The sequence below is a fragment of the Sorangium sp. So ce426 genome, assembly GCF_051475585.1.
Lineage (GTDB): Bacteria > Myxococcota_A > Polyangia > Polyangiales > Polyangiaceae > Sorangium > Sorangium cellulosum_B.
The window spans coordinates 1,614,801-1,672,471 of the sequence record NZ_CP150341.1 but is presented as its reverse complement, the minus strand read 5'-3'; the positions used below and the strand labels follow the sequence as shown (position 1 = coordinate 1,672,471).

Sequence of the window (57,671 nt, the reverse complement as noted above, 5' to 3'; positions counted from 1 at the left end):
GCGACAGATTCTCAATCACGTGGGGAGCGCATGACCTTCACCGAGTCCTCCACGGTCGAGAATCTGATCCGTGACCTCCTCTGCGGCAGCGTCACGCACCATACCGCCATCGGCGTGGGGCTCGCGCGCAAGCGCGGCGAGTTCTCGGGCCTCGGTTGGCACTACCTGGCGCCCGCGAACATTCCGCGTCAGCCGCACCAGATCTTCGTCGAGGACTGGATCCGCGACGCGCTCATTCGGCTGAATCCCGAGATCGCCGCCGTTCCCGACCGCGCTGACGAGGTCCTGTACAAGCTGCGGGCGATCGTGCTCGCGGTGCGCTCCGACGGCCTTCTCAAAGCGAACGAGGAGCTCACCGCATGGTTGCGCGGCGACCGCTCGATGCCATTCGGGCCGAACCACGAACACGTCACCGTTCGCCTCATCGACTTCGAGGACCTCGAGAACAACCAGTACGTCGTCACGACCCAGTTCACCCTCCGCGCCGGCCCCGCCGAGCGACGCGCGGATCTCGTGCTGCTCGTCAACGGCCTTCCCATCGTCCTCATCGAAGCGAAGACGCCCGTTCGCCAAGCGGTGAGCTGGCTCGACGGCGCACTCCAGCTTCACGACGATTACGAGAAGAATGTCCCGGAGCTCTTCGTCGCCAACGCGTTCAGCGTCGCTACCGAGGGCAAGGAGCTGATGTACGGCGCCGTTCGCATGCCCGTGAACCTGTGGGGCCCGTGGCGTGGCGAGGACGAGGCGACGCCGGGCACGCTCGCGGGGCTGAAGGCGGCGGTGAGCGGCCTGCTGCGCCCCGCAGTGGTGCTCGACATCCTCGCCCACTTCACGCTCTTCGCGACGGACAAGAAGAAGCGCCGCATCAAGGTCGTCTGCCGCTACCAGCAGTACGAGGCGGTGAACCTCATCGTGCAGCGCGTCCTCGCCGGCAAGCCGCGCAAGGGCCTCATCTGGCACTTCCAGGGCTCGGGCAAGTCGCTGCTCATGGTGTTCGCCGCGCAGAAGCTCCGGCTCCAGCCCGAACTCGGCAACCCCACGGTCATCATCGTCGTCGACCGCATCGACCTCGACGCGCAGATCAGCTCGACGTTCCACGCCTCCGACGTGCCGAACCTGGTGAAGGCCGAGACGCGCGAGGACCTTCAGCGGCTGCTGAAGCAGGACACACGCAAGGTCATCATCACGACGATCTTCAAGTTCGGTGAGGCCGAGGGCGTGCTGAACGACCGCGGCAACATCGTCGCCCTCGTCGACGAAGCACACCGCACGCAGGAGGGCGACCTCGGCATGAAGATGCGCGCGGCGCTGCCCAACGCGTTCCTGTTCGGGCTCACAGGCACGCCCATCAACCGGCGCGACCGGAACACGTTTTACGCCTTCGGCGCCGAGGAGGACGTGCGCGGCTACATGAACCGTTACGGTTTCGAGGAGTCGATCCGCGACGGCGCGACCTTGAAGCTCCACTTCGAGCCGCGCCTCGTCGATCTGCACATCGACAAGGCCGCCATCGACCAGGCCTACCAGGCGCTCACGGGCAAGCTCTCGGATCTCGACAGGGACAACCTCGCGAAGGCCGCTGCCAAGATGGCGGTGCTCGTGAAAGTGCCCGAGCGCGTGCAGAGGATCTGCGAGGACATCGCAAGGCACTACCAGGACGCGGTCGCGCCCAACGGCTTCAAGGGCATGGTCGTGACCTTCGACCAGGAGTGCTGTCTGCTCTACAAGGCGGCGCTCGACACGCTGCTGCCGCCCGAGGCAACGGAGATCGTCATCTCCGCGACCGGCTCCGACGAGCGCGTCAAGCCCTACGCGCGCACGCGGGACGAGGAAGAGAAGCTCCTTGATCGCTTCCGCGATGCCAACGATCCGCTGAAGCTGCTCATCGTCACCGCGAAGCTGCTCACGGGCTTCGACGCGCCGATCCTCCAGGTCATGTACCTGGACAAGCCCCTGCGCGACCACTCGCTTCTCCAGGCCATCTGCCGTACGAACCGCACCTACGGCGACAAGAAGACCCACGGCCTCATCGTCGACTACCTCGGTGTGTTCGACGACGTGGCGAAGGCGCTGGAGTTCGACGAGAAGGGCTTCCGCAGCGTCGTCGGCAACATCGAGGGTCTCAAGGCCCAGCTCCCCGAGGCGATGCAGAAGTGCTTCGCGTTCTTCCCCGGCGTCGACCGCACACAGACCGGCTACGAGGGCCTGATGGCGGCACAGGAGTGCCTGCCGAACAACGACGTGCGCGACGCGTTCGCCGCCGAGTACTCGGTGCTCGGCAAGCTCTGGGAAGCCATCTCGCCCGATCCGATGCTGCTGCCGTTCGAGGTCGACTACCGCTGGCTCACGCAGGTGTACGTCTCGGTCCAGCCGACGAGCGGCACGGGCAAGCTCGTGTGGCACGCGCTCGGCGCGAAGACCATCGAGCTGATTCACCAGAACGTTCACGTCGATGCGGTACGCGACGACCTCGAGACACTGGTGCTCGACGCCGAGCTGCTCGATGCGGTCATCGGCTCACCCAACCCGAAGAAGCGCGCGAAAGAGTTCGAGATCAAGCTCACCGCGCGCCTGCGCAAGCACATGGGCAACCCTCGCTACAAGGCGCTGTCCGAACGCCTCGAGGCGCTCAAGGAGCGACACGAGCAGGGGCTGGTGAACAGCGTGGAGTTCTTGAAGCAACTCCTCGAACTCGCACGCGACCTCGTCCGCACCGAGAAGGACACGCCACCCGAGGAGGACGAAGACCGCGGCAAGGCCGCTCTCACCGAGCTGTTCCAGCAGGTGAAGAACGAAAAGACGCCCGTGATGGTCGAGCGCGTGGTCGCCGACATCGACGGGATCGTGCGGCTCGTCCGCTTCCCCGGCTGGCAGAACACGGCAGCCGGCGAGCGCGAGGTGAAGCAGGCCCTGCGCAAGAGCCTGCTCAAGTACCAGCTCCACCAGGATGCGGAGATCTTTAAGCGCGCGTACGGCTACATCCGCCAGTACTACTGAGCGAGGCGCCCGGCTGCGTCCCGGTGCGACGCCTGGATGACCGTCATGCGCGGTCGTGGGCGATGCGACCGTCGACGATCTCGATGACGCGGTCACACTGGTCGGCGATGCGCGGATCGTGAGTGACGACGAGGAACGTCGTGCCGAGCTCGCGGTTGAATCGGCGCATCAATGCGAAGTTTTCGGCCGACGACTCGGTGTCGAGGTTCCCCGTCGACTCGTCGGCGAGGACGAGCGGCGGTCGGCGCGACAGCGCGCGCGATGGCCACGCGTTACTGCTGGCCGCCCGAGAGCGCGGTCGCCCTGAAGTTCATTCGGTCGGCGAGCCCCATCGCTCCGAGCAGCTCGGCCGCGCGCTCCTTCATGGTCGACGAAGGGAAGCCTTCGTCGCCCCAGGCGGGCGGCATCCCGTTCTCGAGCGCGGTGAACATGCGAGATGCCGTGTGCGCTGCACGGGCGTGCTCCGAGCCCGCGCCGGCTCAGTGAACCCGATGAGGTCGGAGGGGCTCGCTCAGCTCCGCGGCTCGCTCGGCGTCGTCCGTAGCTTCAGCAGACCTCACGTCAGCAATGACGATGCCATCATGGGAGCGATGACCTCGCCCTCGAGGTGCTCGGGGATCAGGTGGGAAAAGTCGTCGTCCGTGGTGAGCAGCGTCGCGCCAGAAGCCTTGGCGCAGGCCGCGATCCACAGATCGTTCTTTCCCATGTTGCGGGCGCCGTCGGGATGGCTCTGCGAGACCAGGTCGAGCTGCACGTACGCGTCAAGGACGGCCGGATGATTGATGTCCACGACAACCAGGCTGTCGAGCGCCATCGAGAGCGCCTTCAGCTTGGCGTCGCCCCAGGCGTTGCGCAGCGCGAGCGCGCGCACCTCGCCGAGGCTGACCACCGACACGAGCGGACGTTGCGCCGCGGACCGCAGGCCGAAGCGCTCGTCGATGTACCGACCCAGCGCGTTACCGCGCACCAGCGGGAGAATCACGCTCGTGTCGAGCAGGTAGATCCGCTGGCTCACCGGATCGCCTCGAGCGCGCCGAGCAGCTCCTCGTCGGTCTCGTCCCCCGGCCATGTGCCGAAGAACGCCGACACGCCAGTGGCCTCGTCCTGCGGCACCCAGGAGGCCACGGGCCTCCTGGCGGTGGCTTTCGGCGCGCTCTCGAACACGGTGTCACCAGCGCGCGCGGGGCCGAGATACTCGACGTCGATGACCAGGAGCTTGCCGGACGGACGGAACTGGGCCATGCCCGAAACCACCACCCGCGAGCCGAACAGGGTCTTGAGCTGCTCGTTGTCGCGGGCGTCGAGCCGGGCAGCCACGGCAGTGCCATCAGCCAGCGTGAGCATGACATCTGACTTCGTCGCGGAGATCGTGTCCAGCGTGCCGGTCACACGCACGGCCTTGGGATCCGGGGTCTCGTCGCGGAGGAGCTCGATCTTGCCCACATCGTCGCGTCGCACGACGAGGGGGGCGTCGAGCCCAGCAATGCCTTCGAGCTGTACGCCATGAAAGCCGTCACGCGCAGCCCGAGCGAACCGGACGCAGGTGTCGAGCAGCGCGCGGTCGGCGAGCACGCGATCTCGGTCGCCCTTCACGACGCTCGCGAGCACCCCCGCGAAGAGGTCCACGGCCGAGCTGCTCGCCTCGATCAGCCGCTGCGCCTCGACGAACAGCGAGACTTGATGCGCGCCTCCAAAGCGCTCGGGCGCCACGTCGGCCAGCGTCGGAGCCTCGAGCGCCACGACGGCGGAACCAGCGGTCAGCCCGGTGATTTCCACGCGACACGCCGCATCGAGCCACGCGGGTCGCGGCCCCTTGCGCGTGCTCTCGCCCTCGACGACGAAGCGCGTCGCGTGGCGGGCCCCCTCGATCAGCGCGCCGACCGTCTCGAGAAGCACGTCTGCCGGAACGCGAAGCTCGCCGCGCGTCCCTCCCAGCAGTGTCATGGTGTGCTTCTTCATCGCGGCCTCCCTCTCTATCTTCCGGTGTGCGGGCGCGACCGGCAAGGAGAGGAGGAGGAGCTGTGAACCCCAGAGCGAGGAGCCGTTCACCGTGAACTCAAGAGCACCGCTCGGTCTCGGCTCTCCGTGGGCCGAACCTTGTGGCTCGTCACGCGCCCCGTCTTGCTCTGAGCGATCTCCTGGGTTCCGCGTGCGCGAGCCGCGGAAAACAAAGAGGCCTTGCCAGGTTTTCCAGCAAGGCCCTTTGTCGGCCTGGCGCCCAGACCGGGTCGCCTCGATGAAATGGCTCCAGCTGCTGGACTCGAACCAGCGACCCGGCGGTTAACAGCCGCCTGCTCTACCAACTGAGCTAAGCTGGAATGCGTTGGAGACGGGCGCGAGGATAGTCAGCGAGGCCTCCCCGTCAAGCGAATCCGCACCGCCGCTGAAGTTTACGTGACGCCCCGGTGTGCTCGCCCGCTCCGCGCGAGATTGCCCGCCCGGCGTGCTTCTGCGACAACGCCGCCGTGCAGCACGCCGCCGTGCCCTTCCCGCCGCAGCCGCCGGACGCCCCGGCGCCCTCTCCGGCCCCCTCCCCCTCCGCCGCCCGCTCCGCAGGCCGCGGCGGCCTCGCCATCGCCGGCGCCAAGGTCTCCTTCATCCTCTTCGGCTTCGTCCAGCAGCTCATCCTCCCGCGGCTGCTCGGCACCGACGGCTACGGCGCTGTCTCCGTCGTCCTCGCGGGCGTGGGCGTCGTCAACAACGTCATCGTCGCGACAGGCATCCAGGGCGTCTCGCGCGCCGTCTCCAGCGTCGCGGAAGCGGACGTCGCCGCCGCCTTCCGCCGCACGCTCGCCCTCCACGCCCTCCTCGCCGTCGTCGTCTCCGCCGGCTTCGCGCTCCTCGCCGGCGCCATCGCCGACTTCTCCGAGGCCCCGCACGTCGCCACCCCGCTGCGGCTCGCCGCCGCCGTCGTGCTCCTCTACGGCCTCTACGCCCCGCTCGTCGGCGCGCTCAACGGCCAGCGGCGCTTCGTCACGCAGGCCGCCTTCGACGTCGGCTACGGCGCGCTCCGCACCGCGAGCATCGCCGCCTTCGCCCTGCTCTTCCTCCGCGCCGGCCAGAGCGGCGTCCTCGGCGCGATCGCCGGCTTCGTCGCGGCGGCCGGCGTCATCGTCCCGCTCGCGCTCACAAGGACCGGCCTGGGCCGCCGCGGAAGCGCCGGCCCCTCGATCCGCGAGCACGCGACCTTCCTCCTGCCGCTCGCCGTCTCGCAGACGTTCCTGAACCTCCTGCTCCAGACCGACTTCTTCCTCCTCCGCCGCTTCCTCGGGCAGGCCACGAGCGGGCTCGCGCTCGGCGCGAAGGCCGCGGACGACCTCATCGGCGTCTACCGCGGCGCGCAGCTCTTCGCGTTCCTGCCGTACCAGCTGCTCCTCTCGGTCACGTTCATCCTCTTCCCGATGCTCGCCCGCGCGCACGCCGAGCACGACCGCGCCGCGGTCCGCCGCTACGCCATGACCGGCGTCCGCCTCTCGTTCCTGCTCACCGGGCTCCTCTGCGCCCCGATCTCGGGCCTCGCCCCGCACGTCCTGCGCTTCGCCTTCCCTGTCGAGATCTACAGCCGCGGCGGCGACACGCTCCGCGTCCTCTCCCTCGGCATGGGCGCGTTCGCCGTCCTCGGCGTCGCCTCGGCCGCGCTCACCAGCCTGCACCGGGAGCGTGTGGCCGCCGCCCTCACGGCCGCCACCGTCCTGCTCGTCGCCACCGGCTGCTCGATCGCCGTCCCGCCCGCCGCGTTCGGCCCCGACATGCTCGTGCGCTCCGCCGTCGCCACCTCGCTCGCGCTCGCCACCGCCGCGGTCGCCGGCGGCGTCCTGCTGCACCGCGCCGCCGGCGGCTTCGTCGCCGCCCGGACGGCGCTCCGCGTCGGCGCCGCGCTGCTCGCCGGGATCGCCGTGGGCACGCAGCTCCCGTGGCTCGGCAAGATCGCCGTGCTCGGCGAGGCGATCCTCGTCGGCCTCGTGTACCTCGCCGTCCTCGTCGCCACGCGCGAGATCGGCCGCGAGGACCTCGCCGCTCTCAAGCAGGCGTTCGGGCGCGGCGCGCGGCGCGCCTAGCTCCGCCCGCGTCCGTCCTGACGCGCGCCCTGGGCGCCCGCCTACAGCTGCTTCCGCGCCCTCTTGACCGTCAGCCGGCGATCTCGCATACGGCCTCTCCCCCAGCCCGGCCAGCGCCGCGCCCGCTCGAAGGCCGAGCGGGGCCCCACGGCGCGCCGGGCACGCACAGGCAGGCGAAGACGTGGCCCCTCAATTCATCTTCACGATGCAGGATGTCCGGAAGGTGCACCCCCCGAACAAGGAGGTGCTGAAGGGCCTGTGGCTCTCCTTCTACCCGGGCGCGAAGATCGGCGTCCTCGGCTCGAACGGCGCCGGCAAGAGCACCCTGCTGCGCATCATGGCGGGCGTCGACAAGGAGTACCTCGGCGAGGCGAAGCCCGCCGACGGCGTCCGCATCGGCTACCTCGCCCAGGAGCCGCAGCTCGAGGCCGGCAAGACCGTGCAAGAGCACGTCGAGATGGCCGTCCACGAGGTCCGCTCCCTCGTCCAGCGCTTCGAGGAGATCGGCGCGAAGCTCGGCGAGTCGCCCCCCGACATGGAGGCGCTCCTCGAGGAGTACGCCGCGCTCCAGGACAAGATCGAGGCCGCGAACGGCTGGGAGATCGACCGCGTCGTCGAGCGCGCCATGGACGCCCTCCGGCTGCCGCCGCCCGACGCCGACGTCGCCAAGCTCTCCGGCGGCGAGCGACGCCGCGTCGCCCTCTGCAGGCTCCTCCTCGAGAAGCCGGACCTCCTGCTGCTCGACGAGCCGACCAACCACCTCGACGCCGAGAGCGTCGCCTGGCTCGAGCGCTTCCTCCACGAGTACCCCGGCACCGTCGTCGCGGTCACCCACGACCGGTACTTCCTCGACAACGTCGCCGGCTGGATCCTCGAGCTCGACCGCGGCGCCGGCATCCCGTACGAGGGCAACTACACCGGCTGGCTCGAGCAGAAGAAGAAGCGCCTCGAGCTCGAACAGAAGCAGGAGAGCGCGCGCAAGCGCACCCTGGAGCGCGAGCTCGAGTGGGTCCGCCTGGCCCCGCGCGCCCGCCAGGCCAAGAGCAAGGCCCGCCTCGCCGCCTACGAGACGCTGCTCGCCGAGGACAGGTCGAAGAAGGTCGAGGAGAACGAGATCCACATCCCCGCCGGCCAGCGGCTCGGGAACGTGGTCGTCGAGGCCGAGCACCTCCGCAAGGGCTTCGGCGACCGCGTCCTCATCGACGACCTCAGCTTCTCGCTCCCGCGCGGCGGCATCGTCGGCATCATCGGGCCGAACGGCGCCGGCAAGACCACGCTCTTCCGCATGATCATGGGCCTCGAGAAGCCCGACGGCGGCGCGCTCAAGCTCGGCGAGACCGTGGAGCTCGCGTACGTCGACCAGTCGCGCGACGCGCTCAACCCGACCAACAACGTCTGGCAGGAGATCTCCGGCGGCGAGGACCGCCTCCTCGTCGGCAAGCGCGAGGTCAACTCGCGCGCGTACGTCGCGAGCTTCAACTTCGCCGGCAGCGACCAGCAGAAGAAGGTCCGCGATCTCTCCGGCGGCGAGCGCAACCGCCTCCACCTCGCCAAGCTGCTCCGCCGCGGCGGCAACGTCCTCCTGCTCGACGAGCCCACCAACGACCTCGACGTCGACACGCTCCGCTCCCTCGAGGACGCGCTGCTCAACTTCGCCGGCTGCGCCGTGGTCATCAGCCACGACCGCTGGTTCCTCGACCGCATCGCGACCCACATCCTCGCCTTCGAGGGCGACAGCAAGGTCGTCTGGTTCGAGGGCAACTACGCCGACTACGAGGCCGACCTGAAGCGCCGCCTCGGCGCCGACGCGGCCGAGCCCCGCAAGCTCCGCTACCGCAAGCTCACCGCGGGCTGACCCGGCCCGGCGCGCCTCACACGGCGCCCCCGCGGCGTTCCACCCTGGAGCACGTTTCCGGTCGGGTGCGACGCGCACGCACCGGTATTTTCCTGGCACAGGATCACCCCGCCCACGTAAGCGTCCGACCGCGCTTCAGCTAAGCTGCGCCCGATGCACGGCACGAGGAGAAAGGGCTCCCCGCCGAGCGCCCGCAGGGACTGGGGGCGCGTCGCCGTGCGCGTTTTGTGCGCCTTGTTCGCGCTGATCGGCGCGATCCCGCTCGCGCTCGGCTTCCTCGTGCGCACCGAGACGGTGCGGGCCTGGGCGGCGCGCGAGACGGCGGCGCTGCTCCAGCGCGAGCTCGGCATCACGGCCCGCTACGACGTGCGCGTCCAGGCCTGGCCCCTCATGGTCGGCCTGAACCGGCTCGTCGTCGACTCCTCGGACGGCGGCGCGCCGTTCCTCGAGCTCGAGCGCGTGGCCATCCGCCCGCGCCTGTTCTCGCTGCTCGCGGGGCACATCGACGCCGGGGACGTCGAGATCATCGGCCCCCGCGTCCGCGCGGTGCTGAAGGACGGGGAGCTCCGCAACATCACCCTCCCGAGCACCGGCGGGGGCGGCGGGGGCGGCCTCGACCGCGCGCCGCTCTCCTCGGTGGCCATCACCGACGCGCGGGTCGACCTGACGATCGACAACGTCCGCGTCCAGGCCACCGAGGTCGACGTCGACGTCTCCGCCGAGCCGTCGGACGCGTTCGAGATCGCGATGCGCTCCGGCCTCGTCTCGGTCGTCCACACGCACCCCGCGCCCGGCCACGAGGCCGAAGAGGACAGCGTCGACGAGGACGTCGTCTGCCGCTTCGACACGCGCGTCCGCGTCGAGCCGGGCCGCGCGCTCGTCCGCCGGCTGATCCTCGAGGGCGCCGCCGACTTCGACCCGGATCCCGGCACCGCGCCGCCCTGCGCGCTCCACGACGGCGACTGGCGCCGGGTGGAGCTCGAGCTCGGCGCCCTCCGCGCCGTCGGCCTCGGCGGCGGCATGCCCCACCGGATCGAGGGCCGCGTGCGGGCGCGCCTCCCCGTGCCGATCGTGCACCGCTTCGTGAACCTGCCGCCCGCGTCCGGCTCGGTCTCGCTCGACGTCGACGCGGAGTACGACGCGGCGTCCGCGCCGCTCGGCCTCGCGCTCCCCCGCCTCAAGGGCACGCTCCTGCTCGACCGGCCGGGCCTCGACGGCAGGGTCTTCGTCACGCGCCTCGCGGGCAAGGTCTCGACGACCCCGGACGCCGTGCAGCTCTCCGACGCCGACGTCGCCTGGGCCGACGGCACGCTGAAGATCTCGAGCGCGGAGATCAAGCCGTTCGAGAAGGGCGTGCCGCTCCAGGCCGGGCCGATCAACCTCGCCAACGTCGAGCTGCCCGGCCTGCTCCGCGACCTCGCCGTGCACCCGCAGGCGCACGTCGCGTGGACGCTGCGCGAGGGCAGGTTCGATCGCTTCGGCGGCACGCTGTCCCCGCTCTCCCTCGAGGGCCCGCTCGCCGTGCAGACGCACGGCTTCGAGATCTTCGATCACCCGACGAAGCACCCTGCCCGCAAGCGCCTGATGGGCGTCAAGGAAGGCACGGTCCGCGGCTCGTTCCAGGTGCGGCCGAACGCCGTCGTGCTCTCGGGCTTCTCGATCGACACGCCGAGCTCGCACCTCAGGACCACCGTCTCGCTCGGCTTCAACGACCAGCTCGGGGTCGAGGTCCACCCGGGCTCGCGCGTGGACCTCGCCGAGATCTCCCCGCTCGCCGCGCTCGAGCTCGCCGGCGTCGCCACGATGAAGGCCGCGATGCACGGCTCCTACGAGCACCCGAAGCTCACCGGCGAGATCGGCGTCGAGAAGTTCGTGTTCGGGGGCTTCCCCATCGGCGACCTCGAGCCCTCGCCGGTCGCGTTCGAGCCGCTCGCCCTGACGCTCGAGAACGCGCGGGTCCGGCACGGGGCGAGCCGCGTCCGGGTCCCGTCGATCAAGGTCGATTTCGACCCGGCCGGCAACCTGCCCAAGGGCCGCCCGCTCGACAGCTCGACGGGGATCGTCGTCGTGGACGCGACCGTCGACACGCGCGAGGCGCCGCACCTCGCCGCGCGCGACCTGCTCGAGGTGCTCCGCCTCGACAAGGATCCGCGGTTCGCCGACTACAAGGCGACCGCGAGCGGGACGGCCCGCGCCCACTTCGCGCTCGGCGGCCCCGAGGACCGCTGCGGCGGCGGCACCCTCGCCGTGAGCGCGGGCATGCGGCTCACCGGCGTCGAGCTGCTCGAGGAGCGCTTCGATGAGGGCGAGATCGACCTCGACATGATCTGGGACGACCAGGCCGCCGGCGCCGACGGCATGCGGCTCGACGTCCGCTCGGCGTCGCTGCGCAAGGGCACGGGCTCCGTGCTGGCGAGCGCCTCCATCACGCACGGCGGCGCGCTGAAGGGGAGCGTCATCGCGAGCGGCCTCCCGCTCTCGCGGATCGACGGGCTCGGGGCGGCGGCCTCGCAGTTCGACGGCTCGGTGTCGGTCGTCGCCAGCCTGGGCGGCACCGTGAGCAGGCTCGCCGGCTTCGCGGACGTGCACGTCTCGCGCGTCGGCATCCGCCGCGCGCACGCGAGCCTGCCGCCCTCGCGGGTCGAGCTCACGATCGTGCCGAACGACAAGCCGCCGAAGATCATCGGCAGGACGCCGATCTGCGGCAACCCCCAGGGCGCGCCGTTCGATCCGGCGGAGTACGAGCGCGACCTCCCCGACGGCGCCTTCGTCGCGAACGGCTCGCTGTTCGGCGGGCAGGTCGCGCTGAAGGGGCTCCGCGTCACGCGCCAGCGGCGCAAGATCGTGGACGGGGACGTGCGCATGGACGCGCTCGACCTCGGCACGCTCGCGAACCTGATCCCGGGCGCCGCGCTCGCGGCGGCGCCGAAGGGCACGATGACCGGGTCGCTCGACATCGAGCGGCTCCCCCTGACGGATTTCCGGCAGTCGGCGCTCACGCTCACGGTCGACGCGCTCAAGCTCGATCGGGAGGGCCAGGGGGTCCACCTCACGAGCCCGAGCGGCCCGATCCGCCTCGCGGGCAACACGCTGAAGGTGCCGGAGCTCCACCTCGAGGCGCACACCGCCTCGCGCCTGTCCGCCGCGTTCACGGCGTCCGGCGAGGTCAAGCGGGTGTTCACGGCGCCGGACCTCGACGTGGCGATCCGGGTGAGCCCGACGAACCTGTCGCGGCTCAGCGCCGACATCCCGCAGATCAGGCACGCGCGGGGCACGGTGCAGGCCGAGGTCCAGGTGGCCGGACCGCTCCAGGGGCTGCGCTACACGGGCTCGGCGACGCTCAAGGAGGGCGAGCTCGACGTGGTCGGCCTGCCGGTCTCGCTCGACGACATCGACGTGGAGTTCGCGATCGGCGGCGACCAGGTGCGCCTCACGAAGGCGAGCGCGCGGGTCGGCACGGGCACGGTGACCGCGGTGGGGCACATGCCGGTGCGCGGCCTGACCCTCGGCACGGCGCAGGCATCCATCGTGGCGACCGGCGTGAAGCTGCCGGTCGCCGAGGGGGTGAACCTCACCGCGAACGCCAACCTGACGGCGAGCTTCCGGCCCGGCGTCGAGGACGACGCGTCGGGGGAGAAGAACCTGCCGCGGGTCGAGGGGAAGATCACGCTCACGTCGTTCAGCTACACGCGCCCCATCCTGATGAGCATGGACCTCGGCGATCTCACGGGGCGCCAGCGGACGACGGTGCAGACCTACGACCCCGCCGCCGACGTGGTCCGGTTCGACGTCACCGTCGCCTCGCCGAACCCGCTGCGCTTCTCGAACGATCTGGCCGACATGCGGCTCGAGGTCTCGCAGCCCGGGCTCGCGCTCTCGGGCACGAACCAGCGCTTCGGCGCGCGCGGCACGCTGCGCATCCTGCCCGACTCGAAGCTCATGCTGCGCAGCACCGAGTTCGAGGTCCGGGACGGCTACGTCCGCTTCGACGATCCGTTCCGCATCGCGCCCAAGGTCGACGTGCGCGCCGAGAGCGAGTACCGCCGCTACACGTCGACGAGCTCTGCCGCGGCGGACGCGACGTCGGGCGCGGAGCCCGCGGCGCCGACGGCCGCGGCCGCGGGCAGCAGCGCGAACTCCAGCGGGCTCTGGCGCATCAAGCTGCACGCCCAGGGCGACGCCGACAACCTCCAGCTCAACCTGACGAGCGATCCGCCGCTCAGCCAGGAGGACATCGTCCTGCTGCTGACGCTCGGCATGACGCGCGCCGAGCTCAACCAGGGCGTCGTGTCGTCGCTCGGCGAGACCATGGGCCTCGAGGCGCTCTCGTCGCTGACGGGCGCCGACAAGGCGGTGAAGACGATGGTCCCCCTCATCGACGAGTTCCGCTTCGGCACCGGCTACTCGTCCAAGAACGGCGCCCCGGAGCCGACGGTGACGATCGGCAAGCGCATCACGGACGCGGTGCGCGCCAACGTGACGACGGGGCTCTCGCAGGGCAGCCAGGTGCGCGCGGGCGTCGAGGTGAAGCTCAGCGACCGGATGAGCCTCCAGGGGTCGTACGACAACTCGAGCGACGCCTCGAGCTCGCCGCTCGGCAACGTGGGCGCCGACCTGAGGTGGCGGCTCGAGTTCGAGTGACGCTCGAGCCGCGGATGGCGCTCGCAGGCTCGCGCGGCGCTCGAGCCGCGGCCGTCAGGTGGCCGCGGCGAGCGCCGCGTCGAGGGCGCCGTACCGGTCGTCGCGGCCGGAGACCCACTGCCTGTGGCCCATGAGCTCGAAGATGCGCCGGTGCTTCGGGTTCTTCCAGGTCATGCCGAGCAACGCGCGCTGGAACGCCTCGGCCTTCGCCTCGGGCAGCGCCGGCAGCGCGTCGAACATCGCGAAATCGTAGGCCGGCGTGGTCCAGAGGACGTCGACCCGGCGGAGGTCGATGTGGCCGTTCGCCTGCTCGGCGAGCCACACCGCGTCCCCGACCGCCGCCGCCTGCACCTTGCCCTCGTGCAGCGCCGCGAGCGCCTGGACCTCGCTCGTCGCGGTGTCCCCGTGCTTGCCGACGTCCACCTCGAACGGCACGAGCTGGATCTTCTCCACGGCCACGCCCGCCTGCCGGAGGAAGTGGAGCGGCAGGATGCGCGCGTGCGCCGAGTCGACGCTCCCGACAGCGAGCGCCTTGCCCTCCAGATCGCTGAGCGCCCCGACGGCGGCGTCGCGGCGGACGAGCAGCTTGCTGTGGAAGTCGCGATCGATCTCGCGCATCGCGAGCGAGCGGGACCGGCCCTCGGTCTGCCGCTTCACCCGCACGTGCGCGACGGCGCTGTTCCAGGCGACGTCGATGTGCCCGCGGATCAGCGACTCGACCTGGCGCTCGTACGTAGAGAACAGCGCGAAATCAATCAGGATTCCATGTTCGCGGAAGTGCTCGCGCAGGCTCTCCCACAGCGTCACCACCTTGGCGTCATGCGCCACGGCGCCGACGAGCATCGCCAGGTCCTTCATCCGGTGCCTCGCACGGGCGGCGACGCTAGCACGAGCTCTGCCCGCCGCGAGCCCCGCGTCTCGCACATAAGCGCCTCGCGGGCTGCCTCTTGCCCATCCAGCGCCCAACCGGGCTACGCTGCGTCCGTCGTGCACGCCGGCGCCGGTTCATTTCCGTTTCGTCCCCCGGCGCTCCGCGCCTGATGGCTCGCTTCCGTTCCGCCCTCATTCCCTTTCTGCTCGGCTTTTTGCCGCTCGGCGCGATCGCCGTCCCGGCGCACGCCGACCCAACCCCGGCACGTCCGGCTCAGGCCAGCCCCAACCCCGGTCAGGCCAACCTCAACCCCGGTCAGGCCAGCCCCAACCCCGGTCAGGCCAGCCCCAACCCCGGTCAGGCCAGCCTCAACCCCGGTCAGGCCAGCCTCAACCCCGGTCAGGCCAGCCTCAACCCCGGTCAGGCCAACCTCAACCCCGGTCAGGCCGGCCTCGACCCTGTCGACCCTCCGGCACGGGGCGTGCCCTCCGGCGAGGCCGGCACCCAGGCCACCGACGTACCGTCGCTCGGCCAGCCGCTGGCCCTGGGAGAGCTCGTCGGCAAGCCGATCGTCCGCATCGATGTCACCGCGCAGGGCGACCGCTGGCAGATCGTGTCGCCGGTCACGAGCGTCGACCTCGGCGAGCCGCTCAGCCCCGACGCCGCGCGCCGCGCCATGCGCGAGCTGCTCGCCTCCGGCAACTTCGCCCGCGCGTCGGCCGAGGCGTACCTCGTGCCCGACGGCGCCGCGCTCCGGATCGTCGTCGTCCCCCGCCGGAGCATCGCCACCGTCCAGATCACCGGCGGCGCGCTCGACCGGCAGGACACCCTCGAGGCCGCCGGCATCGCCGAGGGCGGCGAGATCACCGCGGCCACGCTGGCCGAGATCAGCCCACGCATCCGCGCGTTCTACGCGCTTCACGGCTACCCCGCGGCCGCCGTCACGATCCGCGCCGTCGACACCGACGAGCCCTCCCAGGTCGTCCTCGCCCTCGACATCGAGGCCGGCGCGCCACGCGTCGTCTCCGAGCGCGTCTTCGTCGTGGCGCCGCGCGCGGACCGGGAGCTCGGCTCGCTCAAGCAGAGCTACGGCCTCGGCGTCGGCGCCCGCGTCGACGAGCCCGCCCTCGCCGAGGCCGACCGCGAGATGGCCGAGCTGCTCCGCCGGAGCGGCTTTCACGACGCCGAGGTCTCCCACCGCGTGCTCGCGGTCGGCCCGCACAACTACCTCTACGTCTACCTCGAGCCCGGCGCGCGCATCGTCCCCGTCTTCGACGGCAACCGCGCCTTCGACGACGACGCCCTCGAGGCCGCGCTCGATCTCGGCGAGACGACCGAGACGAGGACGAACGATCTCACCGATCGGCTCCGCGCGTTCTACGTCGAGCGCGGCTTCCTCGACGCCGAGGTCACCCCCTCGCTGGGCGGCAAGCCCGACGATGCGGTCCGTTACCTGACCTTCACCGTCCGCGAGCACGACCAGGTGCGCGTCACGAAGCGCGTCTTCCCCTGCCTCACGGGCGACCTCAGCCCCGACGACCTCGGCCGCGAGATCGAGAGCTTCCTCGAGGAGGACCTGCCCGGCGCCGACGCCTTCTCGATGCCCGACCCGCGAGGCATCTCGGACCTCTTCGGCCCGACCCGCGGCGCCGGCGGCCGCGCCAGGCCGATCGAGCTCATCCCCTCGATGACGTACGCGCAGGAGACCTACGAGCGCGCCCTCAAGCACCTTCGCGATCTCTACTTCAGCAAGGGCTACCTGAACGCCGTCGTCGGCCCGGTCTCCGTGCTCCGCGCCACCTGCTCGCGCCGCTCCCCGCCGGGCGCCTGCATCCCCGAGCCGGTCACCGAGCGCGTCACGGCCCAGTGCCTCACCGACGCGCAAGGGCTGCCCCTCCCCGAGCCGCCCGTCCCCGCCGCCCTCACGTGCCGCCCCGACGCCGCCCGGCACATCACCTGCGCCCCCGAGGTGACGCTCCGCATTCCGGTCCACCCCGGCCCGCAGACCCAGCTCTACGATCTCGCCTTCGAGGGGAACAAGGGCTTCTGCCGCCAGGCCGGCCTGAGCGAGCGCGACCGCGCCCTCTGCGCCGAGGAGCGGCCGTTCAGCGAGCGCTGGCTCAGCGACCTCGCCGATCTGAAGGTCGGACAGCCCCTCTCGACGCTCGCGCTCGACGCCGCGCGGCTGCGCATCATGGATGCTTACCGCGACCTGGGCTACGCGTTCGCCGAGGTCCGCACGGCCATCGAGCCCTCGCCCGACCGCACGCGCGCCCGCGCGCGGTTCATCGTCTCGGAGCGAGATCGGGTGTTCGTCACCGGCATCGTCGTCAAGGGCGCCGTCCGGACCGACGAGCAGCTGATCCTCCGCCGCGTGCTGCTCCGCGAGGGCGCGCCGTTCCGCCAGTCGCAGGCCCGCCTGAGCGAGGAGCGCATCGCCACGCTCGGCCCCTTCTCCAGCGTGTCGATCTCGCTCGAGGATCCCGACGTCCCGCAGAAGAACAAGCGGGTCGTCATCCACGTCGTCGAGCAGCTGCCGCAGTACCTCAACCCGCAGATCGGGTTCTCGACCGGCGAGGGCGCGCGCCTCGCCTTCGAGTACGGACACCGCAACATCGGCGGCCTCGCCATCGGCCTCACGATGGGCGTCCAGCTCAGCTACCTGTTCGAGTTCATGATCGTCGACAAGGCGGCGAGCCGCCACTACGAGGATCTCCAGATCGACGACCAGCTGGAGCGCCGCATCGCGGTCTCGGTCACGCTCCCGGACATCGGCCTCGGCCCGCTCGTCAGCATGTCGCTCGCGGGCATCAACGTGCGCGACAACCAGCTGGATTTCGGCGTCACGAAGACGGCGATCATCCCCGCGATCACCTACCGCCCGCGGCGCGCCATCACGACGCAGCTCGCCCTGTCGACCGAGCTGAACAAGGTCGGCTTCTTCCCGGGCGCCGTCGGCGCCGACAAGCGGGATATCCTCGACCAGCTGCGCATGCCCGAGGGCGAGACGATCGCCCTGGCGCAGCGGATCGACGCGTCCTGGGACACGCGGGACACCCCCTTCGCCGCGACCCGGGGCTTCCTCCTCTCCGGCGGCGTCGAGCACGTCGACGCCTTCGACGCCTTCGCCTCGGTCCGGGCCCAATCGAGCTTCCCCGAGAGCCACTTCCTGCGGTTCACCGGCCGCGTGTCGGGCTATATCCCCCTCGCGCCGCGGTCGCGGCTCACCCTCGCTCTGAGCCTGTCCGGAGGGTATATTCATCCGCTCGTGGCCGAGAGCGGGACGTACCCGGATCGCCTGTTCTTCCTCGGCGGCGTCGACTCGCTCCGTTCCCATCTGGCCGAGTCGCTGTATCCTGAGGACGGGCTCGAGGAGGCGAGAAAGGCGCTGGGCGGCGACGCCGAGGTGTCGACCGACGATATCCCGCGCGGCGGGACGGTGATGGTGAACCCCCGCGCCGAGCTGCGCGTCCCGCTGACGGATCTGCTCCAGCTCGGGCTCTTCCTCGACGCGGGCAACCTCTGGATCAGGGCGAGGAACGTCAACCTCGATCCGCGGCTCTTGCGTTACGGGCTCGGCGCCGGCCTGCGGGTGAACACGCCCATCGGCCCCCTCGCCTTCGACTACGGCTTCAACCTGGATCCGCGCGACGAGCTGGATGAGATCGACGGTGCACTCCACTTCTCCGTGGGGCTCTTTTGACAGGCGGCCTCGCGCGCGAGGCGGCTCCCAACGCACGATGATAGCGAGGCTCCCCTGATGAACCGTTCACTCCGCATGTGTGCTTTGCTCGCCCTGACATCGACCCTCACGATCGCCGGCTGCGGCGACGACGAGAGCGCCGCGCCGAGCAGCGCGGCGAGCACGTCCGGCGGGCAAGGCGGGGCCGGCGGGCAAGGCGGGTCCGGCGGATCGGCGGGCAGCGGCGGAGAGGGCGGGCAAGGCGGCTCGACGAGCAGCGCCTCGGCTGGCGGCGATGCCACGGGCGGCGGCGGAGCGGGCGGGCAAGGCGGCTCGACGAGCAGCGCCTCGGCTGGCGGCGATGCCACGGGCGGCGGCGGGCAAGGCGGCTCGACGAGCAGCGCCTCGGCTGGCGGCGATGCCACGGGCGGCGGCGGAGCGGGCGGGCAAGGCGGCTCGACGAGCAGCGCCTCGACGAGCAGCGCTTCGACGAGCAGCGCCTCGGCGGGCGGAGGCGACGCCGCCGGCGGCGGCTCCGCGAGCAGCGCTTCGACGGGCGGCGGCGACGCCGCCGGCGGCGGCTCGGTGAGCAGCGCCTCGGCGAGCAGCGCTTCGACGGGCGGCGGCGACGCCGCCGGCGGCGGTGGAGAGGGCGGGGCGTCGGCGTGCGGCGATCTGCGGTGTGACGCCGGCGAGACGTGCGATTCGTGCGCCGACGACTGCGGCGTGTGCCCGCCGGTCTGCGGTGACGGCACATGCGAGCCCGACAGGGAGAACTGCCAGGCGTGCGCCACCGACTGCGGCGCGTGCCCGCCGGCCGAGTGCAGCCACGACCTCTGCGAGGAAGGAGCGCCCCTCCTCATGGGCTGCGACCCGTGCGTGACCGCGCTGTGCGCGGAGGACCCGGCGTGCTGCATGAGCGCGTGGGACACCCACTGCGTCGCTGGCCTCACCGCCGCCTGCGGGCAGGCCTGCGGGTGCGCCCACGACCTCTGCGAGGAAGGCGCGCCCCTCGACGCGTCCTGCAACAGCTGCGTCGAGACCGTGTGCGGAGAAGACGGAGACAGCTTCTGCTGCACGATCGGGTGGGACGAGGGCTGCATCGCGCTCTCGGAGATCCTGTGCGACGCCACGTGCCTGTGAGCTCGGCTCGCCGCCCGAAGGGCGAACCACGCAGGGCGCGGTAGGGACGGCGCTCCGCCGTGAACCCGACCGGCTCGGCGGGTGGAGCGCCATCCGGCCGGCGCGCTCAGCGCGCCGTCGCCGCCTTCATCTCGCGCACGAAGCTCGCGACGGCGCGCGCGGCCGCCTCGGGATCACCGACGTTCGCCGAGACCCGCTGCACGACCGCGGACCCGCTGACCACGCCGAACGCCCCGGCGGCGAGGGCGTCGCGCACGTGCTCGGGCTTCGAGATGCCGAACCCCAGGATCGCGGGCGGCGCGCCGAACCGGCGCAGCGTCTCGAAGAGCGCCCCGTGGCCCAGGCGCAGCTGCTCGTCCGCCCCTGTCACGCCCTTGCGCGTCACGCAGTACGTGTACGCGCTGCACCGCTCCGCGAGCCCCTGCAGCGTGGCCTCCGAGGCGTTCAGCGGCGCGATCAGCACCGGCGCCACCCCCGCGGCGCGCGCCGCCGCCACGTACGGATCCGACTCCCTCACCGGCACGTCGGCGACGAGCACGCTGTCGACCCCGGCCGCGGCCGCCGACGCGTAGAAGCCCGCCAGATCGCGGTGCTTCACGAGGTTCGCGTACGTCAGGATGCCGACCGGCACCTCCGGCGCCTCCGCCCGGAACCGCGCCAGGAGCTCGATGCAGTCGCCCGGCCTCACGCCGGCCTCGAGCGCCCGCACGGCGGCGGCCTGGATCGTCGGGCCGTCCGCGATCGGATCCGAGAACGGGATCCCGACCTCGATCGCGTCCGCGCCGCCCTCCACGGCCGCGCGCAGCAGCCGCGCGCTCGTGGCGAGGTCCGGATCCCCCAGCATCAGGAAGGGGATGAACGCCCCCTCGCCCCGCTGCCGCAGCCGCTCGAATGCGCGATCGTAGCGCGTCGTCACCGTCTCCCGACTCATGTCGACCTCCCGGGATCGAGCAGCCTCTGCGCCTGCTCCATGTCCTTGTCTCCGCGGCCCGACAGGTTCACGACGAGCACCGTCTCGCGCCCTGCCTGCGCCGCCTCCGCCACCATCTTCAGCGCGTGCGCGATCGCGTGCGCCGACTCGAACGCCGGGATGATGCCCTCGCTGCGCGCGAGCCGCTGGAACGCGTCGAGCGCCTCGTCGTCGGTCGCCGCGACGTACGTCGCCCGGCCCGACGTCATGAGGTGCGCGTGCTCCGGCCCGACGCCGGGGTAGTCGAGCCCCGCCGAGACCGAGTGCGTCTCGGCGACCTGTCCGTGCTCGTCCTGGAGGATGTACGTCTCCGACCCGTGCAGCACCCCCGGGCGGCCCTTGAGGAGCGTCGCCCCGTGCATGGCGGTCGACAGGCCGTGGCCGGCGGGCTCCACGCCGACGAGCGCCACGTCCTTGTCCGGGATGAACTCGGAGAAGATCCCCATGGCGTTGCTGCCGCCGCCCACGCACGCGACCACCGCGTCGGGCAAGCGCCCCTCGGCCTCCAGGATCTGGGCGCGCGCCTCGCGGCCGATCACCCACTGGAAATCGCGCACGATGGTGGGGAACGGGTGCGGCCCGGCGACCGTCCCGATCAGGTAATGCGTGTCCTCGTAGCTCTCGGTCCAGTAGCGCAGCGCCTCGTTGAGGGCGTCCTTCAGCGTCTGCGAGCCCGAGGTCACGGGCACCACCTCGGCCCCCATGAGGCGCATCCGGAAGACGTTGAGCCGCTGCCGCTCGACGTCCTTCGCGCCCATGTAGATGCGCGTGGGCATGCCGAGCAGGGCCCCGATCATGGCGGTCGCGACGCCGTGCTGTCCGGCCCCGGTCTCGGCGATGAGCCGCCGCTTGCCCATGCGCCGCGCGAGCAGCCCCTGGCCGAGCGCCTGGTTCGTCTTGTGCGCGCCGCCGTGGAGCAGGTCCTCGCGCTTGAGGTAGAGCTTCACGCGCGGGTCGCCGGTCAGGTTGCGGCACAGGGTGAGCGGCGTCGGTCGCCCCGCGTAGGTCGTCAGCAAGGCGTCGAACTCCGCCGCGAACGACGGATCGCCGCGCGCCTCCAGGTACGCGCGCTCGAGCTGCTCGAGCGCGGGCACGAGGATCTCCGGGACATAGGCGCCGCCAAAGGCGCCGAAGCGGCCGCTTTGCTGCATGGTGATTGCCTCGATCGTCGGTTGTGCGTTGTGGGTCGTGAGAGCTGCCGTCAGGGGGAGGCGCGGTCCGCCGGGGCCGCGGGATCACGGTCGTGGCGCGACGGGCCGCGCGCGCTGTCGAACAGGCGCACGAGCAGGTCGGCGCACTTCTCGCCGGGCGCGCGCTCGACGCCCGACGCCACGTCGAGCCCCCACGTCCCCACCCGGCGCGCCGCGGCGATGTTGTCCGGGTTCAGCCCGCCCGCGAGCAGGCTCCGCGCGCGCGCCGGGTGGCCGTCGATCGCGCTCCAGGCGAACGTCCGCCCCGTGCCTCCCCGCGCCTCCGCCGTGCGCGTGTCGAATACCAGCCGATCGGCGCTGCGCTCGACCTCCGCGCCCGCGCCGTCGTCGCGCGCCTCGCCGCCCGCGCCCGCGGCGCCCGCCTCGCCGCCCGCGCTGGCCGCCTCCCCGGACGGCGCCATCGGGACCGCCTTCCAGACCTCGCACCCCTCGGGGAGCGCGCGCCGCAGCGCCTCGATGAACGCGGCGTCCTCGTCGCCGTGGAGCTGCACGGCGCGCAGCCCGATCGCCCGCGCCGTATCCGCGACGAAATCCACGGATTGATTGAGGAAAACGCCGACGAAGGGCAGCCCCGCGGCCGTGGCGACCAGGATCTCGGCCTGCTCGCGCGTCACCCGCCGCGGCGAGGTCTCGGCGAAGACGAGGCCGCCGAAGCGGGCCCCGAGCCGCTCCGCCTCGCGCGCGTCCCCGGGCCGGGTCAGGCCGCAGATCTTCACCCTGCCGGTCACCAGCGCGCGCGCGGCGTCCGCGATGTCGGGGCTGCGCATGAGCGACGTGCCGACGAGGAACCCGTCCACCGAGGGCGCGAGCCGCTCCACGTGGGCGCGCGACTCGACGCCCGACTCCGCGATGACGATGCGATCGCGCGGCACGCGCGGGGCGAGCCGCTCCGAGACGGCGAGATCGACCTTGAGCGTCTTGAGATCGCGGTTGTTGATGCCGATCACGGGCGCGGGCAGCGCGAGCGCGCGCTCGAGCTCCGCCTCGTCGTGGACCTCGACGAGGCAGTCCATGCCGAGCGCCTCGGCGGCGCCCAGGCAGAGGAGCGCGGTCGCGTCGTCCAGCACCGACAGCATGAGCAGGATCGCGTCCGCGCCGTTCGCCCGCGCCTCGATCACCTGGTAGGGCGTCACGACGAAGTCCTTGCAGAGGATCGGGACGTCCACGACCGCGCGCACGGCCTGGAGGATCTCGAAGCTGCCCTGGAAGAAGGGCTCGTCGGTCAGCACGCTCACCGCGTCGGCGACGCCGTAGTACGCGGCGGCGACGGCGTGCGGGTCAAAATCCGGCCGGATGAGGCCCTCGGACGGGGAGGCCTTCTTGCACTCCAGGACGAACCGCGCGCCCGGCGCGGAGAGCGCGCGCCGGAGGCTCCGCGAGGTGGGCGGCGCGCTCGCCCGGAGGTTGGCCAGCGGGGTCCGCCGCTCGCGCTCCGCCACGTCCGCCCGCTTCCGCTCCACGATGCGCGCGAGCACATTGCCCTGCTCAGCCATGTTTCGCCTCCTTCCGCGCTTCCTGGGCCCCGTCCCGGCTCAGCGCCACGAAGCGCGTGAGCCGCTCCGCCGCGCGCCCGGAGCCGAGCGCCTCGAGCGCCAGGGCCGTCCCTTCCCGCAGCCCCTCGGCGCGCCCGGCGATCCAGAGCAGCGCGCCGGCGTTGATCGCGACGGCGTCGCGGTGCGCGGGCGCGCCGCGCCCGGCGAGCAGGTCGCGGAGCCACGCCGCGTTCGCCGCCGGGCCGGCGCCCCGGAGCGCCTCGATCGGCGCCGGCGAGACCCCCGCGTCGGCCGGGTCGATCAAGAGCTCCTCGACGACCCCATCGCGGAGCCGGGCCGCGCGCGTCGGGGCGTGCAGGGCAACCTCGTCGAGCCCCCCGCCGTGGACGACGAGCGCGGCCTGGCACCCGAGCATGCCGAGCGTGCGCGCGGCGTGGGTGACGAGCTCCGGATCGTAGATGCCCATCACCTGGATCGGCGGCGCGCTCGGGTTCACGAGGGGGCCGAGCAGGTTCATGATCGTGCGCACCTTGAGGGCGCGGCGCACGGGCATCGCGTGGCGGAGCCCGGCGTGGTACTGCGGCGCGAAGAGGAAGCAGAAGCCGACCTCATCGAGGGCGCGGCGCGAGACCTCGGCCGGCGGGTCGAGCCGGGCGCCGAGCGCCTCGAGCGCGTCGGCGGAGCCGCACTGGGAGGAGACCGAGCGGTTGCCGTGCTTGGCGACCGGCAGGCCTGCTTCGGCCGCGACGAAGGCGACGGCCGTGGACACGTTCACGGTGGACTGCCCGTCTCCGCCGGTGCCGCAGCAGTCGGCATAGGCATAATCCGGCCGCGCGAACGGCACCGACGTCCCCCGGAGCGCGCGCGCCGCGCCCGCGATCTCGGCGGGGGTCTCGCCCTTCGCCTTGAGCGCCACGAACAGCGCGGAGAGCTCGATCTCCGTCAGCGCCCCGGCGATCAGGTCGCGGAACAGCGCCTCGGTCTGCTCCGCGGAGAGGTCGACGCCGGCGCAGAGCGCATCGATGACTGCATGCATCATGGTTCTCTCCTCATCTTCACGGCTGTTCTGGCAGACACGGGTCCTCGGGACTCGGGCGTCGCGCTGCGGCGCCCTGCATAGCGGACAAAAACGAAAAGGCCCACCGTTGTTCGGCGGGCCCTCTTTCTTCTTTCCTTCAGGTCGTCCTCCCCGCAGGGAGGCGCGTTACCCGTGGTAAGGGCCCGCCTTGGTAGAGCACCAGCGCCACCAGCGCAGCCCTGCCACGCACGCACCCACCTCGACGGCCGAGCACGACGCGCCGCCGAGGACGAAGGCCTCGGAACAGCGGCGAGCGCAGGACGCGGGGAGCGCGCGGGACATGCGGGGAACATAGCTTGCGGGCGCGACGAGCGTCAAGCGGGTTCCGCGCGCGCCTCGAGCCGCCGCATTCCATCGACCATGTCGGCCATGTCGGCCATGTCGGCCATGTCGGTCACGTCGGTCACGTCGGTCATGTCGGTCATGTGGCCGACGAGATAGAAGGCGCGGAAGATCGCATAAAAGAGGTCGTTGGGCGCCTGGATCGAGGAGAAGCCCGGGAGAGCGCACGCGCGTTACCTGGTTACCTGGAGATCACGAGCCAGGTCAGCTCGTCGATCCCGGAGCCAGGCGACGTCCTGATGACCGAGCCGTCTGCCTCACCGGCAACCGACGCCGAGAGCCTGCCGTCGTACTCGCTCATGCTCCGGATGCTCACGCGCGTCCCGGGCGCCAGATCCGAGGGGACTTGAACCCCGACGGGCGCGTCGCTGGTCGTCGCGAACGGGTAGAGCGCGTAGACAGCCACGATCTCCTCCCCGCCGAGATCCGGGAGCGGTGGCACGCGCTCCGGCGGGATCTTCCGGGCCGCGATGTCGTGGAGGGCCTCGCCGAGCGGCGTCTCGAGCGCGGCGCGGTTCACGGTGAGCTGGAGGCCATCGCCGACCTCCAGGACCTGCGGATCGTCGCTGTTCGGCCCGAGGACGGCGCCCGCGGGCAGGTGCGGCACGAAGAGCACTCCCGCGTCGACGGTGACCGCGTCGGTGAAGCGCAGCGGGAACATGGTCGTTCCCCGGCGCGGCGTCGTCCCCGCGTCCTCCATCGACTTCACAACGAAGTCGACCGGCGGCTCCGCGTCGCAGCGAAAGGTGAAGCGACCATCCGCCCTCGATCGGTCCGAGTAGCAGACCGCTGTATTGCAAAACAGCACGGTGGCTCCGCCGATGGGCTGTCCCGCCTCGTCCGCGAGCACGCCGGTCACACCCGGACCCGCCGGCGCGCCGCCGGCGCCGGAGCCGCCCGCCGCGCCGCCGCCTCCCGCCGCGCCGCCGCCACCACCGTCGCCACCGCCGCTGGTCGCTGCGCCGCCGCCTCCGGCGCCGCCGCCCGCCGCTGCGCCGCCGCCGGCGTCCCCCGCCCCGCTGGTCGAGCCGCCGCCTCCATCGCAACCGGACGCAATCAGCGCGACCACCAGGAGCAGCGCGCGCTTCATCATTCGGCCAGCGCCTGCTCGATGACCGCCGTCATGGCATCGGGGTCGTACTCGTGGCTGGCGTACCGGACGATGCCGTCCTTGCCGACGATCACGTCGACCGGGAACGGGTTGGGGCCGGGGAAATTGGACGTCACGGCGGCGTAGGTGCTCGCGGTCTCCTCGAGCCCGACCGGGAAGCTGACCTTGATGTTGTCGCAATACGCCTGCACCTGGCCGATCTGATCGACCGGCTCCCTCGGGTTGAGGGCGACGATCTGCAGGCCTTGGTCCTTGTACTTCAGCCAGAACCGCGCTTCGGTGTCCGGCAGGTGGTTGGCGCAGACCGGACAGAAGGTGGCAAAGTAGGTGAGAAGAAGCACGCCCCCTGCCGACTCCTCCGAGGTCCATGTCGTGCCGTCCAGCATCGTGCCCGTTGTCGCGGGCAGGGGCGCCCCGACGCTCACGCCGGGCGCGTTGCCGACGAGATAGCTCTTCCGCACCGGGGCCGCGGGGTCATCCGAGGTGATGTGGAGATAGCCGATCTCCTGGTCTGTCGCCGAGGCGAGGTACGTCACGTTGAGCTCGATCGTCTCGCCGGGCGCGATCCGGGCCTGGCGCGGCTCGACGCTGAACGCGGAGCCGCTGACCCAGCTGTCCACCAGCGTGAGCGGCGCCGTCCCCTGGTTCGTGACCTCGAGCGGGAGCGTCTTTCTGTCCCCGACCGCGACCGGGCCAAAATCGATCCGCGCGGAGGATTCCGGGAGACGGATGTTGGGCGCGAGGCGGTCCGGCTCGAGGCGGTAGGAATACGGGTTCTCCCAGGTGCCGATGAACACGTCCTGACCCCGGGCGGCGACGCCGAAGGTGCGCATCGTGGGGAGCTCGCGATCCGGATCCTCGTACTCGAACGCCCTCGGGATGCGCACGGCCGCGATGAAGGTCGGGGCGGCGGGCGTGGACACGTCGTACACGCGCACGTCGTTCCACGCGGCGACGAAGAGGCGGCGCTCGGAGTAGGCCAGGCGGAGCGGGGTCCCGGGCATCTCGGCGCGACCGACGACGACAGGGCGCGCGAGGTCGGAGATGTCGACGACGGCGACGCCCGCAGAGCCCGCCGCCACATAAGCGAAATCGCCGTCCACGACGACGCCCTTCGCCTGGCCGCCGGTCGCCACGCGCCCGAGCTCCACCGGCGCCGTCGGGTCCGTCGCGTCGACCGTGACGAGCCCGTCCACGCCGTCGGCGACGAAGACATGGTTGTCGCGCGCCGCGACCCCCCACGCATTGGTGAATCCACCCAGGCTGCCGACCCGCGTGAACCCGACCGCGCCGTCGTAGCGGTAGACGCCGAGCCCATCTCCGTGCAGCCCCACGAAGATGTTGTGGTTCGCGACGTCGACTCCCTCGTAGCTGATCCCCTCCTCCTGCAGGACGGGGAGCTGCACCGGGGCCTCGGGATCGCTGATGTCCCAGCCGCTCAGGAAGGCCGGGTTCCGGATGTTGCCGAGGTGCGTGGTGAAGACGAGATCATCGTCCCACGCGAGGTGCTTGCAGCCGGGCGTACGGGTGTCGCCGGGGATGGTGTGCTTGAGCCCCCCCGCGAGCACCTCCATGTCGGCGGGGTCCTCCGCGTCGATGACGTTGAATGTGTAGCTGCAATTGAGGAGCAAGTCATCGTCGCGGACGCGGACCTCATCCGTGTGGCTCCCGACCTCGTGCAAGCTCTGGAGCTGCACCAGCGGGCTCAGGAAATGGCCGGGCTGGAGCGCGGTCGGGACGCATTCCCCGCCTACGTCCTCGGTGCCCTCGCCGCAGACGACACCGGGGCCCGTCGCCGAAGGCACACACACGCCGTCGACGTCCTCGGTGCCCTCGCCGCAGACGACACCGGGGATCGTCGCCGAAGGCAAACACACGCCGTCGGCCGCCTTCGTGCCTGGACCGCACGACAGCCCTGTCTCGCTCACCCCATCGTCGTCTCCGCAGGCGGACAAGGCGAGCAAGATCAGCGCGGAGACGGAAGCGCGGCGTCGCAGCAGCGTCATGAAGAGCTCCTTAACGGGGATGAAGGACAGGGCGGCTGATGAAGCAAGGGCAGCGTCGTGGCGACGATACAAGTCGCCGGGGGGGCCTGGGCAAGGAGAACCGGCGTCGCGGCGGCGCCAGCGCACATCTCCGACGGTGTCCGCCGTTGCGCCGTCCCGCCGGACGCGGGGCGGCGGTCCGCCATGGCGCCGCCACCCCCGCAGCGCACGAGACACGCGAGGATGCCGTCACTTTTGGCCCTCCACCCCCTGGCACGCTCCCTGCGCAAGGCGCGTTGCATGGGAGATGCCGACATCACATTACGCCATGTCGCCCGGAGGCGACCCGAGGAGCTTGCGCGCGCCTTCACCCCGGAAGGCCACTCCGTCGAGGTCCTTGGCTGGATCGATACCCAGGTCACCAAGCTCGAACGTCGCATGGACAAGGCGCTGCGCCTTCGCATCGACGGCACGCTGCGCGTGCTGCACGTCGAGTTTTGCTTCGCGCTGCGCGACGAGGTTCCGGCTCAGGTCTTCGAGTACCTCGGCTTCCTCTTCGCCGCGCTGCGCATCGAAGCGCCCCGCGAGCCGGTGCCGCCCATCGAGAGCGTCGCCGTGGTCCTTTCCGGCGGCAGGCGGCGCTTGCCTGTGACCGGCGTGCTCCGAACGGCCTGGCCGGAACGGCGGTTCAGCGGTACGCACTTCCGCATCGACGCGGTCTATCAACGCACGGTCGCCGAGCTCCGAGCGCGCGGCAGCGTGCTGTGGCTGGCGTTCGCGCCGCTCGCCAGGGACGCGACCGCGAAGGCGATGCGGGAGGTCATCGCTCAGATTCACGCGCAGACGGTGGCCGGCGAGGAGCGGGCGGAGCTGTACACGGCGTTCCTGGTACTGGCGACCATCGACCCCTGGGGGCACAATCTGCAAAAGGAGCTCGTCACGATGGTGGAGGACATGGAGGAAGGGCTGCTCCGGCGCACGCCGATCATCGGCGAGATGATCATCGAGGCCGAGCAGAGGGGACAGTTGAAGGGCCGTGAGGAGGCGATCGCCGAGTTGCTCGGCCGCCTCTTCGCGCGGCGGGTCGGGCGGCGACCCACCACCGAGGAGGAGCGCTCGATCCTCGAGCGGGCGCGCGCGCTCGGTCCGGGCGAGGTCGAGGACACGCTGCTCGAGCTCGAGGGCGACGCGCTGGTCCGCTGGCTCGCCGAGCCAGCGCGCCGGTCGTGAGCCTCACGCAGAGCGGCCCGCCAACTCAGCATTTGCCCATGCAGGCTGCATCCGTCGAAGCTCGGCTGCGGCCGCTCGGCGTGCTCCCCGGGGCGCTCAGCCCGGAGTGCCTGCCGACGGCCTCTTCCTTGCTCTTCTAGCTCCGGTCGGACGCCAGGGAGCGCAACGACCTTGCGCTCATCCGGTGCCCTCGCCGCAGACGACACCGGGGCTCGTCGCCGAAGGCAGTCCGCCGTTGCGCCGTCCGGACCAGGCGTCGAGACGCCGCTCTACTGCTCGTCCTCGTCCGGGTCGTCCCCGAAGAGCGCCCCGACGGACCACGTGATCGCGTCGAACGGCTCTGCCCTGACGCGCTCGCCCCGCTCTGCCGTGAGCACGTTCAGATACCCGTCATCCATCCAGCGATGCACGGTGAGCACCTCGTTCATCGGATCCACGATCCAGGAATGCGGCACCTTGCACCGGTGGTATGTGCGCATCTTCTTCACGAGATCGTTGCGCGTGTTCGAGACGCTCAGCACCTCGCAGACCCAGTCGGGCCGCACGACGATCGGCGTCTTCTCGGGCAGCTCGGGGAGGCGCTCACGCCGCCAGCCCGCCACGTCGGGACGGTAAACCTCGTGATCCTCGAGCTGCACCTCGACCTCGGTGGCGAACCACCACCCTCCTGGCCAGCGACCGCCGGGCCGCCGGTTGTAGGGGCGGAACACGATCCCGGCGAGCGATGCCTGGGCGCCGCCATGCTTCGGCGAAGGCATCGCCTTCGGGACGAGCTCGCCGTCGATGATCTCGTGGAAGCGCTGCGCCTCGGGGACGGCCAGCAGATCCGCGATCGTGGCGAGCTTGCGCGCGGGGAGCGACACGGCTCACCATCGTGCCGTACCCGCGCGGAGCCCGCCAGCGGGCACGTGCCAGGCGCCGCGCGGGCCCCGGCGCACCCGTGCAGCCATCGTGCCGGCTTCGCGTGGCGCAGCCTCGACGCCGAGCGCGTCGCTTCCGGATTGCCGGCCGCGGGCGCCCCCGGCTCGTCCGCTCCCGCAGGATACTTTGCGACCCGGTACACCGATGGTAGGCCCCGTTCTCCAGGGCGCACGACCTCGCGGCCAGGCGCGACAGGCCCTCGCGAGGCGCCCGCGCGGCCCTCCCCCCCTGTGTGCCCATGATCACCGCCGAACCAGGTCCCCCGCCGCCGCCGAGCGCCGCCGGCGCTCATGACAGCGTCCCGCCGCGATCGCAGAGCGGCCCGCCCGCCCGGCAGAGCGCGCCGCCGGGTCGGTCCGTCCCCCCGCCGGGGCGGTCGGCCCCTCCGCCGCCGCGCCGCAGCGCCTGGACGACCCGCCTCGGCGAGGCCTGCGTGCTCGGCCTCGGCGTCGCCTCGCTCTCCGCCGTGCCGACCGCGCTGCGCACCGCTCGCGCCGGCGCGTCCTTCCTCGACGGGCTCCTCGTCGGGACGGCCGTCTTACTCCCGCTCGTCACGCTCGCGCTCATCCTCTCGCGCGCGGCCGGCCGCGGCTTCCGCGGCATCGTCGGCGCCGGCGGCGAGCGGCTCGCCGTCCTCCGCGTCGCGCTCTGGATCGGCGTCGCCTTTCCGGTGCTCGCCGCGCTCGCCGCCCTCCTCAAGGCGACGACCCACCACCGAGGCCTCGCCGGCGCGACCTTCGGCGTCCTCGGCCTCGCCGGCGTCGTGGCCGCGGCGCTCGTCACCCAGCGCCTCGTCGCGCTCGGCGATCGCCTCGCCGCCCGCGGCGTGAAGCCGTGGCTCCTCGCCATCGCCGGCACGGCCATCGGCGTCGTGCCCCTCGTCGCCGCGTTCGCTCCGCTCGCCGCCCACGCGGCCAGCACGACAGGCGACGCCGGGGCCGCCGTGCGCGCCGCCATCGTCGACGGCGCCATCGCGCTCGTGGCGACCGCGCTCGTCTCGAGCGTCGACCTCGGCGCGGCCGTCGGCCGCATCGCCGGAATCGCGGGCGTCCCGCTCGCCGCCCTGGTCCTCATGACCGCGACCGCCCGGATCGAGTCGTTCCCCCCGCTCGGCCAGGCCGTGCGCGCCGGCGGCGGGCTCGCGGCCACCCTCTTCAGCGCGCTCGAGCAGTGGACCGATCGCGACGGCGATGGGATGGGCTCGCACTTCGGCGGCCTCGACTGCGACGAGGGCGATCCCACCCGGTATCACGGCGCACCGGAGACGCCGGGCGACGGCATCGATCAGGACTGCAGCGACGGGGCCCACCAGGGCGCCGCCCCCCTGCCCGCCGGGGCCGTCGCGGGCTCGCCCGCCGGCGCGCAGACGACCGCGGCCGCCGGCGCCCCGCCTGCCGCCGCTTCCGGCGCCCCGCCTGCCGCCGCGCCGACCGCTCTCGCCGGCGCCGCGCCTGCCGCTCCTGCCGGCGCCACGGCGGCCGCGCACGTGCGCGCCGCCGCCACGCCCGCCGGGCGCGACGAGGGCGGCGCGGTCACCCCGGCCGTCCTGACGAAGACCATCGCCCCCGCCGGGACCACGCCTGCGTCCCCCGCGCCCGCCGCCGCGCCGGCGCGCCCCGACGTCCTCCTCGTCACGCTCGACACGGTCCGCGCCGACCACACGTCGGCCTACGGCTACGGCCGCGACACCAGCCCGCGGCTCGCCGAGCTCGCGGCCCGCGGCGTGCTGTTCGAGCGCGCCTACGCCGCCTCGAGCGAGACGCAGCGGGCCATCTCGCCGCTCGTCACCGGCCGCCGCCTCAACCGAGCGGCGCGCGACCGCCGCGAGTGGCCCACGCTGCTGCCCGAGAACGACACCCTCGCGGAGCGCATGAAGCGCGCCGGCTACCTCACCGCCGCGGTCAGCTCGTTCACGTGGATCAGCCAGGAGCGCGGCTTCGATCAGGGGTTCGACCGCTTCGAGACCGTCTACGGCGACGCCCACCCCGAGCGCGAGGCGACAGGCCACCTCGCGGTCGAGAAGGCCATCGCGCTCCTCGAGGGGGTTGCCCAGCGCGCCCAGCCGATCTTCCTCTGGCTCCACCTCTTCGACGCCCACGAGCGCTACCTCGCCCACCCCGGCATCCGCTTCGGCGCCGGCAGGACCGCCGCCTACGACGGCGAGATCGCCTACGTCGACCGGCAGCTCGGCGCCCTGCTCGACGCCGTGGCGAGGGGCCCCCGCGCCGGCCGCACGGCGGTCATCGTCCACGGCTCGCAGGGCGAGGGGCTCGGCGAGCACGGCCCCGTGGGGCACGGCGTCGAGCTCTACGAGGAGGCGATCCGCGTCCCCCTCGTCATCGCCCTCCCCGGCGCCGCGCCGGGCCGCTACCCGCACCCGGTGAGCACGGTCGACATCGCGCCCACCGTCCTCGACGTCGGCGGCGCGGAGGCCACGGCCGTCGAAGGCGCCTCCCTGGCCGCGATCGCCGCCGGCCATGGCCAGGGCGAGCGCGCGCCCCGAGGACCGGTGTTCGCCCGCACCGCCCGCCGCGCCGCGGTCATCGACGGGCAGCTCAAGCTCCTCGTGATCGAGCGAAAGAAGCGTGACCGGCTGCTCCTCTTCGATCTCGGGAGCGATCCCCGGGAGACCCGCGACCTGTCCGGCGACCGGCGCTTCGAGGCCGACCTCGGGCGGCTCCGCGGAAAGTTGTCTGCCTTCGAGTCTCCCTCGCAGTAGAGTTTACTGCGAGGGATCATGCACCGATTCGCCCCTTCGACGCGGAAGCCCGCGCCTCCCCGCGCGAGGGCGCTGCGCGCCGCCGTCGCCGTCGGCTTCGCGCTGGGCCTCGCCTCGCTCGCGCTGCTCGTGGTGCGGCTCGCGGAGGCGCCGTCGGTGCCGCTGACGCTCGGCGCGGGCGCCATCACGGGCTCGCTGCCGCGGCGCCTCCGGTTCGAGTGGCGCCTCGTGCGCGATCGCCACTGGCAGATCGCCTCGTCGCCTGCCGAGTCGCGCGAGGCCACCGACCAGATCGAGGGCACCCGCGGCACCTGCCCGACGGGCATGGTCGAGGTCTCCGGCCTCATGAAGCTCGACCCCGCCCCGAAGGCCCAGGGCGACCTGCGCTCCATCGACGAGATGCAGCGGACCACCTGCAAGCACTGGATCAGCAGGAGCTACCCCGAGCGGTGCGCGGAGTTCGATCGCGAGAAGTGGCTCTCGATGTCGAAGGACCTCGACACGAAGCCCATGCACTTCTGCATGGATCGCTACGAGTACCCCAACCAGAAGGGCGTCTATCCGTTCATCCTCGTCTCGTTCTACGAGGCGAGCGAGCTCTGCGCCGAGGAGGGCAAGCGCCTCTGCGACGAGGCCGAGTGGACGTTCGCCTGCGAGGGCGAGGAGGCGCGCCCCTACCCCTACGGTTACGTCCGCGAGCCTGAAGCCTGCGTCGTCGATCAGGCATGGCGCCCGTACATCGAGACCGCGCTGCGCCCGCGGGGCGGCCCCGCGGCCATGGCCGAGATGGACCGGCTCTGGCAGGGCATGGCGGCGGGCCTCCAGCCCCGCTGCCGGAGCCCCTTCGGCGTCTACGACATGACCGGCAACATCGATGAGTGGACCCGTTCCGTCCGCGAGGGCGAGCGCCCCTCCATCCTGAAGGGCGGCTACTGGGGCCCTGTCCGCACGCGCTGCCGCCCCTCGACCCGCTCGCACGACGAGAACCACATGTTCTACCAGCAGGGCTTCCGCTGCTGCGCGGACCACGGCGCCACGATCGGCGTCCCCGCCGAGCGCGCCGTCACCGGCGATCCTGCCGCCGCCCCGCTGCCGCGCGAGGTCCGCTAACGCGCTCGCACGCGCTCGCCGGCGCGGCGGGTCGAGCGTCATCGGAGCTCGCGCCGCCGCGCAGTCGACCGCGCTCACCGCAGCGCGTATCCTCTGCGCTGATGGACCACCCCCCCGCCGGACAGGGCGCCTCGCCTGGCCCCCGCGACGTGCGCGCCGAGCACGCCGGCACGCGCCTCGCTGCCCGGGCGGAGCCGCCGGGCGCCGCGCCAGCCCCGCCGCGCGCGCGCCAGCTCGATCGGCTGACCGGGCTCGCGCTCCTCGCCGCCGCCGTCGTCGTGCTGCTCCCGACGGCGCCGGTCGTGTTCCGGGCGGTCGCCGGCGATCGCTCGCCGATGCAGAGCGCTGGCCGGTTCGCGCACCTCCTCGACGGGCGCTCCCCGGCGGACCGGCGCGCGCAGGTCCACCCTCGTTTCCCGTTCGACGACGATCCTGGCTCCGACGAGCGGCCATCCCCTCACGACGACGGCCCTGCCTTCGACGACGAGGACGACCCGGGCGCGCCCGCGCGCCTCCAGGCGGGCATCGCCTCGCGCGGCATCACGCTGCTCGACGAGCCGCGGGCGGACGGCACCCGGGTCGGCGCCATCGCCGCGGGCGAGGTCGTGATGATCGTGCGCGAGGCGGGCGCGTGGGCCCTCGTCATGAAGAACGGCGGGGGCGAGCTGCTCATGGGCTGGGCCCGCCGGAGCGAGATCGCCATCCGATGAGCGCGCGGCCGCTGGAGTCGCCGCGCGCCTACCGCGGTCGCCTGCTCACCCCGATCCCCGCGTCGCCGGACGGCGCTCGGGTCCGATTCATCGACGACGCGCTGCTCGTGGTCGGCAACGACGGTCGGATCGCCCAGGCAGCGCCGTTCGCCCCGGGCGCGTTCCCCGGGCCGGTGCTCGACCTGCGGCCCGCCGTGTTGATGCCGGGCTTCATCGACGCGCACGTCCATTTCCCGCAGACGCGCATCATCGGCAGCGCCAGCGGCCCGCTGCTCGACTGGCTCGATCGGTCGGTCTTCCCCGAGGAGGCCCGCTTCCGCGACGAGGCCTATGCCGCGCTCGTCGCCGGCGAGTTCACGGGCCGGCTGCTCGCGTCGGGCACGACGACCTGCGTCGTCTTCTCCAGCTCGTGCGCCGGCGCGACCGACCGGCTGTTCCGCGCCCTCTCGGCCGCCGGCTTGCGCGGCATCGCCGGCCTCACGCTCATGGACCAGAGCTGCCCGGAGGCGCTCCGCGTCCCTCACGACGAGGCCATCCCCGCCGCCCGCGATCTCGTGCAGCGCTGGCACGGCGAGGGCGGCGGCCTCCTCGAGTTCGCGATCACCCCCCGCTTCGCCCCGAGCTGCTCCCGTCCCTTGATGGAGGCGGCCGCGCGGCTCGCGCGCGATCACGGCCTCCTCGTGCAGACGCACGTCGCCGAGAACCCGGCCGAGGGCGAGGCCACGTTGCGCGCGCACCCCTGGGCGCGCGACTACGTCGACGTCTACGACCGCGTCGGCCTGCTCACCGGGCGCGCCCTGCTCGCGCATGCCATCCACCTCTCGCCGCGCGAGTGGGACCGCCTCGCGGAGACGGGCTCCTCGGTCGTCCACTGCCCCGACTCGAACTTCTTCCTGGGCAGCGGCCGCATGCGCCTCTCCGACGCGCGCGCGCGCGCGGTCCCGGTCGGGCTGGGCAGCGACGTCGGCGCTGGCCGCAGCTTCGACATGCGCCGCGGCATGTCGAGCGCCTTCGACAACGCCCTCTGCCTCGGCGACCGCCTGACCCCGGCGGATCTCTTCGTCATGGCCACGCAGGGCACCGCCGACGCCGTTGGCCTCGGCCGCGCCGTCGGCAGCCTCGACGTCGGCAAGGAGGCGGACTTCATCGCCGTGCGTTTCCCCGAGCACGTGCTCGGCGAGGCCGGGACGCTGAACCACCTCGTCTTCGCGTCCGACGCGACCGTCGCGACCGTCGCGAGCGTCCAGCGCGCGTTCGTGCGCGGCCGGCCAGTCTACCCCTGACCGGTCCCCCTCTCGTCCTCGGCGGCCTCATAGACCTCGAGCTCCCAGACGAGGATCTCGAAGTCTCGCCGCAGGATGTACCGTGCGCCGTCATCCCCGCGCACCTTGAAGTAGAGGTGATCGCCCCCGGGCCACCGGTCGAGGATCTCCGTCACCCGCACGCGGCGCTCCCCCAGGGTGACCGTCTCGGGCTCTTCGCTCCCGCCGTGGCCGGCACGGCACGCCACATCGACCCGCATCTGCCTCTCGCGCAGGGTAGCAGGCGCGGGCGCCTGGCTCCCGCGATCCCTCCGCGGGGAGGGCTCGCTCGGCCGGACGCCCCGCAATGGCGGCGCTCCCGGGGTGTCGCGCCCGGGAGCGCCTCCTCGCTCAGTCCGGGTTGACCGAACAGCCGTAGAGCAGCTCCATGCCCGCGGTGTTGTCCTGCGCCGCCATGGCGCACGTGTCCTCGCACAGCTTGATCTGCCCCTCCTCGATGTAGAAGGACGAGGACGCCCCGGCGCACTCCTCCGGGCTCGTCACCTGGGAGAAGATCTTCTTCTGCCCGCCGTCGCTCGGCGTGAACTCGATCTGCACCGTCTTCAGGTCGATCGAGTGCCCGTCCGGCGCCTTGGGCACCTCGATCTCGCACGACAGCTTGGCGCCCGAGATCACGCTGTCTGCGATGGCCTGGAACACGGCATCGTAGGTGGCGTGCTGCTGGATCGGGTATCTCAGCCCGCCGGTCATGACGCTGAGGACCTGATAGGTCGTCCCGGGATCGACCGAGTCTGGCCGGCACTGCTCCCAGGTGGCTGGCGCCTCCGGCGGCCAGGGGGCGTTGATTGGGTCGTTCTCCTTGATGCCCACGAAGCTGAAGAACTTGTAGTTGCGCGCGTCCTTCGAGCCGAAGAACTGCGGCGCGACCGCCGTGAGGGCCGCGTCGAAGGTCTCTGCCGAGAGGGTGCCGCCGGCGACGTTCCTGTTCGCTGGCTCATCGTCGTCGAGGTCGTAAAGCTTGATGTCAGCCCCCTCGTCGACGAGCGTCTTGCTCGCGCCGAGCGACTTGGTCGTGCAGTCGACGCCGTCATCCGTGATCTCGACGAACACCTTGAGCGATTCCTCGCGCAGCCACTGCGACCATCCGGGCGACGCGGTCTCTCCCCTGGGCTGGATCGCGCCGTTCAGCGTGTCGATCGCCATGCAGAGCGAGTCGAGGCTGCTGATATCCAGGTTGTACTGGTAGAAGTGCGGCGGATTGGTGTTCGGGGCCGACGGGACCGGCGAGCAGCTCCCGCTGCCGAGCGGCGCCTCGATGCAGACCGACTGCTCCACGTCCGAGCTGCCGTGCCTCGAGAGCATGATGACGCGGAAATCGACCTTGCTCGCCGCGATGATCGAGGCGAAGTTCTGGTTGATGTTCCGCTGGACGCTGTTGATCTCGTCCTTCATGCTCTCCGAGTTGTCGATGATGAAGATGATGTCGGCCGGGCGCTGCTGGTAATCGGCCTGCAATCGGGTCGCGACGCACGCCGTATCGCCGTTGAGCCCCGCGTCCCTGTCCCCGGTCCCTGAGCCGACATCGAACTCACCGCCGTCCCCGAGCCCGCTCCCGGACGTCTCGCCGCTGCTCCCGCTGCCGCCGCTGCCGCTTCCAGAGCCGCTGTTGCCGGGGTTCGTATCACCACCCCCGCCGGAGCACCCACCGATGGCTGCCGCCGCCGCAAGCAAACCCAGACCAACCAGCCCAACAAGCGTCTTCGTCGAGAGCTTCAAATTGACCTCCAGATTGGGGAACGCGACAATGCGCAACGACCGACGTTACCAGACTCACGTCCCAGTGGACGCGATCGGCATGAAATAATCTAGACCGACATGAGGTAGACAACCGACCACCGTTGTCGGTCCAGGTACCTTGTCCACGACCGTTCGACTCGCCCTCTGGGACAGGCTCACCAAAGGAGCGAGGACATGGCCGAGGGCGGGTGAACCGGAGCGCCGCGCGACGAGGCGGCCCCGGGGCAGCCCTGCGAGACCACCCTCGGGTACACGCAGCGAGCGCGGCGCACAGCCATCCTGACGCCTCCCCTCGGCCGCTCGGCGACGTGAACCGCAGCTCTGCGGCGGGGGGGGGGGAGCGCTAGACTGCGCTCTTCGAGGCGACGAGTTCGCGCGCCGCCGCGATCAGGCGCTCGGGCGTGTTCGCCTCGGGCTCTTCGGTGACGAGCTCGACGAGGCGCTCCAGGAGCTCGCCGACGAGCCGGCTCGGCGGAATGCCGAGCTCCTTCATCAATCGATTGCCGTTCACGGCGAGATCCTTGGCGGAGAGCGCCGCGCCCGCGGCGAGCAGCGCGTCCACGCGCTCCCGGAGCCGCCCGATCGTGGCGATGTCCTCGCTCGCGTCGCGCCCCTTGCCGAGCGCGTCGGCGAAGCCGATCTCGTAGAGATCCGGCGCCAGCCCCGGGGTCACCCGGCGCAGCCAGCGGCGCACCGCCGCGTCCGTCCAGGTGTCGTCGTAGCAGATCAGGTGGTGTCGGATGAGCGCCACGATCCGCGCGCGCTCGTCGTTCGAGAAGCGGAGCCGCGTGAGGATCGGCTCGGCCATCTCGGCCCCCACCCGCTCGTGCTCGTAGAACGTGTAGTCCTTCGTCTTGTCGGAGAACTCGCGCGTCCTCGGCTTCCCGATGTCGTGCATCAGCGCCGCCACGCGGAGGATCGGCTCGGGCTTGCACGCGTCGAGGCAGGCCATCGCGTGCCCCCACACATCGTAGGCGTGCCATCGGTTCTGCTCGCACCCGACCGACTCGATCATCTCCGGGCAGGTGATCGCCAGGAGCTCCGTCCGGCGCATGATCTCGAACGCCACGCTCGGGCGGCGCGCGCGCATCGCCTTCAGCCACTCGTCGCGCACCCGCTCCGCGCTCACGCAGCGGAACGTCTGGTGCGACCGCGCGGTGCCCATCGCGCGCTCGGTCTCCGGGTCCAGCGTGCCCTCCAGCGTCGCGGCGAAGCGCGCCGCGCGCAGCACCCGCAGCCCGTCCTCGGCGAACCGCTCGGCCGGATCCCCGACCGCCCGGATGATCTTCGCCTCGAGATCGCTCCTCCCGCCGAACGGATCGATGAGGTGCCCGTCCACCGGATCGATCGCGATGGCGTTCATGGTGAAGTCCCGCCGCGCGAGATCGGCGGTGATGTCGTCCACGAACTCGACCCGGTCCGGCCGCCTGCCGTCGCTGTAGGTCCCGTCGCCGCGCAGGGTCGTGACCTCGTACGGCACGCCGCGCACGAGGACGGTCACCGTCCCGTGCTGGATCCCGGTCGGGATCACCTTCCGGAACGCGGCCACGACCTCCTCCGGCCGCGCGTCGGTCGCGACGTCCCAGTCCTTGGCGTCCTGCCCGCGGAGCAGGTCGCGCACGCAGCCGCCCACGATCCAGCCGCGCTTGCCGCGCTCGCGGAGGCGGCGACAGATGCCGAGCACGTCCTCGGGGACGGCCTCGATGAGGTGATCGATCCGGGTCACGCCTGCGGCTTATCACGGGGCACGGCGAGCAGGGCCCCCGCCGAGCGCACGCTCACTTCTTCGGGTGAGCCCAGGGGTCCCGGACATCCGGGTTCTTGGGGGTCCGGGTCGTCGGCGCCGCCGGCGGCCGTCCCGCCCCGGGCCTCACCTTCGGACCGCTCTTCTCGTCGGCCTCGAGCTTCACGAGCTTGCTCGGCTCGGTGCCGTCGAGCACCACCGTGCTGGGCTGGTACCCCTCGGCCCGGATGTCGATCGTGACCGTCTGCCCCTGCTCCACGTCGATGCTCGCCGGCAGCTTCAGCTCCACGCCGTTGCGGTAGCCGACCGCCGTCTCCGGCACCGCGGCCAGCGCCACCACCGTCTTCTGGACCGGCGGCGGCTCGGGGGGCGCCGGCCTCGCGGGCGCCTCGACAGGCGGCTTCTGCGCCTTCTGGGCGTTGTCCCTGGCCGACCCGCTCGCGCCGATGACGAAGATCGCCGTCACGATCCCCACCGCGGCCGCCGCCCCGGCGACCCACACGTAGCGGGGCCAGGGCGAGCGCGGGGGCGACGGCGGCGTCGCGGGGACGATCACCTTCGAGGTCTTGAAGTAATCGTGCGGCACGTTGAAGCCGCCCGACCGCGCCATCATCTCCGCCACCGCGCCCGGCACGCCCCCGCACTTCACCTGCTCGAGGTCGGCGTGGAGATCGCCCATGGTCTGGTAGCGCGACTCCGGCTTCTTGGAGAGGCACTTCAGGATCACCGCCTCGAGCCCGGGCGGGCAGTCGGGGCCGCCGACGAGCGCGCGGATGGGGACCGGCGCCTTGTACATGTGCTGCGTCAGGATCCCCATGAAGTTGTCGGCGTTGAACGGGAGCTGGCGGCTCACGAGCTCGTAGAGCATCACGCCGAGCGAGTAGATGTCGGTCCGGTGATCGATGGGCGCCCCCGCGGCCTGCTCCGGGGACATGTAGTGCGGCGTCCCGAACACCGCGCCGGCGCGCGTCAGCTTGGTCGTCGTGCTCGTCGACACCTTCGCGATCCCGAAGTCGAGGATCTTCACGAAGTTCGGATCGCTGCCGCGGGCGACGACGAAGACGTTGTCCGGCTTGAGATCGCGGTGGATGATGCCGGCGTCGTGCGCGGCGGCGAGCCCCGCGGACAGCTGCAGCGCGATGTGACAGATGCGCTCCATCGGCAGCTCGTTCGGCGAGTCGATGAGCTGCGCCAGGCTCACGCCTTCCAGGTACTCCATGACGAAGTACGTGGAGCCGTCCGGCAGGTCGCCGAAATCGGAGATGTCCACGATGTGCGGGTTGCCGATGCTCGACGCGGAGCGGGCCTCCTGCACGAAGCGCTCGAAGATCTCGCGGTCCCTGGCGAGCTCCGCGCGGAGCACCTTCACCGCGACGCGCTTGTCGATGACCTTGTGGCGGGCGAGGTAGACGAACCCCATCCCGCCCTCGCCGAGCAGCCGCTCGATCTTGTACCGGTGATCGAAGGTCGTCCCGATGTAAGGGTCCTTGGCGCCCGGCGGCCGCCGCTCGCGCGGCTCGACCTCGTCCGGCGGCGGGATCTCCAGGGAAGGCTCCCCCTCGCTGATCGGCGCCGGGCTCGTTCGCCCGCTGATCTCGTCGGCGTCGGGCTCGCTCGGCCGCCCGAACCGCGGGGCCATCTGGCGCAGCGGCGGCGGCGCCCGGAAGCTCGGCGGCACCTCGCTCGCGGGCCCCTCGACCCACCCTGCCCTGGAGGGCCTCGACGAAGGGCGGACCTCGACCTCCACCGGCACGTCGTCGTCTGCGCCGCTCGGCTCCATGGAGGACGGCGCGACACCGGACGAGCGAGGCCCGCCCGCCGCGCTCTTGGGGCGCGACGGGGGCGGCTCCTCGAGCGCGCCTTCCTCGGCGTTGAAGACCCTGCTGCGCGCGGTGTGGTGCTCGTTTTTGGTGGCGCTCATGAAAGGCTCGCGGGCAGAAGTGCACGCCACATGCCGGCAGCTGCGACAGGATTGGATTCTAGCAGGCGTTCGGTCCGGGAAGCGAGATCATGCGGACCCCGCGCGCGAAAGGCCGCGGCGAGCGCGCGTCGACGGCGGCGTGTCGGCCCGCCGCCGACGATGGCGGCCCAGCGTGCCGCGCGCGCCGCGTTCTGCTAGGAGGGCACCGCGATGAGCTACCCTATCGAGGTCGCGCTGCGATATCTCGGCTCCAAGAAGCGGGCGTTCATCTCGGTCGGCACCACGTTCGCGATCCTCGGGGTCGCGCTCGGGGTCGCGGCGCTCGCGACCGTGATGAGCGTGACCGGGGGCTTTCAGGCGGAGTTCCGCGAGAAGGTCCTGGGCGTCAACGCGCACGTCCTGGTGATCAAGTACTCGACGGACTTCCGTGAGTACCGCTCGATCATGGAGCAGGTCTCCAAGGTCCCCGGCGTCGTCGGCGTCGCGCCGTTCAGCATCAACCCCATGATGCTGACGCACGGCGACGCGACGGCGACCGGCGTCCTGGTCAAGGGGGTCGACCCGGCCAGGAGCCTCGGCGTGGGGGCCGAGGGCGCCTCCACGGCCGTGCTCGACCTGCCCCGTCACATCCTCCCGGGCGGCGATCTCGCCGGGCTGCGGCGCCCTGGCTCGAAGCCCGCCGAGCGCGCCGTGCCGTCGTTGCCCGAGGTCCCCCTCCTCACGCCGGACGCCGGCGCGCCGTCATCCTCGGCCGCGCTCGCGCCGGACGCGGGCGCCGAGATCGATCTGCTGAAGGCCTACGAGGCGCGGATCCTCGAGGACGAGCGCGCCGCGGCCGCGCGCGACGCCGCGCTCGCGCCCCCGGCGGCGCGCGCGGCCGAGGCGGAAGGCGCGCCGGGCGCCGGGGCCGACGAGGCGGAGGTCGCGATCGACGAGGGCGCCCCGCGGGGCGCGATCGAGCCGCAGGGCGGCTATGGCAGCGTCCTCCCCGACGACGACGAGCTGCCGCCCGAGGTCGATCCGGACCCCTGCGCCGACAAGGAGCAGATCGCCAGGATGCCGGGCATCGTGATCGGCGCCGCGCTGGCGAAGAACCTGTCGCTCGACCTCGGCCAGTGCGTCACCGTCACCTCGCCCACGATCGGCTTCTCGTTCGCGAACGGCGCCATCAAGCCGCCGGTCGCCAAGCGATTCCGGGTCATCGCGATCTTCGAGGCCGGCTTCGAGCAGTACGACACCAAGCTGGCGTACGCCGATCTCTACGAGACACAGGCGTTCTACGACCAGGGCGACACGGTGACCGGCGTCGAGATGAAGGTCGACGACATCGACAGCGCGAGCGGCATCGCGCGCGAGATCAGCAAGCTCCTCGGCAGCGGGCTCTATTACACGATGGACTGGGAGGAGCTGAACCACGGGCTCTTCACGGCGCTGCGCATCCAGCAGATCGGCATGAGCGCGGTGCTGGCGCTCATCATCGTTGTCGCCGCGTTCACGGTGATCGCGACGCTGATCATGGTGGTGCTCGACAAGAAGAAGGAGATCGCGGTCCTCAAGGCGATGGGCGCGACGGACGGCGCCGTCCTGCGCATCTTCCTCTACCAGGGCGGGATCATCGGCGTCGCGGGCACCACGCTGGGCCTCTTGCTCGGCGTGGCGGTGTGCAAGGGGCTCCTGGTCTACGGCTTCCCGCTCGACCCGAAGGTCTATTTCATCTCCCGCCTCCCCGTCCAGGCGCGCCCGCAGGAGTTCATCATCACGGGCTGCATCGCCATCCTCATCTGCCTCGCCGCCACGATCGTCCCCAGCCTCTACGCCGCGCGCCTCCGCCCCGCCGAGGGCTTCCGCGCGCAGTGAGCCGCTGCCTACCCGCGCGGCTGCAGGCCCGAGGTGGGGGCCTGCTCGCCGCGCCGCCTACCGCCGAGAGGCGGCGTAGAGCTTCTGCTGCCCGTCCCTGTCGGACGCCAGGTAGAGCGTGCACTCGTCCGGGGACAGCGACGGCGTCATGAGGGCGACGCTCGGGGTCAGGTTGGGCAGCAGCATCCTCGCCGGCTGATCGTCCACGGGCAGCCCGTCGTCCCCGAGCGCCACGTAGAAGCTCCGCAGCACCGACGCCGCCGCGCACTCGCCGCGCGCGCTGTAGCGCGCCTGGAAGAAGAGCAGGCGGCCGTCGGGCGTCACCCACGGGGCGAGGTCGTCTCCCTGCGCCGGGCAGTCGCCTGGCAGGCGGATGTCCAGCACCTGCACCTCCGCGTCCTCCGCGCGCCTCGTGACGAGCCGGCTCGCGGTCCCGCCGGCGTCCTGCTGCCTGGTCATGAACCAGTACCGGTAGGAGGGCCGCTGCCCGTGGGCGACCGCCACCGAGCGGCTCCCCCCGTCCGGGCTGAGCGCGGGGAGCGCATCCGCCTGGGTCGCCTCGATCCCATCCGCGACGAGCAGCTGCGGGAGGCTGCCCGGCGCGGTGGGGAGGCGATCGAAGAGCAGCGAGCCCGCGGGGAAGCCGCCCCGCGGCGAGGGCGCGTCCAGGGGCAGGAGGAGCGGGCCCGACTCCTGGCCTTCGGCGTCGACGAGGAAGCTCGCGACGACCTCGCCGGCCGTCCAGGGCCGCCCGGTGGCCGTGGCGATCTTCGTGTCGTCCGATCCGAACTTCGCCGTGTAGACGAGCCGGAGCGTCGCCTCATCCTCTCCGGGCTCCGCGCGCACGCGCGGGAACGCGGGCATCGCCCCCATCACCTCGATCTCCGAGAGCGCGCCGAACGACAGCGCGCCGCCGCGGGCCGCGCACGAGACGCACGTCTCGCTGGCCGTGCAGAACTCCCCCTCCCTGCACGCGCCGCACCCGCCCTCGCCGCCCCCGCCCGACGCGGCGGACGACGAGGCCGAGCCCCCGCCTTCCCCGCCTCCCCCGCTGCCCCCGCCCCCGTCGCCGCCGGCGCCGCCCTCGCCGCCGCTCGACGACGTGGACGTGGCGCTCGCGCCGGCCGCCGTGAACCGCTCGCCGCAGCCGGCGAGCGCCGCGAGCGCCAGCTGCGCGGCGAGCGAGAAGGTTCCGTAGAAGCGAAGCGTGCGCACCCGAGCTGCCTCCTGTCGTGGTCCCGCCGCGCGGAGCCGGCGTGCGCGGTCAAGACGCCTTGTTGTAGTCCGTGTCCTCGAGAAGGATGACGTTCGTCTTCGAGCGGGTCTCGCCGACGCTTGTCACGTAGACCGCGGGCTTGTCCTGCACCGGACACACCTTCTCGCACGCGCCGCAGCCGATGCACAGCGACGGATCGACGTGCGGGCGCTGCACGTGGACCATCTTCATCGGCGGCTCCTTGCCGTGCTCGGCCGCCACCGGCTCGCGCTTCGGGATGTCGACCTCCTCGACCCAGATCGCCTTGGGCGACGTCGGGCAGAACTCCTCGCAGACGATGCACGGCACGCTCATCGACCACGGCAGGCAGCGCCCCTGATCGTAGAACGCGGTGCCGATCGAGATCGGCTTCTGGCCGACGCCCATCTTCTGCTCCTCGGTGATCTTCTGGATCGCTCCGGTCGGGCAGACGTCGCCGCAGAGGACGCAGGAGTGCTCGCAGTACCCGATGCGCGGGATGACGATCGGCGTCCAGAGCCCCTCGATGCCCGCCTCGAAGAACGCGGGGTGGATCGCGTTGTTGGGGCAGACCTTCATGCACTCGGCGCACCGGATGCAGCGCTCCAGGAACTCGCGCTCCTCGACCGAGCCCGGCGGCCGGATCACGCGGTGGTCGTAGTTCGCGTCGAGCACGTCGGCGATGCGCGCCGTCGGGATGATCACCGCGCCGGCGGCGGCGGTCGCGAGGGCGGTGCGGCGGCCCGTGTCGGGCGTCACGAGGGCGCTCTTCCGGTTCGGCAGGAAGCGGAACTTGATGACGTCCTCGGGGCAGGCGCTCTCGCAGTTGAGGCACATGTGGCACTCGTCCTGCCGCCACTTCACCCCGCCCTGGGGCGAGTCGGCGCCCTGGCAGTGCACGAGGCACAGGTTGCAGTCGGTGCACTTCGCGTGATCCTTCTGCATCCCGAAGAGCGCGAAGCGCGCGAACACGCCGAGGAACGCGCCGAGCGGGCAGAGCACGCGGCACCAGAACCGCGGGATGAAGCGGTTCATGAAGAGGATCGCGACGAACAGGATCCCGACGAACCACGTGTGGTGGAAGTAGAACTGCTTCGTCTGCCACACGCTCGCGGCCAGGAAATCCTGCGCGTGATCCGCGGCGAGCTGCACCGGCCGGCTCCCGGTCGTGGCCGCGGAGCCGGTCACCACGGCGGCGACGTACTGCGCTGCCGGGATGACGGCGAGGCCGATGGCCCTGACCGCCACGCAGATCGGATCGAACAGCCCGCCGATCACGCTGCCGGTCGCGCTCGCCGCGAGGAAGGCGTACATCAGGTAGTACTTCACCCGCTGCCGCGTGTACGTCTTGTTCGCCTCGACGCGCTTGCCGCCCTTGCCGTAGCGCGACGGGAAGATCCACCCGAAGAAATGGTGGAGGGTGCCGAAGGGGCAGATCCAGCCGCAGAACACGCGCCCGAAGACGAGCGTCAGCGCGAGGATCCCGAGCGACCAGAGCAGGCCGCGGTAGACGGTGTGCGTCGAGAGCAGGGTCATCGCGCCGACGAACGGGTCGGCGAGGAGGAAGCCCTCGACGGGGAGCGGCAGGCGCACGCGCGCCTCGGCGGAGGCGAACGAGCCGCGGAAGCCCGTCTGGAACAGGAAGTAGAGGAACAGCCCGAGGCAGCCGGCCTGCACGGCGCGGCGCGCCCAGACGAGCACCTGGATCACCTTGCGCGCCGGCAGCCCCGAGCCGGGCCGGCGCTTCGGGGCGGGCCGAACGATGGCGCCGGCCTTGCCCAACGCGCGCAACGCGCGCGACAGCGCGGCCCAGCGGGCCTCCTTCGCGGGCTCGGCGGGCGGCGTAGCGCTCGGCACGGCGGGCGGCGCCGCGCTCGCCTTCGCGGGCCCCACGGCCACTCCTGCCGCCGGTTCACGGTGCGCCGGCGCGGCCGGCGTCGGATCGAGGTTTGCCATGAGTACTACACCTCGGCGAGCCGCAGGTTCTGCCAGTGCATCGTGCCCAGGCCACGGTCGTGGCCCATCTTCAGGTACGGGATCTCCTCCGGCTTGCGGCCGATGAGCTGGCAGCCGTACGCGTCGGCGGCGACCTGGTCGATCGTCGCGATCACGGTGTGCATGTCCTTCGCGTCGGCGACGTTCCCGCCCTGCGGCCCGTTGCGCATGAGGACGCGGACGGCGTCCACGATCGTGAGCGTCGGCTGGATGAACGTCGCGAGATCGGCGATCGACACGTCGATGTTCTGGTGGAGGCGGTTGCGCCGGCCCCCGAGCGCCCCGTACCAGTTCTTCATCGCGCCGGTGTACCTGGACAGGTTGTGGTGCTTCGCGATGGGGACGTTGATGACCTTGTCCGCGTTGACGAGCGGCGTGTAGACCGGCCAGTCGTCGAGCACCTCGCCCTTCAGGCGCATGCCGCGGAAGCGGTGCGCCGCGGGGATGACGACCTCCCCGCCGACGTCGTAGGCGGCCTTCCAGATGCCGGAGCGCTGGAAGCAGCGGTTCGGCTCGTTGCACGAGGCGTCCGTCACGATGACGCTCTTCGCGCCGGCGTCGTAGGCGAGGCGCACCACCTCGGCCACGACCTTGGGGTTCGTGTTGGCCGCGTGGATCGGCGTGCGATCCCAGCCGATGTTCGGCTTCACGACCACGACGTCGCCGCGCGAGATGAAGCGGCGCATCCCGCCGAGCGCGTCGACCGCCTTCCGGACCAGGGCGGCCGGGTCCGGGGCGCCCCCGGCGAGCGCCTCGGCGCCGGCGCGGGCGACGACGAGCTCCGGCACCCCTGCGGGCGCGTCCCGGAGCCGGTAGTCCCGCGTCTGCTGGCGCTCGGCGGCGGCGGCGGCGCTGCCGCCCTGGTCCCACCGGGCCGCCGCGAGCCCGCCCGCGCCCCCGAGGACGAGGCCCGCCGCGCCCAGCCGACGCAGCACGTCACGTCGAGAAATGTCACCCATGGCCCTCGCCTTCCCTGGACCTACGGATAGCCTCCCCGGGCGGTCGCCACAAGCAGAGGTGGCCTGGCGGCAGCGACGTGCGCCGCCTCCCGGCGCTTCCAGCGACGGCGATCAAGGACGTGCGCCGCCTCCCGGCGCTTCCAGCGACGGCGATCAAGGACGTGCGCCGCCTCCCGGCGCTTCCAGCGACGGCGATCAAGGAGGAGCCGCGGCGGACGTCGCCGGGGCCGCCGGGGTCGCTGGCGTCGCCGGAGCGCCTGCGGCGGGGGAAGCGCCCGTGCTCGCCGGCTGCGGCGCCTGCGGCGCTTGCGGCGGCGCGCCGCTCGCGGCGGGCGGCGCGTGTGCAGGCGGCGAGGGCGGCGGGGCGGCGGGCTCGTCCGGCTCGTACGGGTCGGCCTTCAGGCGATCGCGCTCCGCGAAACAGCTGGCGCGCTCCGCGTCGCACGCGGCCCGCGCCTGCGCCGCGCTGGCGAGCTCCGCCGAGCGCTGGTCGGCGAGCGCCCTGGCCTCGTCGCGCTCGGCGGTGACGGCGGCGCGCGCCTTCTCGACCTCGGCGAGCCGCTCGCGCTCGTCCATGGCCGCCTTCTGCGCGGCCGCTGCGCTGTCCTCGCAGGTCTTGAGGCGCGCCGCCTGGGTCGCGTGCAGCGCCTGGATCTCGCGGGCGTGCTCGGCCTCCGACGTGGAGCCGCTCTTCTGGAGGGTGGCCAGCGTCGCGTTGAAGTCCGCGCGATCCTGCTCGCGGGCGCCGCGGCACGCGAGCGCCTCGGACTGGGCGATCTGGTGGCTGGCGACGCAGGTGTCGAGCTTGTCGAACGACTCGGCGCCCCGCTGGCGGGCCTGCTCGAGCTCGTTCGCGAGCCGCAGGGTCTCGCGCTTCGAGAAGCCGAGCAGCACGACCGCGCAGCCCACGAGGGTCAGCGCGCCGGCCGCGATCCGCGCGCGCAGGTAGGACGTCTTCTGCTTGATCCGCAGCCGCTCCGCCTCGCGCTCCGCCTCGCGCTCCGGCTCGAGCAGCACGTCGAGCTCCTCGGCGAGCTGGGTCATCGACGGGCGCTCGTTCGGATCGATCGCGAGCCATCGCCTGAGCGCGGCCTGGAACATCTCGCGCGGGCGCCCTGTGAGGTCTGGCAGCGCGTTGTCGGCGAGCGGCTTGTCGGCGCGGACGTCGTGCGACTCGGCGAGCTCGGTGCGGCTCTGCGCGGACTCGCCCGGGAAGTCCCTGGGGTTCACGAGCGAGTAGAGCAGGGTCGTGGCGAGCCCGTACGTGTCCATCTTCTCGGAGAGCGGCACGGCGCCGGGGAACCCGTTCAGCGCCCGGAGCTGCTCGGGCGAGGCGTAGAGCGCGGTGCCGGCGCAGAACGAGGCCTCTCGCTCCGCGGCCACGCCCAGGTCGAGCAGGATGGGGTGGACGCGGCCGGCGAACCTGGCGAGGAAGATGTTGTCGGGCTTGACGTCCTGGTGCCGGAGCCCGGCGGCGTGGAGCGCCTCGAGCCCGCGCGCGACGGCGAGGAAGATGTCGTGCGCCTCGCGCAGGGCGAGGGGGCTGCGCTCGAGGCGCTGGGCGAGGGTCTCGCCCTCGTAGACCGGCATGGTGAGCCACACGTAGTCGGCGTTCATGCCGTGGTCCTTCAGCTGGACGACGTGCGGGTGCCCGACGGTCGCGAGCATGACGAGCTCTCGCTCGACGTTCCGCATCGCGTACAGCGAGCGGGGCATGAGCTTGAGGGCGACCTGGTGCTCGGGGACGTCGATCCGCTGGGCGACGTACACCTTGCCGAACATGCCCTGCCCAAGGAGGCGCCCGAGGCGGTAGAGCCCGCCGACGACCTGGCCGACCTCGGGGAGGATCGAGGGGCCGCGTGTGCTGCTCTTCGCGGGGTCGTCGGTCCCGCCGCGCGACGTGGTGCGCACCAGGCTGGACGGATCCGCCACCGTGACGGCGAACGCGTGGACGATCGTGGTGCGGAGGTTGGGGTCGACGGGCGGCACAGCGATTGCCAGAGTAGCGGAAGCAGCGAGCGCTGAGAAAGAAGCCGGCGGAGACGGAAGACGACCGGGGCGGGGCGTTTATTCGAGGGGGGCGGGCGGAGGCGCCAGGGGGCTAACGTTCTCGCGCTCGGAGCGTCGCGTCGACGCGGAGGTGCGCCACCGTGGCTAGACGGGCGCTACGGCGCCGGAGCGCCGGGAGAAAACGGACGTCGAGGATCGCGCCGACGTGCGTGGGGTGCACCCGATGCGGCTCACTCCAGCGAGAGCTGCGGTGGCCGCCCGCGCAGGGCGCTCCAGACGGCCAGCACAAGGACCTCTCCGCCCTCGCGGTCAACGACGTAGTAGACCAGATAGCGCGACGTCGGGAGCGGAGCGCGGCGAACGCCTTTGATCCGCCGGTGCGCGTGCGGCGCTCCGGCCTCGGGCGCCGCTCTGAGCAGGCTGAGCAGGGCCGCGAGCTCCTCGCGGAACAGGGAAGGAGCGGCAGGTCGGTTCTCGATCCACCATCCACCATGCGGCCGCTTCCCTCGCCTGGCGGACGGCTTCCCTGGTGAGCCGGATACGGGCTCGCTTCATCCGCGCGCCGGCTCGAGGCGCGCGATCTCCGCCAGAAACTCGTCCGCGTCGATCGTGCCTTCGCGCGCGCTCGCCAGCGACACATCGAGCGCCTCGTCGAGACGAGCCCGCTCTTCTCCGTCCAGATCGTCGTTGTCGGCCACCACGAGCTCGATCACGGTCCCCTCGGCAAAGCTCGTCGGCTCGTCGAGGATCAGCCGGCCGCCGTGCACTTTGGCTCGCAGCGCGCTCATGGCCTCAGCGTACCATCGGGGGCCCGCCCAGGGAAGCTCAGCAGAAGCGCTGAGCCTCCTGTGGGGCAGCGTCGCTCGAGCGTGTGGCACGGGCTGCGATCGCGCTCTGGATCGCTCGCCGCGGCGAGGCGAGCCCGTCGCCTGCCGCTCAGCCCTCCAGCGGCACCTCCGGCGCCGCTGGCGAAGGCGCCGCCGGCGCTGGCGTCGCCGGCGAGGGGGCCGCCGTCGCCTTGGCCCGCCGGGCCGCCGCGCGCTTGCGGCGCTCGTACGCGCTCGTCACCTCGCGCACGATCTCGGGCTGGCCACGGAACACGAACCGCGCCGCGTTCCGGACGAGGCCCATGCGCTCGACGAGCAGCGTCGCCAGCTTGTTGCGGAGCAGCAGCGCGTCCTGCGCCTGCCTGGAGATCGCCTCCGCCTGCGCCGGCCGGCTCCGCAGCTCGGCGGCCACGGCGCGCGCCTCGTCGAGGTGGGCCGCGTCGAAGCCGCCGAGCCCGTCGAGCGCGTCGCGGTGCTTCTCCCCGAGCAGCGCGTAGTCGTCCAGCGCGCTCGCCAGGGCGTCGGCCGTGTCGGGATCCTCCGCGTGCGCCGCGTCGATGCGGGCCAGCATCTCGTCCTTCGCGTCGTCCACGCCGTCGTCGAAGTAGAAGCGCAGCGTCGTCGAGATCTCCCCCAGCAGGAACTTCCCGCGCTCGCGGGGGCTCTCGTTCTTCTCGACGGTCAGGAGATACCGCGTCTGCGCCTCCTGCGTGGCGCGCTGCAGGGAGAGGATCTCTTCCGCCGTCCTCGGCCCGAGGCGCGCGGCGTCCCCCTTCTTGCCGTCCTTCGGGACCGCCGACTCGAGCCCCAGGCGGGTCACCCGCTTCTGGGCATCGACCTGTGTCTTCCAGTACTTGTCACAGAACCTCGCCACGTCGACCGCCTCCCCGAAGAGCACGTGCAAGGGCACCGTGATCGCCGGGAGACTGCCGGCGCTCATCTGCTGGACGACGTCCGACCACCGCTCCATATCGCTCGTCTTCTTCGCCATCTCGACCTCCCCTGGGTTGCGGCGCCGGACACCCCGTCCGGAGCGGCAATCCCGGGCATTCATTCCGGAGAGCCCTGGCTCGGACTCCCCTCCACAAGGACCTGAGCCCGAGACTCCTGCTCTCTCGCACCACGACCCGCCGAGAGCGGGTCATGAAGCGCGCGAGATGCGGGAGCTTCGCGGCAGGGCGACAGGGATCCACGTCCCGTGCCTGGACGACACGGCGCCAGGGACACGCGAGGACGCTCCGGGGTGTCCCTGGCGCTTCACGACGTGTCCCTGGCGCTTCACGACGTGTCCCTGGCGACGTTCTCTGTGTCCCTGGCGCCGATCTCCGTGTCCCTGGCGAGAACACCGCCGATCGGGATCGACGCTGCCGCTTGTCCCTGTCGGCCTGTTCGCTGTCCCTGCCCCTCACTTCCATGTCCCTGGCGCCGCTCGACGAACGGCCGCATGGCCATCGCTGCCGGCTCGCTCGGGTGGTCCTTGTGGATCATTGCAACGAGGGCTGTCGATTCCGGGGCGTCGCTCGCAACAAGAGGTCGCATGCGGGGGCTCAGGCGCCGTCATCGGATGCGCAACAGCGCAATCCATTGCGCAAGGGGGACCAGCCGCGGACGACCAGGACCCTGCCATCGGCGAGGAGCACGGCGCTCGGGGTCATGGGCCAGATCAGCCCGGCTCGTCCGCGGGCAGCGAGCAGCCCGCGCGCACGGATCGCGCCGGCCAGGCTGGCCTGCCCGATGCACAGCGCGATCCCAGGCGCGCCGCCGGGAGCGACGGTGCCACCGGCGCCGCGAGATCGGGAATCCACGCAAATGCTCGCCAGAACCGCGCTCGTGATCGCCTGTCTGGAGCTCGCCGGGTGCGCCGCGTTCCGGCCGCCGGCGCCGCCGCCCGAGCTCGCCGGCGCCCGCGCGGCGCTCCGCGCGGCCGAGCGGGAGGGCGCGAGCGCCGACCGGCGCGCGGCCATGCACCTCGCGCTGGCGAGGAGCGAGCTCGCGCGGGCGCGGCGGCGGATCTCGGTGGGCGACGTGGAGGGCGCGCGCTGGCTGCTGCGGCGGGCCGAGGTCGACGCGGAGCTCGCGGCGCTCCTCGTGAGGGAAGCGGGGCTGCGCGACGCCGCGGGCCGCACGCTGGACCAGGCGAGCGCGCTCGCCGAGGGGAAGGAGTAGGGCCCGCGTGCGCGCCGGAGCCCCGCTCGCCATGGCGCTCGCGGCGCTCGCGCTCGCGGGCTGCGCGACGAGCGCCGCCGCGCCGCCGCCCGAGCTGCTGACGGCGCGCGCCGCCGTCGTGCAGGCGCGGGACAACCCGCTCTCGCCGCTCGCGATCGCCGAGCTGAGGCAGGCGGAGGAGGCGCTCGCGATCGCCGAGCGCGTGGAGCGCGAGCGCCCGCGCTCGTCGATCGCGCGCGACGCGGCCTACGTCGCGCGGCGGAGGGCGCAGTGCTCGCTGCTGTCCTCGCTCGTGCGCGCGAACCGGAGCGCGCTCGTGCGCGCGCGGCAGAGCCAGCGCGCCGGGGCGCAGCGCGCGCGCCCCGGCGGTGAGTGAGCCTGAGCCCGCGGCGCCCGACCCTGCCGACGATGTCGCTCGCGGCGCCGCGCTCGACGGCGCGCGCACGCGGCCCCAGCAGTCCGCCAGGTGATCGCTGCCGCGCCGTCGCGCTCACCGCCGCGCGCCCGCGCGACGCCTGATTTGCCGCCGGGATCCGTGCGGATCGGCCCGAGCGCCCCCGCGCGCCGCGTACCGCCCAGGGCGTCGGCGCGGCCTCGACGGAACGATTTCTCCTGGGAGTGACCAATTTTTGGATCCAAGATGCGCGCGACGCGCCTCCGCCGGCATCGAAAGCGTCCCGGAGGCCAGCGTCGGTCGAGGTTCGAAGTTCGACGGGACACCCGGTCCCGCGTGCGAGGAGAGCGCGATGAAGGAAGGCGCGAACGTCATACTGGTGCCCGTCGACTTCGAGGCGGCCTCGATGAAGGCGATCGAGCTCGCGAGGGATCTCGGCGCGAGGCTCGGGCACCAGGTCGTGCTGCTGCACGTCTACCAGCTCCCGGTCTACACGTACCCCGGGCTCGAGCCGGCGCTGATGCCCGGGTTCCACGCCGAGGTGAGCGCCGCCGCGTCGCGCGCGGTCCAGCAGCTCTCGGCGCAGACAGGGGGGCTCTCGACGGCGCTGCGCGAGGGCGACCCTGCGACCGAGATCCTCGCCGCCGCCGACGAGCAGGGGGCGGCGATGATCGTCATGGGCACGCACGGCCGCCGGGGGCTCACGCACCTCTTCCTCGGGAGCGTCGCCGAGAAGGTGATCCGGAAGAGCAACGTCCCCGTGCTCACGGTGCGCGTGGCCAGCTGATCCTCCGCGGCGCATCGCGGTGGGCGGGCCGGCGCGGCTGCCGGCCGGGGCGCGGCGGGCAGGGCCGCGCTCGACTGGGTTAGGGCGGGCTCGGCCGCGCTCGACGTGGGTCAGGGCCCCGGCTTCTGCGTCGCATGCGGCGCGTGGAGTACCTCGCATGTCGCCCCTGTGTCCGCGCGATCTCGCGCTTCCGCCGAACCTCGTGAGCCTGGCCCGGCTGCCGCTGGCGGCCCTGTTCCCGATCGTGGCCACGCGGCCCGCGCTCGCCCTCGCCGTCCTCTGCTGCGCAGGCCTGACGGACGTGCTGGACGGCTGGCTGGCCCGCCGCTCCGGTCAGGTGACGCCCACCGGGGCGATCGTCGACCCGATCGCGGACAAGGTGTTCGCGCTCGCGGTGGTGGGCACGCTCCTCGAGAGCGGCGCGCTCCCGCTCTGGGGCATCCCGGCGCTCTTGGCCCGCGAGCTCCTCGAGCTGCCGCTCGCGCTCTGGATCGCGGTGAGCCGCCGCTTCCATGGCGCGCGCCTGTCGGCGGCGAGCGCCAACATCCCTGGCAAGCTCGCGACGGTGGTGCAGTTCGCGGCGGTCTTCACCGCGATCGCGCTCCCCTCGGCGCTGCCCGCGATGCTCGCCGCATCGGCGATCGCGGGCGCGGCCGCGGGCGTCTCGTACTGGGCGCGCCAGCTCCGCCGCGTGCCCGGGGCGGCGTAGGTGCCGCCTGGGGGCGCCCCTGGTGTAAGGTCGGCCCAGGCGGCGCGTTGAGCGTCTGCCACCGGCTCCATGCTCCGAGGAACCATGCGAAGAACGCTGCCCGTCTGGGCTCTCCTTGCCTCGCTCGCCGGCCCTGCCGCCTGCAGCTCCGCCCCGTCGGCCGCGCGCGACGCCTCCAGCTCGCCGGCGTACGGAGCGGCGCCGGCCCCGATGGCAGGGATGCCTCCTCGGGTCATGCAGACGGCCGGCGAGTCGGTGCGCGAGGAGTCGTACGACGCCGAGGTGCCGGTGGCGGCGGATTTCGCCAAGGCCGCGCCGCCGCCGGGGGCCGGCGGCGGCGCTCAGCTCCCGACGGCGAGGCCGGCGCCGACCGCCGCCACGCCGCAGCCGGCGCCGACCTCCTCCGGCGCCGCGCCGCAGGCCGCGCCCCACGCCGCCGGCGAGGCGAGCGCGGCGCGCGCGCCCCTCCTCGTCTACACGGCGGAGATCGGGATGGCGGTGTTCGAGGTGGGCGCGTCGCTCGCCAAGGTCGAGGCGCTCGCGCGGGATCTCGGCGGCTTCCTCGCCCGCCGCGACGATCGGACGATCACGATCCGCGTCCCCGCCGCCCGGTTCGACGAGGCGCTGAAGCGCCTGGCGGACCTCGGCGACATCCTCCAGCGCAACGTCGTCGCCCAGGACGTCACCGAGGAGTTCTTCGACCTCGCGATCCGCATCCGGAACGCGCGGGCCGTGCGCGATCGCCTGGAGAAGCTGCTCGAGAAGGCCGCGAAGGTCGAGGAGTCGATCCAGCTGGAGCGCGAGCTCGCGCGCGTGTCCAGCGAGCTCGAGCGCCTCGAGGGGCGGCTCAAGTTCCTGCGCGATCAGATCGCGTTCTCGACCCTCACCGTGTCCTTCCAGCCGCGCTCGACGGAGACCCTCGCCCCGTCGGGACCGCGGCTCCCCATCGACTGGCTCAACGAGCTCGGCCTCTCGCGGCTCCTCAACCTGTGAACCGGGCGCCTCCGATGAACCACTCCCTTCGCCACGCCTTCGCCCTCGCCGCCACGCTCACCGGCGCGGCGGCGCTGCTCGCCTGCGGCCGGCCCTTCACCCCCGCGACCCCGCCGGGGTTCGTCGATCTCGAAGACCGCTACGGCGACGACGAGTACCGCGCGACCACCGCCGAGGGGCTGGTGATCGGGATCCGCGCGTTCGAGAACGATCCGAAGGGCGACCTCGCCTTCTGGTCCCGCGTGATCGAGAAGCGGCTCCGCGAGGGCGGCGGCTACGCGCTGCTCGGCAAGACCGACGTGAAGGCCCGGAACGGCCTGCCGGGCGTCCAGCTGCGCTTCGGGCACGACGAGGGGAAGGAAGCGCACCTTTATTACCTCACCGTCTTCGTCAACGACGATCGCGTCTTCCTCCACGAGGCGGGCGGCGCGAAGGCGCTGGTCGAGCGGCATCAGCAGCAGATCGACTGGGCCCTCCGCAACTTCCTGCCGGAGTGACGCGCGCCGCCCGCGTCGGCTGCGCGCGCGTCCCTGCAGCCGCGGCGCCGCTGCGCTTGCTCGCGGAAGCCCCGTTTGCTACCTGGCGGACGTGCGTTCCCGCCCCATTCCCCGTGACGCGCGGCAGCGCCGGTCGAGCCAGGCGCTGCTCCTCGCCCTCGCGGCCACGCTCGGCAGCGCCGACGCCCTGGCGCACGGCGGAGGAGAGAAGCCGCTCGCCACGGTGCCCGCGCCGCCCCCCGGCGACGGCGCCAAGGCGGCGCAGATCCTCCGCGAGATCGAGGGCCGCGTCGCGCCCCCGCCCGCGGCCGCCGACGGCGAGAAGGCCGCCGACGGCGAGGAGACCGCTGCCGGGACGCCGAGCGTCGCGCCGAGCGCCGCGAGCGGGCCTTCGCCGAGCGCCGCGAAGGTCGTGGCCGAGCCGATGGCGCACGCGAAGCGCGCGCTCCAGCGCGCGCACGGCGCGCGCGCGGCGGGCGACGCGACGAACGCGCGGCGGCTCGACGCTGTGGCCCTCGAGTGGGCGGAGGCGGCGAGGACGCTGCTGCGCGCCGCCGCGGCGGAGACGGCGGCCGTGGAGGCCGCGAAGCGCGCGCGCGAGGTCGAGACGAAGCTCGAGCGGGCGCGCGCGCTGCTCGAAGAGACGCAGGCGCGGCGAGGCCGCGCCGCGGCGGAGCTCGAGCGGATCGAGGCCGAGGCGCGCGAGGCGACCAGGGCAGCGGCGAACGTCGAAGCGCAGCGGATCGAGGCCAGCAAGGGAGGAGCGGCGCGCAAGCAGGCGGCGCCGGCGACGCGAGGGGCGCGGGGGGCGCGAGCGGCCGAACAAGCACCCGCCGCGGCGCCAGGCGCCGGGCCCAAGGGCGGCGCCGGCAAGGCGACGGCTCCGGTGGGCCAGGGGGGCACGCCTTGAGCGCGCGTCGCCTCGCAGGGGTCGCCGTCGCGGGGGTGCTCCTCGGCGCATGCGCGCCGATCCCGCGGCCAGCGGTGCTCGATGAGCTCGAGCATGTCCGCGCGGGGGCGGTCGCCGCCGAGTCGAAGCGGCACGCGCCGGGCGCGTTCGCGCGGGCGGAGAAGCTGCGCGGCGACGCGCTCGCCGCGCTCGAGAGCGAGGATCGATCCGGGGCGCAGATCCTGGGCGAGCAGGCCATCGCGGCGCACGCGCACGCGCACGCGCTCTCGCGGGTGGCTCGGGCCGAGGCGGCCGAGACCGAGGCGAAGGCGCAGCGCTCCGCGGGCGAGGCGTCGCTCGCGGGCCTCGAGGCGGAGCAGTCGCGCGTCGCGGCCGAGGTCGACGCGCTCGACATGCGGACCAAGGTCGCCCGGGACGCGCAGCCCGTGGTCCCGTCGGGCAGAGCCGATGCGGATCGCGAGAAGGCGCGCCTCGCCGCCGCGCGCTCGCTCGCGCTCCAGGCCCGCTTGCTGTGCGGCGCGGCGCGCCTCCTGATCGCACCGGCGCCGCAGGACAGCTCGCAGCCCGCAGGCGCCAGCCCCGCCGGACCCCAGCCCACAGGCGCTAGCCCCGCCGGCGCGCAGCCCGCGGCCGCAAGCCCCGCCGGACCCCAGCCCGGCAGCGCCAGCCCCGCCGGACCCCAGCCCGGCGGCGCCGAGCTCACGACGCAGCTCGAGGGGGCGACCGCCGCGATCAAGAAGCTCGACGCGGAGCTCGCCGAGGCGAGCGGCTCCACCCGCGCCGTCCCGGCGCCCATCGACCAGGCTTCCCGCGCGCGGGCGGGCTGCCTCGCCGCGCTGACGGCCGCGCGCCGCGCCGCCACGCCGGTGACCCGCGCGCCTGGCGCCGGTGACGCGCTCCTCGCAGAGCTCTCGGCCGCAGGCACCTGGTCGCCCGTCCGCGACGATCGCGGCATCGTCGTCACGCTTCGCGGGCTGTTCGCCGGCAACGCCCTCACGAAGGACGGCGAGGCGCGCCTCCGCGACCTCGCGCTTGTCGCCACGGCGCACCCCTCCTTTCCCGTGGCCGTGGTCGTGCACACGGACCGGGAGATCCCCGCCAGGGAAGAGCCCGCGTGGGCGGCGCGGGCCGATGCCGTCGTCCGCGCCCTCGGTCCGGCGCAAGGTGCGACCGCCTCGGGGGCGCCCGCGGGCCCGTCCATCGCGCCGTTCCTCGCGGGATCCGCGTCCCCGGTCGTCGATCCGGGGGGCAGCGAGCGCGCCCGCAACGCCCGGATCGAGATCATCTTTGTAACCCCGGAAACCCTGTGAGGCGTGATGGTCCCGGCCGCCGGAACTCCGCTCGCCTCGGAGAGTCGTTCTCGATGATGCGCTCTTCCACCTTCGCCCGAAGCGAAAGCAAGCCTGCAGTGCTCGCCTGTGCGCTGGTCGCCGCCCTCGGGAGCGGGTGTCAGGAGGACGGCAAGACCTCCCAGAGGCACGC

At 72.5% G+C, this 57,671-nt stretch carries 43 protein-coding genes, 1 tRNA gene and 1 pseudogene (2 of these 45 cut by a window edge); 22 read left to right on the top strand and 23 right to left on the bottom strand.

All coding sequences use genetic code 11. The features are described from left to right. Positions 1-34 carry the 3' portion of a hypothetical protein gene (locus WMF44_RS06200; RefSeq protein ID WP_437298190.1) on the top strand. The gene continues 1,169 nt to the left of window position 1, outside the view, so the window shows 34 of its 1,203 coding nt (coding positions 1,170-1,203); its start codon lies beyond the left edge, outside the window; its stop codon occupies positions 32-34. Next, complete coding sequence (locus WMF44_RS06195; protein ID WP_437298189.1) at positions 31-2,997, top strand: type I restriction endonuclease subunit R; 2,967 nt, start codon at positions 31-33, stop codon at positions 2,995-2,997. Before WMF44_RS06200 ends, WMF44_RS06195 begins: the two co-directional genes overlap by 4 nt. A 43-nt stretch (positions 2,998-3,040) precedes the next feature. Here WMF44_RS06195 and WMF44_RS06190 read toward each other — a convergent pair. The 4 genes and pseudogenes from WMF44_RS06190 to WMF44_RS06175 form a co-directional block, all read right to left on the bottom strand. Further along, a pseudogene (locus WMF44_RS06190) lies at positions 3,041-3,305 on the bottom strand (ATP-binding cassette domain-containing protein); the annotation flags it as partial. A 248-nt stretch (positions 3,306-3,553) separates the two neighbouring features. Further along, entirely contained in the window at positions 3,554-4,012 is a 459-nt protein-coding gene (locus tag WMF44_RS06185; protein WP_437298188.1) for a type II toxin-antitoxin system VapC family toxin, read from the bottom strand. Continuing rightward, positions 4,009-4,956, bottom strand: coding sequence for a hypothetical protein (locus WMF44_RS06180; RefSeq protein WP_437298187.1), 948 nt, complete (start codon positions 4,954-4,956; stop codon positions 4,009-4,011). Before WMF44_RS06180 ends, WMF44_RS06185 begins: the two co-directional genes overlap by 4 nt. 283 nt (positions 4,957-5,239) lie before the next feature. Beyond that, positions 5,240-5,315, bottom strand: a tRNA-Asn gene (locus tag WMF44_RS06175). A gap of 147 nt (positions 5,316-5,462) precedes the next feature. Between WMF44_RS06175 and WMF44_RS06170 the strand changes: the two genes are divergently transcribed. The 3 genes from WMF44_RS06170 (at position 5,463) to WMF44_RS06160 (ending at position 13,551) form a co-directional block, all read left to right on the top strand. Then, positions 5,463-7,055 (top strand): lipopolysaccharide biosynthesis protein, encoded by a 1,593-nt coding sequence (locus tag WMF44_RS06170; RefSeq protein WP_437298186.1) that lies wholly within the window; start codon positions 5,463-5,465, stop codon positions 7,053-7,055. 181 nt (positions 7,056-7,236) lie between these two features. Further along, positions 7,237-8,910, top strand: a complete 1,674-nt coding sequence (ettA, locus tag WMF44_RS06165) for an energy-dependent translational throttle protein EttA (protein ID WP_437298185.1) — start codon at positions 7,237-7,239, stop codon at positions 8,908-8,910. Between the two features lie 153 nt (positions 8,911-9,063). Continuing rightward, a complete protein-coding gene (locus WMF44_RS06160) occupies positions 9,064-13,551 on the top strand; it encodes a translocation/assembly module TamB domain-containing protein (protein WP_437298184.1) in 4,488 nt (1,495 codons plus the stop codon). 54 nt (positions 13,552-13,605) lie between these two features. Here WMF44_RS06160 and WMF44_RS06155 read toward each other — a convergent pair whose 3' ends face one another. Next, on the bottom strand, positions 13,606-14,409 hold the full coding sequence (locus WMF44_RS06155; RefSeq protein WP_437298183.1) for a phosphate/phosphite/phosphonate ABC transporter substrate-binding protein: 804 nt from the start codon (positions 14,407-14,409) through the stop codon (positions 13,606-13,608). 182 nt (positions 14,410-14,591) lie between these two features. Here WMF44_RS06155 and WMF44_RS06150 point away from each other — a divergent pair, with 182 nt between their 5' ends. Further along, a complete protein-coding gene (locus tag WMF44_RS06150) occupies positions 14,592-18,125 on the top strand; it encodes a POTRA domain-containing protein (protein ID WP_437298182.1) in 3,534 nt (1,177 codons plus the stop codon). 57 nt (positions 18,126-18,182) lie between these two features. Then, positions 18,183-19,247, top strand: a complete 1,065-nt coding sequence (locus tag WMF44_RS06145; protein ID WP_437298181.1) for a hypothetical protein — start codon at positions 18,183-18,185, stop codon at positions 19,245-19,247. A gap of 106 nt (positions 19,248-19,353) precedes the next feature. Here WMF44_RS06145 and trpA read toward each other — a convergent pair whose 3' ends face one another. From trpA to WMF44_RS06115, 6 genes are all read right to left on the bottom strand, one after another. Further along, positions 19,354-20,178: a tryptophan synthase subunit alpha gene (gene trpA, locus WMF44_RS06140; protein WP_437298180.1), complete on the bottom strand. Its 825-nt coding sequence runs from the start codon at positions 20,176-20,178 to the stop codon at positions 19,354-19,356. Next, positions 20,175-21,368 (bottom strand): tryptophan synthase subunit beta, encoded by a 1,194-nt coding sequence (gene trpB / locus WMF44_RS06135; protein WP_044964109.1) that lies wholly within the window; start codon positions 21,366-21,368, stop codon positions 20,175-20,177. Before trpB ends, trpA begins: the two co-directional genes overlap by 4 nt. A gap of 50 nt (positions 21,369-21,418) precedes the next feature. Then, complete coding sequence (trpCF, locus tag WMF44_RS06130) at positions 21,419-22,921, bottom strand: bifunctional indole-3-glycerol-phosphate synthase TrpC/phosphoribosylanthranilate isomerase TrpF (protein ID WP_437298179.1); 1,503 nt, start codon at positions 22,919-22,921, stop codon at positions 21,419-21,421. Further along, on the bottom strand, positions 22,914-23,957 hold the full coding sequence (gene trpD, locus WMF44_RS06125; protein WP_437301535.1) for an anthranilate phosphoribosyltransferase: 1,044 nt from the start codon (positions 23,955-23,957) through the stop codon (positions 22,914-22,916). Before trpD ends, trpCF begins: the two co-directional genes overlap by 8 nt. Before the next feature lie 565 nt (positions 23,958-24,522). Further along, positions 24,523-25,434: a hypothetical protein gene (locus tag WMF44_RS06120; protein WP_437298178.1), complete on the bottom strand. Its 912-nt coding sequence runs from the start codon at positions 25,432-25,434 to the stop codon at positions 24,523-24,525. Next, on the bottom strand, positions 25,431-27,458 hold the full coding sequence (locus tag WMF44_RS06115; RefSeq protein ID WP_437298177.1) for a redoxin domain-containing protein: 2,028 nt from the start codon (positions 27,456-27,458) through the stop codon (positions 25,431-25,433). Before WMF44_RS06115 ends, WMF44_RS06120 begins: the two co-directional genes overlap by 4 nt. 279 nt (positions 27,459-27,737) lie before the next feature. Here WMF44_RS06115 and WMF44_RS06110 point away from each other — a divergent pair, with 279 nt between their 5' ends. Then, positions 27,738-28,667, top strand: coding sequence for a hypothetical protein (locus tag WMF44_RS06110; RefSeq protein ID WP_437298176.1), 930 nt, complete (start codon positions 27,738-27,740; stop codon positions 28,665-28,667). A 269-nt stretch (positions 28,668-28,936) separates the two neighbouring features. On the opposite strand, the gene WMF44_RS06105 is transcribed toward WMF44_RS06110, so the two are convergent. Beyond that, entirely contained in the window at positions 28,937-29,530 is a 594-nt protein-coding gene (locus tag WMF44_RS06105) for a Uma2 family endonuclease (protein WP_437298175.1), read from the bottom strand. Between the two features lie 296 nt (positions 29,531-29,826). On the opposite strand from WMF44_RS06105, the gene WMF44_RS06100 reads away from it, so the two are divergent. The 4 genes from WMF44_RS06100 (at position 29,827) to WMF44_RS06085 (ending at position 35,410) form a co-directional block, all read left to right on the top strand. After that, the gene (locus tag WMF44_RS06100; RefSeq protein WP_437298174.1) at positions 29,827-32,307 is read left to right on the top strand and encodes a sulfatase-like hydrolase/transferase; all 2,481 of its coding nucleotides are present in this window, start codon (positions 29,827-29,829) and stop codon (positions 32,305-32,307) included. 18 nt (positions 32,308-32,325) lie between these two features. Beyond that, positions 32,326-33,417 (top strand): formylglycine-generating enzyme family protein, encoded by a 1,092-nt coding sequence (locus WMF44_RS06095; RefSeq protein ID WP_437298173.1) that lies wholly within the window; start codon positions 32,326-32,328, stop codon positions 33,415-33,417. Positions 33,418-33,518: 101 nt separating this feature from the next. Then, the gene (locus WMF44_RS06090; RefSeq protein ID WP_437298172.1) at positions 33,519-34,127 is read left to right on the top strand and encodes an SH3 domain-containing protein; all 609 of its coding nucleotides are present in this window, start codon (positions 33,519-33,521) and stop codon (positions 34,125-34,127) included. Next, the gene (locus tag WMF44_RS06085) at positions 34,124-35,410 is read left to right on the top strand and encodes a guanine deaminase (RefSeq protein WP_437298171.1); all 1,287 of its coding nucleotides are present in this window, start codon (positions 34,124-34,126) and stop codon (positions 35,408-35,410) included. Before WMF44_RS06090 ends, WMF44_RS06085 begins: the two co-directional genes overlap by 4 nt. On the opposite strand, the gene WMF44_RS06080 is transcribed toward WMF44_RS06085, so the two are convergent. From WMF44_RS06080 to WMF44_RS06065, 4 genes are all read right to left on the bottom strand, one after another. After that, positions 35,401-35,649, bottom strand: a complete 249-nt coding sequence (locus WMF44_RS06080) for a hypothetical protein (protein ID WP_044964103.1) — start codon at positions 35,647-35,649, stop codon at positions 35,401-35,403. The two genes, WMF44_RS06085 and WMF44_RS06080, sit on opposite strands and share 10 nt — an antisense overlap. 130 nt (positions 35,650-35,779) lie before the next feature. After that, a complete protein-coding gene (locus WMF44_RS06075; protein WP_437298170.1) occupies positions 35,780-37,201 on the bottom strand; it encodes a hypothetical protein in 1,422 nt (473 codons plus the stop codon). A gap of 328 nt (positions 37,202-37,529) precedes the next feature. Further along, positions 37,530-38,912 carry a CCA tRNA nucleotidyltransferase gene (locus WMF44_RS06070; protein WP_437298169.1) on the bottom strand — a complete coding sequence of 461 codons (1,383 nt, stop codon included), beginning with the start codon at positions 38,910-38,912 and terminating at the stop codon, positions 37,530-37,532. A 52-nt stretch (positions 38,913-38,964) separates the two neighbouring features. Continuing rightward, positions 38,965-40,851, bottom strand: coding sequence for a protein kinase domain-containing protein (locus tag WMF44_RS06065; protein WP_437298168.1), 1,887 nt, complete (start codon positions 40,849-40,851; stop codon positions 38,965-38,967). Positions 40,852-41,061: 210 nt separating this feature from the next. Here WMF44_RS06065 and WMF44_RS06060 point away from each other — a divergent pair, with 210 nt between their 5' ends. After that, entirely contained in the window at positions 41,062-42,708 is a 1,647-nt protein-coding gene (locus WMF44_RS06060) for an ABC transporter permease (protein WP_437298167.1), read from the top strand. A 57-nt stretch (positions 42,709-42,765) separates the two neighbouring features. On the opposite strand, the gene WMF44_RS06055 is transcribed toward WMF44_RS06060, so the two are convergent. From WMF44_RS06055 to WMF44_RS06025, 7 genes are all read right to left on the bottom strand, one after another. After that, entirely contained in the window at positions 42,766-43,923 is a 1,158-nt protein-coding gene (locus tag WMF44_RS06055) for a hypothetical protein (RefSeq protein ID WP_437298166.1), read from the bottom strand. Positions 43,924-43,972: 49 nt separating this feature from the next. Continuing rightward, positions 43,973-45,898, bottom strand: coding sequence for a 4Fe-4S binding protein (locus WMF44_RS06050; RefSeq protein ID WP_437298165.1), 1,926 nt, complete (start codon positions 45,896-45,898; stop codon positions 43,973-43,975). 5 nt (positions 45,899-45,903) lie between these two features. Further along, the gene (locus WMF44_RS06045) at positions 45,904-46,896 is read right to left on the bottom strand and encodes a DUF362 domain-containing protein (RefSeq protein ID WP_437298164.1); all 993 of its coding nucleotides are present in this window, start codon (positions 46,894-46,896) and stop codon (positions 45,904-45,906) included. 195 nt (positions 46,897-47,091) lie between these two features. Next, the gene (locus WMF44_RS06040) at positions 47,092-48,885 is read right to left on the bottom strand and encodes a protein kinase domain-containing protein (protein ID WP_437298163.1); all 1,794 of its coding nucleotides are present in this window, start codon (positions 48,883-48,885) and stop codon (positions 47,092-47,094) included. Between the two features lie 251 nt (positions 48,886-49,136). Next, positions 49,137-49,385, bottom strand: a complete 249-nt coding sequence (locus tag WMF44_RS06035; RefSeq protein WP_437301534.1) for a type II toxin-antitoxin system RelE/ParE family toxin — start codon at positions 49,383-49,385, stop codon at positions 49,137-49,139. Between the two features lie 72 nt (positions 49,386-49,457). After that, on the bottom strand, positions 49,458-49,694 hold the full coding sequence (locus tag WMF44_RS06030) for a hypothetical protein (RefSeq protein ID WP_437298162.1): 237 nt from the start codon (positions 49,692-49,694) through the stop codon (positions 49,458-49,460). A gap of 148 nt (positions 49,695-49,842) precedes the next feature. Then, on the bottom strand, positions 49,843-50,724 hold the full coding sequence (locus WMF44_RS06025; protein ID WP_437298161.1) for a hypothetical protein: 882 nt from the start codon (positions 50,722-50,724) through the stop codon (positions 49,843-49,845). Positions 50,725-51,542: 818 nt separating this feature from the next. Between WMF44_RS06025 and WMF44_RS06020 the strand changes: the two genes are divergently transcribed. The 9 genes from WMF44_RS06020 to WMF44_RS05980 all read left to right on the top strand — a co-directional run. After that, positions 51,543-51,899 carry a DUF4398 domain-containing protein gene (locus WMF44_RS06020; RefSeq protein ID WP_012233715.1) on the top strand — a complete coding sequence of 119 codons (357 nt, stop codon included), beginning with the start codon at positions 51,543-51,545 and terminating at the stop codon, positions 51,897-51,899. Positions 51,900-51,906: 7 nt separating this feature from the next. After that, on the top strand, positions 51,907-52,275 hold the full coding sequence (locus WMF44_RS06015) for a hypothetical protein (protein ID WP_437298160.1): 369 nt from the start codon (positions 51,907-51,909) through the stop codon (positions 52,273-52,275). A gap of 370 nt (positions 52,276-52,645) precedes the next feature. Continuing rightward, the gene (locus WMF44_RS06010) at positions 52,646-53,080 is read left to right on the top strand and encodes a universal stress protein (RefSeq protein WP_437298159.1); all 435 of its coding nucleotides are present in this window, start codon (positions 52,646-52,648) and stop codon (positions 53,078-53,080) included. Positions 53,081-53,237: 157 nt separating this feature from the next. Continuing rightward, a complete protein-coding gene (locus WMF44_RS06005) occupies positions 53,238-53,789 on the top strand; it encodes a CDP-alcohol phosphatidyltransferase family protein (RefSeq protein WP_437298158.1) in 552 nt (183 codons plus the stop codon). Between the two features lie 84 nt (positions 53,790-53,873). After that, on the top strand, positions 53,874-54,782 hold the full coding sequence (locus WMF44_RS06000; protein WP_437298157.1) for a DUF4349 domain-containing protein: 909 nt from the start codon (positions 53,874-53,876) through the stop codon (positions 54,780-54,782). Positions 54,783-54,796: 14 nt separating this feature from the next. Beyond that, a complete protein-coding gene (locus WMF44_RS05995; RefSeq protein WP_437298156.1) occupies positions 54,797-55,279 on the top strand; it encodes a serine/threonine protein kinase in 483 nt (160 codons plus the stop codon). A gap of 91 nt (positions 55,280-55,370) precedes the next feature. Then, positions 55,371-56,189 carry a hypothetical protein gene (locus tag WMF44_RS05990; RefSeq protein ID WP_437298155.1) on the top strand — a complete coding sequence of 273 codons (819 nt, stop codon included), beginning with the start codon at positions 55,371-55,373 and terminating at the stop codon, positions 56,187-56,189. Next, positions 56,186-57,499, top strand: a complete 1,314-nt coding sequence (locus WMF44_RS05985) for a hypothetical protein (RefSeq protein WP_437298154.1) — start codon at positions 56,186-56,188, stop codon at positions 57,497-57,499. Before WMF44_RS05990 ends, WMF44_RS05985 begins: the two co-directional genes overlap by 4 nt. 53 nt (positions 57,500-57,552) lie before the next feature. Then, positions 57,553-57,671 carry the beginning of a hypothetical protein gene (locus WMF44_RS05980; RefSeq protein WP_437298153.1) on the top strand. The gene runs 763 nt beyond the window's last position, so 119 of the gene's 882 nt are visible here — the first part of the coding sequence; its start codon is at positions 57,553-57,555; its stop codon lies beyond the right edge, outside the window.

What these genes read in the sequence shown, in the direction of transcription:
- WMF44_RS06195 (WP_437298189.1), top strand. Translation starts at nt 31, where the DNA reads ATGACCTTCACCGAGTCCTCCACGGTCGAGAATCTGATCCGTGACCTC.
- WMF44_RS06180 (WP_437298187.1), bottom strand. Translation starts at nt 4,956, where the DNA reads ATGAAGAAGCACACCATGACACTGCTGGGAGGGACGCGCGGCGAGCTT.
- WMF44_RS06160 (WP_437298184.1), top strand. Translation starts at nt 9,064, where the DNA reads ATGCACGGCACGAGGAGAAAGGGCTCCCCGCCGAGCGCCCGCAGGGAC.
- WMF44_RS06155 (WP_437298183.1), bottom strand. Translation starts at nt 14,409, where the DNA reads ATGAAGGACCTGGCGATGCTCGTCGGCGCCGTGGCGCATGACGCCAAG.
- WMF44_RS06150 (WP_437298182.1), top strand. Translation starts at nt 14,592, where the DNA reads ATGGCTCGCTTCCGTTCCGCCCTCATTCCCTTTCTGCTCGGCTTTTTG.
- WMF44_RS06145 (WP_437298181.1), top strand. Translation starts at nt 18,183, where the DNA reads ATGAACCGTTCACTCCGCATGTGTGCTTTGCTCGCCCTGACATCGACC.
- trpA (WP_437298180.1), bottom strand. Translation starts at nt 20,178, where the DNA reads ATGAGTCGGGAGACGGTGACGACGCGCTACGATCGCGCATTCGAGCGG.
- trpB (WP_044964109.1), bottom strand. Translation starts at nt 21,368, where the DNA reads ATGCAGCAAAGCGGCCGCTTCGGCGCCTTTGGCGGCGCCTATGTCCCG.
- trpCF (WP_437298179.1), bottom strand. Translation starts at nt 22,921, where the DNA reads ATGGCTGAGCAGGGCAATGTGCTCGCGCGCATCGTGGAGCGGAAGCGG.
- trpD (WP_437301535.1), bottom strand. Translation starts at nt 23,957, where the DNA reads ATGCATGCAGTCATCGATGCGCTCTGCGCCGGCGTCGACCTCTCCGCG.
- WMF44_RS06120 (WP_437298178.1), bottom strand. Translation starts at nt 25,434, where the DNA reads ATGATGAAGCGCGCGCTGCTCCTGGTGGTCGCGCTGATTGCGTCCGGT.
- WMF44_RS06115 (WP_437298177.1), bottom strand. Translation starts at nt 27,458, where the DNA reads ATGACGCTGCTGCGACGCCGCGCTTCCGTCTCCGCGCTGATCTTGCTC.
- WMF44_RS06110 (WP_437298176.1), top strand. Translation starts at nt 27,738, where the DNA reads ATGGGAGATGCCGACATCACATTACGCCATGTCGCCCGGAGGCGACCC.
- WMF44_RS06100 (WP_437298174.1), top strand. Translation starts at nt 29,827, where the DNA reads ATGATCACCGCCGAACCAGGTCCCCCGCCGCCGCCGAGCGCCGCCGGC.
- WMF44_RS06095 (WP_437298173.1), top strand. Translation starts at nt 32,326, where the DNA reads ATGCACCGATTCGCCCCTTCGACGCGGAAGCCCGCGCCTCCCCGCGCG.
- WMF44_RS06090 (WP_437298172.1), top strand. Translation starts at nt 33,519, where the DNA reads ATGGACCACCCCCCCGCCGGACAGGGCGCCTCGCCTGGCCCCCGCGAC.
- WMF44_RS06085 (WP_437298171.1), top strand. Translation starts at nt 34,124, where the DNA reads ATGAGCGCGCGGCCGCTGGAGTCGCCGCGCGCCTACCGCGGTCGCCTG.
- WMF44_RS06080 (WP_044964103.1), bottom strand. Translation starts at nt 35,649, where the DNA reads ATGCGGGTCGATGTGGCGTGCCGTGCCGGCCACGGCGGGAGCGAAGAG.
- WMF44_RS06065 (WP_437298168.1), bottom strand. Translation starts at nt 40,851, where the DNA reads ATGAGCGCCACCAAAAACGAGCACCACACCGCGCGCAGCAGGGTCTTC.
- WMF44_RS06060 (WP_437298167.1), top strand. Translation starts at nt 41,062, where the DNA reads ATGAGCTACCCTATCGAGGTCGCGCTGCGATATCTCGGCTCCAAGAAG.
- WMF44_RS06050 (WP_437298165.1), bottom strand. Translation starts at nt 45,898, where the DNA reads ATGGCAAACCTCGATCCGACGCCGGCCGCGCCGGCGCACCGTGAACCG.
- WMF44_RS06045 (WP_437298164.1), bottom strand. Translation starts at nt 46,896, where the DNA reads ATGGGTGACATTTCTCGACGTGACGTGCTGCGTCGGCTGGGCGCGGCG.
- WMF44_RS06030 (WP_437298162.1), bottom strand. Translation starts at nt 49,694, where the DNA reads ATGAGCGCGCTGCGAGCCAAAGTGCACGGCGGCCGGCTGATCCTCGAC.
- WMF44_RS06025 (WP_437298161.1), bottom strand. Translation starts at nt 50,724, where the DNA reads ATGGCGAAGAAGACGAGCGATATGGAGCGGTGGTCGGACGTCGTCCAG.
- WMF44_RS06020 (WP_012233715.1), top strand. Translation starts at nt 51,543, where the DNA reads ATGCTCGCCAGAACCGCGCTCGTGATCGCCTGTCTGGAGCTCGCCGGG.
- WMF44_RS06010 (WP_437298159.1), top strand. Translation starts at nt 52,646, where the DNA reads ATGAAGGAAGGCGCGAACGTCATACTGGTGCCCGTCGACTTCGAGGCG.
- WMF44_RS06005 (WP_437298158.1), top strand. Translation starts at nt 53,238, where the DNA reads ATGTCGCCCCTGTGTCCGCGCGATCTCGCGCTTCCGCCGAACCTCGTG.
- WMF44_RS06000 (WP_437298157.1), top strand. Translation starts at nt 53,874, where the DNA reads ATGCGAAGAACGCTGCCCGTCTGGGCTCTCCTTGCCTCGCTCGCCGGC.
- WMF44_RS05995 (WP_437298156.1), top strand. Translation starts at nt 54,797, where the DNA reads ATGAACCACTCCCTTCGCCACGCCTTCGCCCTCGCCGCCACGCTCACC.